Origin of the sequence: Mycolicibacter heraklionensis (assembly GCF_019645815.1) — a bacterium.
In the GTDB taxonomy this organism is placed as follows: Bacteria; Actinomycetota; Actinomycetes; order Mycobacteriales; family Mycobacteriaceae; genus Mycobacterium; species Mycobacterium heraklionense.
The window spans coordinates 3,891,939-3,948,247 of the sequence record NZ_CP080997.1 but is presented as its reverse complement, the minus strand read 5'-3'; the positions used below and the strand labels follow the sequence as shown (position 1 = coordinate 3,948,247).

The window sequence follows — 56,309 nt, the reverse complement described above, 5'->3', positions numbered from 1 at the left end:
TGCCGTGGAAGGTGAGCGGCAGGTGATGCCGCAGCCGGCCGGTGTAGACCGGCCCGGCGTCGACGTGCTTGGCGTCCAATACGGCCAGGGCGGCACGGTTGTTCACCCCGTCCTGGGTGGCCACCAGCAACCAGCCGTCGTCCTCGTCGGTGCCGCCGGGACGGGCGGCGAAAACGGCCTCGTGCGGCTGGTGGCCGTACGGGAACTGGTGGGTGACCACCGCGCCGGTGGTGTTGTCGACCTTGGCCACCGCATTCGGGTAATTGCTGCCGTCGGCGTCCGCGGACAGATAGGTGTAGCGGTTCGGCCGGCTGGTCCGGAAGATATTGAACGACGGGAACTCGCCGCGAAGCTCCGACAGCGGCTCGTGAATAACCTTGTCGGATTTGGTGATCCGAAGTCTCAGCAACGTCCCCCCGTAAGACCCGACCTCACTGGCCCGGTCCGTGCTCAAACTCGAGAGCTGACCGTTGAGTTCTTCCCAGGTCGAGTCGTAGTGCACCAGCTCCACGATCGTGTCGGTGCCGTCCTCGTAGGTGTTGGCCAAGTGCAGGTGCAGCAGCGGATCGGTGTACAGCACCCGCGGTTTGCCACCATCGCGGGGCACCAGGCCGATCATGGTGCCGCGGGAGGCGTCGTATTCGATGGCGTCGATGAAGTTGCGCAGCCCGAATCCGGCGCCCATCAGCTTGGAGGTCGGGAAGATCAGCGGCGGAATCGCGAACACCATGTGCTTACTGGTCAGGCCCATGTCGTGGTTGAACATTGCGAACGGCAGCTTCAGCTGACCCAGCCGGTGCAACGCGCCTGCGCGGTCGACGCGATAGCAGATCAGTTTCGGGAACGGCACCATCGCCAGCCCGAAGTTGAACATCTCCTTGGTGTCCGGGTCCCACTTGGGGTGCGCGGAGAACGCGCCCAGCCATTTCAGCTCGCCGTCGAAGTTGTGGATACCGATGGTGTCGAGCGTGTCGGGATTGAGCTCGGTGGGCGGGCCGCCCTCCCACAGCGCCAGTAGCTTTCCGGCGTGCATCACCACGCTGGTGTTGGCCACGTTGGCCGGGAACCGCAGTGCGTTGGTCAGTATTCCGCCCGGGCGCATGGTTCCCAGTGCACGGTAGGGCGCACCGTGGGAGGTCAGCGATTTGCGGTAATGCTTGGTCCGCACATACCTGTTGCGGTAGTGCACCGATCCGCCCGCGATGGAGAACAGCGACAGCATCCCGTCGCCGTCGAACAGGTGACCCAGCGCCTGCCCGCCGGCATCGAGCTTGCCGGCGCCGTTGCGGTACAGGGTGCCCTGCAGCTCCTCGGGCAGTTCACCGTCGTAGTCATCGATGGTGTAGTCGTATTCCTCGTAAAGCGGCGTGTACGCGGCGAAGTCGGCGCCGGCAGTGTTCGAGTTGGTCACAATCGGTCCTATCTGTTGGGGTGACTCGCGGCGGGGTGAACCCGCAGCGTGCAGGACAGTCCGGGCAGATGGGGGTCGAACTCCAAGGGCATGGCTGAATCTTTGTCGAACACTTTCTCGCAGGCGGCCTTGCAGGCCATCAGGCACGAATGCTCCTGCGCCACACCTGTCTCCGTGGCAGTGTGCATGGCGCACTCGGGTATCTCATATACCAGAGTGCCGTCGGGTTCGACGCCGGACCGCTGGATCGGGCCGACCAAGAAAGTCGCGACGGAGACCCCGGCGTCCATCACACTCGGGTACAGCCCGCGCGGGACCAGGGTGACCGTGTTGAAGGCCGGCAGCAGGATCCGCAGCCACCGACGCAAGCGGCTCGCGACGGCGTCGGAGACCAGGTGTTCAACATCGTCTCGTGGCAGTACCTCCACCAACCCGGTGATGGCCCACTCCAATTCTCGGACGAACTGCCCGTAGCGCCGCCGCCACGACTCGCGGGGGGCCAGCCGTGCCCGGGGGCGGATGCGTGTGGCGATCAACGCTTCCCACCCGGCGTCCACTGCCTCGCTGTTGTCGGCGAGTTGGCGCAGCATGGGCAGCAGCACCGACTCCGGGATGTCACCCACCCGGGACAGCATGGAGCGCATGATCCAATCGTCGCGCAGGGCAGTGATCTTGCTACTCATGGCAACTCCACTTTCGCGGCTTTCCATTGACCGCCGATCTGCTGCATTGTCATCACGATGCGGCTGCGGTCTATGCGCGGGTCCGGCACGTCGGTGTTGGTCACGGTCTGATCGACGAACAACAGCACCACGACTCGGTCCTTGGTCGCCGACTTGATCGCGGAGTCGATGACGACGCCGTGCCCGGTCGCCTTTCGCGCGAGCAGCATCTGCCGCAACTGGGCGCTGGACTGACGGTACATGTCGTGGAACTCGCCGGTGGAGCCGTCCAGCACGGCGGCGAAGTTCGCGTCCAGGTTGTTGCTGTCCACAGACGTCAAGGTGGCGGCATAGTCCTGCGCAACGCGTTGGGCCGCCGCGCCGGCAGCCTCGATGTCGCGATGACTCTTGTTCTGCCAACCCAGGTATCCGCAGCACGCGGCGAGCGTGACGACCAGTAGTGTCAATGCGCCGATCACCAGTTGCGGCAGCAGCTTTCGCGACACCGTCGCTGTCCCGTCATGCGGGTGGGCGCCTCCGTCGGCAGGAGTGCTGTCGGCTGCGCCGTCGGGGAGCTCGGCAAGCTCCTTGGCTTCGGTCGGCAACTGCGTGTCGAGCATGCGTTATCTCCTTGTCAGTTCCACGGGATGCCCTGTCGGTGCGGCTCGGATTCCGGCGGCATGGCCGGGCCGCCGTAGGGCAGTGGGATCGTGTGCGGGCCGACCGGAGTGGGATCGGTGCGCCGCAGCGGATCCCAACCGGGGGGAGGATTGGCGGTGTCGTCGCCGGGCGGGCGGGGAGCGTTGCGGGCGCCGCGGATCAGTAACCCGGGGTCGTCGTTGAGGCAGTACGTGTTCAGGTAGGGCTCCGGGTAGTTCGGGATGAACGGAACATCGCGGGGGTGCGAGTAGTCGCACATATACCGCGGGTAGATGTCGGCGATCGCCCATATGCCACCGCCGTGCATCAGGCTGGCGACCCCGTCGAGCAGCGGCGGCCGGTCGTCGCGGAACAACTGCTGCAGCGCCGGTACTCGTACGTAGGACAGTTGCGCGACGGTGGTCAGGTTCCCCAACAGCTGCACCGCGGTCTCGGAATTGTCGGCGATCACCTGATCGACCGTGGCGAGCACTTTCGGCGTCTCGTCCAGCATGCGGCGCATTCCGGCGTCCTTGTCAGTGACACCGGCCAGGGTGGCTCCCAAATTGCTTGCGATAGAACGCATTCCATTCGATGAATCGTCGAAGATCTTGAACAGCGGGCGGCTGCTGCGCAGCAGCGTCATGGTTTGCGGCAGCACACCGTCCAACGTGGAGATGAGCAGCTGGCTACCGGTGAGCAGCTGCCGCAACTTCTCGGGCCCCTGCTCGCTGACCGCGAGTTCATCGAGGACAGCCTTGAGCTGAACCGGATCGGTCTGCGCCAGCAGGCCGTCGACATTGCCGAGCAACCGCCAGATCGGGATCGGAGCCGCGGTGTAGGCGCGGTCGATCACCGCTCCGTCGGTGAGTGGCGGGCCGGTGGTATCGGTGGGCTCGAAGTTGAGGTACTGCTCGCCGGCCGGTGACAGGCCTGACACCCGGGCAATCGTGCCGTCGCGCGGTATCTTGGCGCGGGCGTCGATGCGGGCGATCGCCCGCACCCCGTCGCCGGTGAAGTCGACCGAGGCCACCCGGCCGATCGGCACTCCCCGCAGAGTGACATCCTGGTTGGCCAGCAGCCCGCCGGACTCATCCAAGTGCACCGCCACCGTGATCTGATCGGCGAACGGGTTGTCGCGCAACGCGCCGAAAAGCAGATACGTCACCCCGACGACGACCAGCGCGATCTGCGCCAGACCGGAGATCAGCAGCCGGTGCGCCACCCCACTACGGACCGTCCGCAGGATCAGCGCGGCGATCGGTTCGACGACGTTCATTGGTGTGGCCCCCAGATTCGGCCGCGGTCGGTACCCCAGACCCGATCGCCCAGCTGGCTGATCACGTACCGTAACGATCCGACCAGGTTGTCCCAGTCGGCCCACTTGGGGCCGTGGAACTCGGGATCCCCCAGGTGGTTCTTGTCGGGGATGTGGCCGAGCGCCAACTGCTGTAGGTCGACATCGGAATGGGCTGCGTTGGCGCTGAACAGTTTCAGCACCGGCGGCAGAATTCGCACGAAGTTGTCCATCGTGACTTGCGGATCCACCGCGGTGTCGTTGAAAGCGCGGGACAGTTCGTTGAGGTCGTGGATCAGGCTGCGGGTGTCGACGCCGGCGATCGACGGGAACCGTTGCAGTTGGCTGGTTACTGCACCCATCTGGTTCAGCAACGCGACGATGGTGGCGGTGTGGTCGGCGATGACGCTCAGTGCCGGCGCCGACGACGCCAGCACATCGTTGATCGAGTTCCGCTGGCTGTTCAGCGTGTCGGCCAGCGCGGCGGTCTGCTGCATCACCGCGCGGATGTCGTCGGTGCGGGACGACATCGTGGTGACCAAGGCGCGCGATTCCCGGATCATCGCGGCCAGCCCTTCGCCGTCGTGCCCCACGGCGGAGCCCACCCCGTTGAGAACTCGGGTCAGGTTGCCGATCACCCCGCCGTTGACAAGCATCGACGTCGAGGCCAGCACCTCCTCCACGGTCGCGGCGGCCAGAGTCGAGGTGATCGGGATGCGGTCGCCGTCGTGGAGAACCGCCGCACCGTCGGCCGGTGCGGGTTGTCGCAACGCGACGAAGATGTCGCCGAGCGGAGTGGCCGACCGCAGCTCGGCGGTGGTTCCGGTGGGCAGCCGGACGTCGGCGAGGATCCGCATATCGACCACGGCGGTGTAGTCCTTGGCCGTCATCGACACCACTTCGCCGACATCGGCACCGCCGAGGCGAACCTTGGCTCGGTCCGGCAGGTTGAGGGCGTTGGAGAATACCGCGCTCAGGTGGTAGCTGTCGCCGCCGATTCCGGGCGCGGGCAACGGCAGTTGCTCCACTCCGACCGAACATCCGGCGAGCAGCATTGCCGCCGCCGCAACCGGCAACCCGACGAGCCGACGCCCGGTCACTGCCCCAACCTCGTCATCGCATCGAGCACGGACGTGATTCCGAAATCCGGGCCCAGGTCGCGGATGGTGCCGGTGCGGCACCCCAACTGCCGCAGACCCAGGATGTTGCAGACCTCTTTGGTCATCGAACTGTCGAAGAACACCGAATCGAAGTGCGCACCCACTCGCAGCATGCCGTTGTCGGTGTCCATCGCATTGACCACGTTGTCGATCGCCAGCGGGGCGACGTCGAACACCTCGGAGAGTTCGCGGCGATAGTCGACCAGGGCCTTGGTCAGCGCGTTGCTGCTGCGCAGCGTTGCTGTCAGGTTGTCGCCGTTGTCGGTCAGCAAGGTGTTGAGCTGTTCGAGCACCTGGTTGAGCGCGCGTCCGGTAGCGCCCCGCCCGACACCCTCCTGGGCGACGATGTCGCTGAGCGCCCGGATGTCGGAGCCGAAGGCACGCACCACGTCTTGGTTTCGGGCTGCCGCATCGGTGAGCCTGCTCAGATTGGTGATGATCGTGGTGATGTTGCGCCGCGTTGCCTGCCCGTCATCGTCCCCGGTGCGCAGCGCTGCCGAGAGCTGGCCGAGCGCGGTCTTGAGCTGCTGCCCGCTCGTGGTGGTGATCTCCGAAGTCGCGGTGAGGATATCGGCCATCGGTCCGCCACCATGGCCATCGCCGCCCAGCGCGGTGCCGAGCTTGTCGACCATCTTGAGCACCCGGTCGAATTCGATCGGCGTCTTGGTTCGGTCCAGGCGCAGCGTGGCACCGTCCGGCAGAGCCGGGCCGCCGGCATACGGCGGGGTGAGTTCGACGTGACGATCGGTGAGGATCGACGTTCCCACGGTCACCGCCTGCACATCGACGGGGAGCACAATCTTCGGGTCGACCTGCAGGACCACTTCGACGTAGCTGCTTTTGGGGCTGATCGAGGCCACCCGACCCACCGGCATGCCGAGCACCGCGACGGTGTTGCCGGTGTAGAGACCGATGACGTTGTCGAACTGGGCGGTGATGGTGCGCGGCCCGGTACTCACCACCGGCCGCAGCGTGTACCCCGCACCCAACACCGCAGCTGCGGCGGCCATGATGGCTGCGACGAGGATGGTCCGCTTGGTCATTCGCAGTCCTTGAAATATTGGTAACGCTCCGGCCACCTGTATTGCTCTGCGCGGCCGCTGATCGCGCACATCCAGGAGTCCACCAACAGACCGCCGGGCAGGGCGAAGTCAAGGAATGGCCCGGACCCGGTGGCGTTGGCCACGTTTCGCATCGACAACGGCATCGCCTGGAACAAGTTGCGGAGCAGGTCGTCGTGGTCGCCCACCATCGCGGTGACCTGCCGGATGTCACCCAGCAGCCGGTCGAGCTGGGCGTGGTCGCCGACCGTGATGTCGCGGGCGGTGCTGACCAGCGTTGTCGCGGCCTCCATCAGCCGCTGCACGGCGTCCCGTCGCGCCACGACTTCGCCGAACAGCTGGTGGCCCTGGTTGACCAGGGCGGCGAGGTCGGCCTGCTGGCCGCCCAGGATCTCGGCGATCTCGGCGGTACTGCGCAGCAGCCCGGCGATCTGGTCGCGTCGTTCGGCGATGACTTGCGAGAGGCTCTGCACGCCTGCCAGCGCATCCGGCAGGACCGATGGAACGTCGCGCAGCTGGGTGGACACCAGTTGCATCGACTGGGCAAACCGCTGCGCGTCAACGTCTTCGAACGTGTTGGTGGAATCTTGCAGCAGCTTCTGCAGGTCATAGGGGACGCTGGTGTGCGCCAGGGTGATTCGCCGGCCGTCAAGAGTCCCGTCGCCGGCCGGCTTCAGTTCGACATAGCGGGCGCCCAAGACGGTGCTCAGTTTGATCGCGGCGCGGGTCTGCGAGCCCAGGACCACGTCGTGACGAATCTTCATCGACACCATCACGTGGTCACCGTCCAGCGCGGTGTCCTCGACCGTGCCGACCGGGACGCCGGCGATGCTGACCTCATCGCCCGACCGGATGCTGGCCGCCTGCAGGAAGTCGGCGAAATAGGTTGTCTTTCCGAGGTTCAACGTGGTGAGCAGTGTCGTAGCGGCGATCACCGCCGTCAGGGTCAGCACCGCGAGGGCGCCCAGCCACGCTTGGCTGCGGTCCTCGAGGACCCGTTTGCGGACCTGCGTGGCTGCCACGGCGGTCACCTGCACTGCGCCGAGTATTTGCGCCAACCGCCGGGGGTCGCCGCGTTGACGATGCTGGGCACGATCGGTTTCATGAAGTTGAACAGGGTGAAGTTGAAGTCGCACGCCTGTGCGCTCATCGCGGTGCTGTCGCCGGTGATCCGGGCCAGCCCCTTGAGCACCGCGGGCAGGTTGGCGCCCATGGTGGCCCACTGATCCTGGCGGGCGATCATGGTGGACAGGAGCCCGGGCTGGCGGTCGAGGAGGTCTTCCAGGTCGGGGCGCACTGCGGTGAGAATCCCGGAAAGACGGCCGACCACAGTGGAAATGGAACCCGCGGCCGAGATCAGTTCGTCGCGGCGCACATTGAGGCCGGCGACCACGGCGCGAACCTGAGTCAAGGTGGTCTGCAGAGCAACGCCCTGGCCGGCGAGGTTCTGGGTGACCGCGTTCAGGCTGGTGATCAGCTGACCCAGCAGGTCGTCGGGGCCGGCAAGGGAGTGCGCCAGACGGGAGGTCTCAGCGATCAGCACCGCAAGCGAATTCGAGTCGCCTTGCAGAGCCTTGATCAGCGCGTTGGACAAGTTACCCCGGTTGTCCGGGTCCAGCAGGGTGAACAGCGGTTCAAAACCGTTGAGCAGGTATGTCACATCGAACGACGGCTCGGTGTGTTCCACGCCGATGGTGGCACCGTCGGGCAGCTTCTCCGGGCGGCCGAAGTCGGCGAGGGTCAACCCGATGTAGCGCTGTCCGATGATGTTCTGATACACCACGGACGCCTTGGTGTTGCCGTAGACCGGCTGGTCGCGCTGGATCCGGAACCGCACCCGGGCGCGATCGTGGTCCAGGTCCACCGAGTCCACCCGACCCACCCGGACCCCGGCCATCCGGACGTCGGAGCCGGGCCGCAGCCCGGTGACATCGGTGAACATCGCGGTGTAGCTGTTGGTGGGCCCGATCACGTCGCGGCGCAGTGTGACCAGAATGGTCCAGGTGAGCGAGAAGCACACCACCAGGAACACGATCAGCCAGGCCAGCCGGCGCCGGTGGGCGGTCATGGCGTGCCGCCCGGTTCGAAAGTCGGCTCTGGTGAAAGGTTTCCAGCAGGAGCAAGCAGTACTTGGTCGGCGGCATTGGCGGGCTCGGGCAGGGTGATGCCCGGCGGGGGTACGTAGGCGCGGGGGTCGGGGATCCCGTGCGTATCGACTACCGGGGTGCTCTCGGGTGCCGTGTCGCAACTGGGGCCGCGCAGCTCGCCGTAGACGGGACAGTCGCTGCGGGTGTAGAGGCGCAGCGGGGCCAGCGCGACCACCAGCTTGAAGGTGAAGCTCAGCTTGGTGCCGGTGCGGGTCCACAACTCGTCGAAGAATGTGTTGACCACGTTGTTGATGCCCAGCGCGATCGCCGGGAACTTGCCGGAGCTGTCGGCCAGCACACCGACGACCGGGGTCAGCTGGGTGCCGATGGCCACCAGCTCATCGGTGTGGTTGTCCATCGCGGTGCGCACGGTGCCCACGGTGCCCTGCGCTCCGGTCAGCAGATTATGCAGGGCCGCTTGCCTTTCGGCGACGGTGCGCATCGGCACCACGGCGTTGTGCAGCGAATCCAACAGTTCGGGTGCGGTGCCGCGCAGCGCCGCGATGGCCGATTCCCAGGTTCCCAACGTGGACGGCGCGCTGTCCTCGATGCTGAGGTTGTTCATCTCGGCGACGATTCGGTTGAGCCCCTGCGCTGCCGCGCTCAGCGCCGGTCCCTGGCCGGCAGTGGCGTCGGCCACCAGCCGGATCAGGCCGAGGCTCTGATCGTTGCCGCGACGAGCGACCGCCGTGATGAGTTCACGCAGTTTGGCCAGGGTGTTCTGGAACAACTGGGTCGCCAGGGTCTGGTCTTCGGTGATGACATCGCCGCCCCGCAGCGCGGACGCCGGCCCATTGTCGACAAGCTGCACCGACGACACCGCAAACGCGTTGCTCGGGACGATACGCGCGGTCACGGTCTTCGGGATACCGTGCGCCCGATCGGGTTTGAGATCGAGATGTACCACGTTGGGTGCGTCCCCCGCGGCTGGTATGACGTCGCGGACCATGCCGACCAGCACGCCGCGGAACTTCACATCGGACTTGGGGGGCAGGCCGTCACCGACACTGCGCAGTACCGCGGTGACCTGGACACGTGGGTCCAGCTTCCCCTGTGATTTCTCCATCAGCAGCCAGCCGGTCAATGCGCAGACCAGGAGAAAGGCGATTCCGCTCGCCACCAAAGCCGGCGTGGACGGGCCCCGGCCGTCGAAATCGAATCGGTTCGGCATCTACCCGCCCAGCCGTCCGCCGGCGTCAATGCCCCAAAACGCCATGGTGAGTAGCATGTTGACGCTGACCATGATGGTGATGCTGGCGCGCATCGCCCGGCCCGCGGCGATGCCGACACCCCGCGGTCCGCCGGTGGCGTAGAAGCCGTAGTAACACTGCAGGGTGGACATGACGGCGACGAAGATCGCGACCTTGAGTACCGCGAAAACCATGTCGCGCGCGGCGAGCATCAATCCGAAGTAGTGCAGGTAGGTGCCAGACGCCTGCCCGCTGACCAAGAAGATCACCAACTGGCACACCAGGAAGTTCAGGCACAGGCAGACGACGAACAACGGCACGACGGCCAGCGCCGAGGCGAGCACCCGGGTGGTCACCAGGTAGGGGATGGGCCGGATGGCCAGTGACTCCAACGCGTCGATCTCCTCGGAGATGCGCATCGCGCCCAACTGTGCGGTGAAGCGACAGCCGGCCTGGATCGCGAAGCTCAGTGCGGCCATCATCGGCGCTATCTCGCGCACGGTCGCCAGTGCGGTGATCAACCCGGTTGCCGGGCCCAGGCCGAGGAGATTGAGTGCGTTGTAGCCCTCGATTGCCACCACGGCTCCGCCGGCGGCGCCGTTGAGCAGCACCACCGCCGCGGTGCCGCCGCCGACGACGATGGACCCGTTGCCCCATGTCACATCCGACAGCAGCCGGAAGAACTCCCGCGGGTACCGGCGCAGCACCAGCGGAATCCCGGCCAGGGTCCGGAAGAAGAATGCCACCATGTGCCCGATCCGTGCCGCCTGCTGGACCGGCGCGTCCGCGGCGGCGAGCACGGGCCGAACGCCGGCAGGAAGAAAGGCGGTGGCCGTCATGGTCAGAAGCTGGTTTTCGGGAACAGCACCAGATACATCTGGCTCATCAGGACGTTGGTCAAGAGCAGCAGCAGGATCGATTGCACCACTGCGGCGTTCACCGAATTCGCCACACCGGCCGGACCGCCCCGGGTGTCCAGTCCCTTGTAGCTGGAGATGATCGCGACGATGACACCGAACACCACCGCTTTGAGCAACGTCAGGACTAGGTCGTCGACGGTCGCGAAGGACGAGAACGTCGCCGTGTAGCTGCCCGGGGTGCCGCCTTGCAGCATCACGGTGAACGCGTATCCGGCCAGGAATCCGATGAAACAGGTGAATCCGGTGAGGGCGACCGAGATCAGGACGCTGGCCACCAGTCGCGGCACCACCAGCCGCCGGATCACCGACACCCCCATGACCTCCATGGCGTCGGTCTCTTCCCGGATCGCGCGGGACCCCAGATCGGCGCCGGTCGCCGACCCGACTGCGGCCGCCATCAGCACGGCCGCCACCAGCGGTGCGCCCTGCCGGATGACGGCCAGGCCGTTGGCCGCCCCGGCCAGTGACGTCGCACCGAGTTGTCCTGCCAACAAGCTGAATTGGATGGCCAGCGTGACGCTCAGCGGTATGGCGACGAACATCGTCGGCACAATCGCGGTGCGCGCCATGAAGGTGGCCTGCTCGACGAATTCGGTGAATGGGAAGCGTCCGCGGGCGATATCGATGACCAGGTATTGCGCAGCGCGTACCGCCAGCACGCATTGGCCGCCCACAGTGCGCAGTGCCGTCACCGGATGCCGGGCGAGGTAGCCCTTCGACCACCGTCCGATCGTCCGGCTTGCCGGGTTCGGCGCGTCATCGATTTCCGGAGCCTGCACCGTCATGCGCAGCCCCGTCAGGCCTGATCGAAGATCAGGGAGAGTCGTTTGAAGCCGCGCAGCATGAAACTGGGCTCGTAGGTGAAGTCGTTGTCCTCGGCGAACCTGATCGCGCTGAAACGGCGGGCCAACTCACCGAATGCGATGCTCGCCTCGAGTCGGACCAGCGGGGCCCCCAGGCAGGCATGGATGCCGTGACCCAGCGCCAGGTGAGTCCTGGCGTTGTCCCGTTCGGGATTGAACTCGTCGGCCCGGTCGAACCAGGCCTCGTCGCGGTTGGCCGACCCGAAGGCCAGCACCACCAGTGCACCGGCCGGGATGGTGTAGCCGCCCAGTGTGGTCTCGGCGGTGGCGATCCGGAACATGCTCTGAACCGGCGTGGCGTACCGCAGTGCCTCTTCGGTGAACGCCTCGACGCGCTCGGTGGGGTTCTCCCGCAACCAGTCCCACCATTTGGGTGATTGGGCTGCCATATGCATCGTGCTGGTCAACAGCTTGGTGGTGGTTTCGTTGCCGGCGATCAGCAGTTGCTGAATGATGCTCAGGCAGGCGGCGGTGCTCAGCGGTTCGTCGCCGTCGGAGGCATCGGGGGCGTTGACCAGGCCGGTGATCAGATCGCCGCGGGGGTTGGCCCGCCGATCGTCGAGTTCGGCGGCGAAGTAACGCTGGAACTCCAGCAGGCTGCGCGCTTGTTCGAGGCGACCGACGTCGTCGAGTTCGGCCCCGACAGTGAGAGCGAACTGATCTGACCACCGCTTGAAGTCGCCGATCCGGTCGTCGGGAACATTGAGGATGTGCGCGATGATCCGCAGCGGCAACGGTGCGGCGAACGCCGGGATGAAGTCGACCGGTTCTCCGGCCGGTAGCGCGTCGGCGACCTCGGTGGCGATCCGGCGGATCGCCGGTTCCTGCTGGGCGATCAGCCGCGGTGTGAAGGCCTTGGCCACCATCCGTCGGTAGTAGTGATGCTCCGGCGGGTCGGCGGTGAGCAGGGTCGGCACCGCCGGCCAGCCTTGGGCTTCGATCTCGGCGACCTGGGCGGCCACCGATTCCGGTGCCGGAAGCTGCGGTACGCCGAAGTTCGACGAGAACACCTCGTGATTGGTCAGTGCCTCGGCGACCAACTCGCGCGAGGTGACGAACCACATGCCCCGGCTGGCCACGAAGTGCACCGGTGCTTCGTCGCGCAGCGTCTCGTACCACGGGTAGGGGCACTGCAACGACTGCGGTGCGAGGGGGTCGAAGTCGTTCACGGGGCAGGTCTTCGGTTCAGAGGTTGTCTCGCTCAACGCCGCCTCCAGGCATTCGCATCACGCTCTTGACTAATTGGTGCACTAATATAATAGTGAGCTGCGTCATACGCAAGCGTCGTGCGGGGGCCAAGCGGGCAGCGCGCGGAAGTGGAGGACGGGTGGCGGACGCAGCTCCGAAGGCAGTGGTAACCGGCGCCGGAAACGGCATCGGACGTGCGATTTCACGTCATCTGGCGGCGGCTGGAGCCGACGTGGTGCTGGTCGACGTCGACGGCGACGCGGCGCAGCGGGCCGCCGACGACATCGGCGGGCGGGCGGTGGCGTGCGACGTGTCCGACGAACGCTCGGTTGCCGAGTTGGCCGCCGCGATCGAGTCGGTGGACGTGCTGGTGAACAACGCCGGCATCTGGCGGTCGGCGACGCTGGACGACAGCACTGCGGCCGACGTCGACGACGTGCTCGGAACCAACGTGCGCGGTACCTGGTTGGTCACCCGCGCGCTGGCGCCGAAATTCGGTCCCCGCGGCGGGGCCATCGTGAACCTCACCTCGGTGCTCGCCGACGTCGGGGGAGCGGGGCGCGGAATCTATCCGGCATCCAAGGCCGCGATCGTCGCGCTGACCAAGCAGATGGCGTCGGAGTATGCGCCGCGCCGGATCCGGGTCAACGCTGTCGGCCCGGGTCTGATCTTGACCGAGGGCACCGCCGGTGAGTTCGGCGACCCGGGGCTGCGCGACGCCGTCGGAGCCGCCATGCCACTGGGGCGGATCGGCGAACCGTCCGACGTCGCCGCCGCGGTCGCGTTCCTGGCATCGGCGGCAGCCGGCTACATCACCGGGCAGGTTCTCTACGTCGACGGCGGCTGGGCCATCAACGGCTCGGCCTTCATCGGCGACGCGGTCGTTTCGTACCTGACGAACAAGGAGGCGCTATGACCGAAACCAGTGCGGGGCGTCCGGCGCCGGGTGCGGCGCGTTCACCTGGTCCCACCGTGCAGGAGCTGTTGGCGACCGACACCCGGGAGGTGCCCAAGCCGCTGCTCGAGGAGCACTACGAGTTCCTGGGCTCCGACGATATCGACACGCAGCGCTACACCAGCAGCGAGTTCCACTACCGCGAGGTGGAGAAGCTCTGGAAACGGGTATGGCAGACGGCCTGCCGGGAAGAAGACATTCCCGAGCCCGGGGACTACGTCGTCTATGACGTGGGCGACATGTCGCTGATCGTGGTCCGCACCCCGGCTGGGGAGATCAAGGCCTACCACAATGCGTGCCTGCACCGGGGGCGGCGGCTGTGCGACGACTCCGGGCGCGCCAACCAATTGCGTTGCCCGTTCCACGGTTTCACCTGGAGTCTGGACGGCGCCTTGACCGACGTGCCCTGCCGCTGGGACTTCCCGCACATCGACGACACGAAATTCGGGCTGCCCGAAGCGCTGACCGCGACCTGGGCCGGATTCGTCTTCGTCAACCCCGACCGCGACGCGGTCCCACTGGCCGACTTCATCGGCGAGGCGGATCGGCACCTGGAGCCGTTCGGGTTGCAGGATCGCTTCAAAGCCGTGCATGTCGTCAAGGTTCTCGACTGCAACTGGAAGGTCGCACTGGAGGCGTTCATCGAGTCCTACCACGTGATCGCGACGCATCCGCAGTTGCTGGAGTACCTCGGCGACTGCAACACCCAGTACGACGTCTACCCGCGCGGCGACGGATTGCCGGGGTTCAACCGGATGATCACAGCCCAGGCCACCAGCAGCCCGCACCTGGGCGAGCCGCTGGAACCCCAGGACGTGCTGGAGGCGATGTTCCGCGACTTCTACCCCGACGGCGTCGGCAGCATCACGGTGCCGGAAGGCCAGGAGGCCCGCCCGGTGGTGGCCGAGGCGATGCGGGCCCAGCTGGCGGCGACCACCGGGGCCGATGTGTCGCAGGTCAGCGACAGCGAGATCCTGGACGCCATCGAGTATTTCGTGTTCCCCAACCTGGCCCCGTGGGCCGGCGTGGGTGCACCGTTGACCTACCGGTTCCGGCCGTACGGCAACGACCCGGACCATTGCGTGTTCGACGTGATGATGCTGATTCCGCTGCCGGCGGGCGTGCCGAAACCGAAGGCGGCGCCGCCGCACGTGTTGGGACCCGACGAAGATTTCAGCGCCGCACCGGAGTTGGGCGGACTGTGCGCGGTGCTCAACCAGGACCTGACCAACCTGGGCTGGGTGCAACGCGGATTGAAGTCGATGACCAAACCGGGTGTGACGCTGGCCAACTATCAGGAGGTCAGAATCCGTGCCTTCCATCAGGATCTCGACCGGTATTTGGACCGGTAGCAAGTCCGTGACGAGATCCGTCCGCAACGGCGTGTTGCGGCTGACGCGAGACGTTCGGCGGCGTCGGAGTTTGCCATGATGGTCGGGTGAGCGACACAAAGGTGAAGTCCGGCCCGGGGCGTCCGGCCGGGGCGGACAGCGGCGACACCCGGCAGCGGGTGATCGATGCAGCGTGCCGTTGTTTCGCCGAGCACGGCTACGGCCCGGCAACCAACAGTCTCATCGCCGAGTTGGCCGGGGTCACGGCCGGTGCGGTGTACTACCACTACGGAACCAAGAGCAAGCTTTTCGACGCCGTCTGTGAGGACGTGTACGGCAAGATCATCGCCCGCTCGACGGCGGTGGCGATGGCCACTCCGCAGTCCGTGCACGGGCTGCTGCGGTCGGTGCTGGCGGAGTCGACGCGGATCAACCACGAGTCGCCCGCCCTGGCTGGTTTCGTGGCCACCGCTCCGATCGACGCCCGTCGTCACCCCGAACTCACCGAGGCGTTCGGCAAGCAGGCCGTCCGGATGACCGAGACCCTCGCCGCGGCGGTGCGAAACGGACAGGACCATGGACTGATTCCCGCCGACCGCGACCCCGTTGCGGTGGCCCACCTGATCGGCGCCATCGTCGACGGCTTCGCGCACGCCGCTGCAGCGACCGACGCCGCGGCGATGGACGCCATGACCGCACTCTTCGATTCGCTGCTGCTGAGCGCCAGCGAGTAGCTGCCACCCCCGCCTCGCCACCGCGCCTCTGACGGTCATTGACAGTGGATCGTGACCGGTGTTACAAATTAATTATTGAACCAACTAATAGAGGGGAGCGCCGTGGCCGCCTCCGAAAACGTCGCGGGTCCGGACAACTCCACGCTGACGCGGATCTTCACCACCGCCACCCGGATCAAACTGTGCGACGAGAAATTCCGCTCGCTGATCCTCACCGGGCAGGTCAGCGCCCAGTACTACTCACCGCGCGGCCAAGAGATCATCCCGGCGTCGATCGGTGCCCTGCTCAAGTCCACCGACTACGTGGTCACCACCTATCGCGGTCTGCATGACCACCTGGCCAAGGGCGTGCCGATGCCCGAGCTGTGGGCCGAGTTCATGGGCAAGGCCACCGGCACCTGTAAGGGCAAGGGCGGACCGATGCACATCACCCATCCGGCGTCGGGGCTGATGGTCACCACCGGCATCGTGGGAGGCGGCCTGCCGATTGCCGCCGGGCTGGCCCTGTCCGCGCAGCTGCAGGGCGGCGACCGGGTCACGGTGGTCAACTTCGGTGACGGCGCCACCAACATCGGGGCCTTCCACGAGGCGTGCAATCTGGCCGGCCTGTGGAAACTGCCGGTGGTCTTCTGCTGCCAGAACAACCGGTACGCCGAACACACCTCGTTCGAGGACGGCACCAGTGTGGAGCGGATCGCCGACCGCGCCGCCAGCTACAACATGCCCGGTGTGCGGGTGGATGGCAACGACCCGATCGCGATGTACGCCGCGGCGAAGCGCGCCATCGAGCGAGCCCGTGCCGGGGAAGGTCCCACCCTCATCGAGGCGATGACCTTCCGGTTCTACGGCCACCAGATGTCCGACGGCAACGAATACATGAAGCCCGGCGAGCTCGACGAGGCGCGCGCTGCCGACCCGGTGCTGGCCTTCCGGGAATGGCTGATCGACAACGACGTGCTCACCGCCGCCGACATCGCGGCCATCGAGGCCGACGCCAAGTCCGAGATCGCGGCGGCGGTGAAGTTCGCCCTCGACAGTCCCGAACCGCCGCTGTCGGAAGGGCTGACCGACGTGTACGAGGAGGCGCTGGCGTGAGCGAGCAACCGATGTCGGGGTTCCAGGCGGTATGCAGCGCGCTTGATGACGCGCTGGGCCGCGACCCGTCGGTGATCCTGCTCGGTGAGGACATCGCCGACCCCAGCGGCGGGGTGTTCAAGACGCAGGTGGGGTTGTCCACCAAGTACGGCGCTCATCGGGTGCGGGCCACGCCGATCAGCGAGCAGGCCATTGTCGGGGCGGCGATCGGCGCGGCGATCGGCGGGATGCGCCCGGTCGCCGAGATCATGCTGATGGACTTTCTCGCCGTCTGCATGGACCAGCTCTCCAACCACGCCGCCAAACTGCGCTACATGTCCGGCGGGCAGACCACGGTGCCGCTGACCATCCGCTGCGCCGCCGGCGCCGGAATGCAGTTCGGCGCCCAGCATTCGGAGATGCTGGAAGCCTGGCTGACCCACATTCCCGGCCTGAAAGTCGTGGTGCCCAGCAACCCCGCCGACGCCAAGGGGCTTTTGACCGCAGCCATTTTCGACCCGGACCCGGTTGTGGTGGTAGAGCAGAGCCTGCTGTATTTCGGCCCACCGCAACCGGTTCCGACCGGCCACCACCTGGTTCCACTCGGCAGTGCCGCCACCGTGCGGCCGGGCAGCGACATCACCCTGATCAGCTACGGCCGGCAGGTGCACGACGCGCTGGCCGCCGCCGAACGGCTGGCGCAGGACTCGATCGACGCCGAGGTGATCGATCTGCGGTCGCTGGTGCCGTTGGACGAGGCCACCATCCTGGCGTCGGTCGGGCGCACCCGGCACGCCGTCGTCATCCATGAGGCGGTGCGCCGCAGCGGTTTCGGTGCCGAGCTGGCCAGCCTCATCACCGAGAACCTCTTCGACGAGCTGGGTGCCCCGGTGCAGCGAGTGGCCGGCGCCAACACCCCGATCCCGTTCGCGAAAGTGCTCGAGGACGCGTTCGTGCCCCACCCCGATCAGATCGTCGCAGCCGCCAAGGCGACGCTGGCCCGGTCGCGGACCGCGCTGAGGGGATAGCCGGTTGGTCTACGGGATTGCGCAGCATGCCGAGCGCGACGACGGAGTGGCCCTCACCGATGGGGTCGCCGCATGGACGTGGCCGCAACTGAATTCGCTGCTCAACCGGGCCGTTCACTGGCTGCTGTCGCTGGGTGTCGAACCCGGACAGCGGATTGCGGTGATGGCCGAGAACAGTGCGCACACCGCGCTGGCGCACCTGGCGACCACGTACGCGGGGCTGTCGGTGGTGCCGGTGAGCTACCACCTCGCCGCCGGCGAAGTCGGCTACATCCTGCGGGACGCGTCGGTGCACACCGTGCTGTGCAGTGCGCGCGCCGCGGCGACCGTGCGTGAGGCGGATCTGGACGTTGCCGTAGTGGGCTGGGACGAATTCGACCGCGCTGTGGCGTCGTATTCCGGCGCCGAGCCGTCGGACGCGATCGCACCGGCGGCTCCGCTCTACTACACCTCCGGCACCACCGGGCGGCCCAAGGGTGTGGAGCTTCCCGCGCAGATGTTTCCGGGTGGTGCATCCATGGTGGACCACGTCGAGCAGATCAGAGCGTCCCGGATCCGTCCGGCCGGAAAGCATCTGGTGGTCGCGCCGATGCACCACACCGGCCCGATCACCGGCGTGCGCGGCCTGATGGTCGGCACCGCGCTGGTCATTGCGCCCAAGTTCGACGCGGAGGCGGTGCTGGCCGCCATCGACGCGCACCGGATCGCGTCATCGATGATGGTGCCCACCCATTTCTCGCGAATGCTGGCCCTGACCAAGGGGATTCGGGATCGTTACGATGTCAGCAGCTTGCGCAGCGTCATTCATACCGGCGCGGCGTGTCCGGTGCACGTGAAACGGGCGATGATCGACTGGTTCGGGCCGGTGTTCATCGAGGCATACGGGTCTACCGAGGCGGGCACCATCACCATGATCGACTCGGGCGAATGGCTGGCTCACCCCGGTTCGGTCGGGCGGGCGCTGCCCGGCTGCGAGGTGACCATCCGCAGCGAAGACGGCACCGTGTTGCCCAGCGGTGAGTCCGGTCTGGTCTGTGTGGAATCGACTACCGGGCACCGGCCCAGCTACCACGGTGATCCGGAGAAGACGCGGCGCAGCTACGTCGCCGACGGGGTCTTTGCGATCGGCGAGATCGGCTACCTCGATGCCGACGGCTATCTGTATCTGACCGATCGGGCCTCCGACATGGTGGTCAGCGGCGGGGTGAACCTCTATCCGGCCGAGTCCGAGGAGGTGCTGCGCACTCACGGGAGCGTCCGCGACGTCGCGGTGATCGGCATTCCGCACGACGATCTCGGCGAGCAGCTCTGCGCCCTGGTGGTCGCCGATCCCGGCACCGACCCCGCCGAGCTCGTCGCCTGGTGCCGGGACCGGCTGTCGCACTACAAGTGTCCAAGCGTGGTGGAGCTGGTGGAGTTCGAGCTGCGCTCGGCGATGGGCAAGATCAACAAGCGTCAGCTGCGCGACGGCTACCTGGCTGCACGCCGACCGTCCGAAGCGGTGAGCTCCTGATGCCGGCGGCCGGGCTCGACGCTGCGCGGATGTTCGCGTTCACCGACGAACACGACGCGCTACGCGGTGTGCTGCGTGGCTACTTCGCCGCTACCGCAGATCTGGAGCGCGGACTCCGGTGGCGGCGCCTGCTCACCGAGATCGGTCTGGACGATCTGCTGTTCAACGACGGTGGATCGGCGGTCGAATTGGCGATCCTGGCCGAAGAATCCGGGGCCGCCTTATTCGACGGACCGCTGCTCTCGGCGACGGTGGTGGGCCCGCTGGCCAATGCGCCCGCATTCGGCCGAGTGCGCAACGGGGAGCGCGGGGTATCGGCGGCGGTCTCACTGACCCGGGTCGACGGCGAGCGTTCCGATCACTGTTGGGATTTCAGCGACGACACCGTCGTGGTGGGTGAGACCGACGGCGGACTGGTGCTCGGCACAGAGCTGCGGGCCCTGTCCGGTTTGGACCTGTCTCGGACCATGGGCCGCGGCACCGACGTGGGAACACCGCTGGATTGTTCGCCGGAAACCGTGACCGCGATGCGCCGCCGCGGCGACCTGGCGCTCTCCGCGGAGCTCCTCGGGGTGGCGCAGCGGGCGCTGGACGGCACCGTCGACTATGTCAGCCAGCGCGTGCAATTCGGCAGAACGATCGGATCGTTCCAAGCCATCAAACATCGGCTGGCCGACCTGCTCGCCCAGGTGGAGCTGACTCGCTCCGCCGTGTACGCCGCCGCCTGGCAGTTCCCGGACGGCACTGCCCAGGCCGAGCTGGACCTCGCCGTGGCCGCCGCACTGTCGCGGCAGACCGCCGTCGAGATGACCAAGGCCGCCGTTCAATTGCACGGCGGAATCGCGATCACCTGGGAGCACTGGGCGCACCGCTACCTGCGCCGGGCTCACGCGGTGACCGCCCTCACCGGAACTGCGGCACACCACCGGAGCCGGCTGGTCACGCTGATCGACGCGGGAGAGCATCCCGATGGCTGACCAGAGCTTCGACACCGACACCGCTCGACGCTGGTATGAGTCGGCCAGTGCCCAAGCCGATCTGCCGGTGCACCATTTCGTACCGCTCACCCTGATCGGCCCGGCCGTCATCGAATGGGGCACCGACGAGCAGCGCCGCCGGTATCTGCCCGGGATCGTCTCCGGTGACGACATGTGGTGCCAGTTGTTCAGCGAACCGGGCGCCGGGTCCGACCTGGCCAGCCTGGCCACCCGCGCGGTACCGGACGGCGCCGGGGGCTGGATCGTCGACGGGCAGAAGGTATGGAGCTCCTTCGCTGACCTGTCTCGGTACGGAATGCTGTTGGCGCGCACCGATATCGACCAGCCAAAGAACGCCGGCATCACCTGCTTCGTCGTCGACCTGGCGGCTGCGGGGGTGACGGTGCGGCCGTTGCGCCAGATGACCGGCAGCGAACACTTCTGCGAAGTCTTCTTGGAAGGCGTCGCCCTGCCCGCCGACGCCATGCTCGGACCGCTGAACGGTGGCTGGCGGGTGGCGATGTCGACCCTGACCGCCGAACGATCCGGCCTCTCGGAGTCGTCGGCCGCCAGCGGGGTGGAGATCGGCCCGGTGGTGGAGCTGGCCCGGCGCCGCGGTGGCTGGCAGGACGGGATGCTGTCCGACCGGCTGGCCTCGCTGATCGCCACCGAACGCGCACTGTCGCTGACCAACCTGCGACTGCACAACACCGGCGACGCCAAAGGATCCATCACCAAACTGCTGCAATCCGAGCTCTCCCAGCGCATCAGCGAACTGGCCTTCGACCTGGCCGGGCCGTCGGCCGCGTGCTGGGACGGCGACGAGGAACCGGCCGAGACCTACGGTCTGCTGGACAGCCGCCGGCTCACCGTCGCCGGTGGGACCTCGGAGATTCAGCGCAACATCATCGCCGAGCGGGTACTCGGACTCGAGCGCGAGCCCGACCTCGACCGCGGCCGACCCTGGCGCGAACTGCGGCGGGGCTGAGATGGCCACCGTCACCGTCCAACCGTCCGGCGTCCGATTCGGCGCCGCTGACGGGCAGACCATCATGGCCGCCGCCGAAGCCGCCGGTTACCGCTGGCCGACGATCTGCGGCGGTAATGGCGAATGCCTGGTCTGCCATGTCGAGGTTCTCGCACACCCGGATCGGCTGGCCCCGCCGAGTGAGACCGAATCCCGTGCGGTTCGCGGCATCTCCGGTGATCACGGCGGGCGCGGGGACCAGGTCCGGCTGGCTTGCCAGGCTGCCGTCCATGGCGACGTCGTCGTCCGCAAGCGCGGGGTGCGTGCCCGCAGACAGGAGCCCAGCGCATGACCGCCGAACCGATCGACTCCGCGATCATGGAACTCGTCGACGGCGAAGTCCGGCTGCTCGGCGGGCGTTGTGCGGACTGCGGGGAGATCAGCTTCCCGCGCGGGGACAGCTGCCCGCGCTGCGGCGCCGGCCGGGTCGAGCCGGTCCGGCTGGCCGACCGCGGTGAGCTGTGGAGCTGGACCATTCAGCGCTTCCCGCCGCCCAGCCCGCCGTATCTGCCAGCCGGTGACGAGTTCACGCCCTTCGGTGTGGGCTACGTCGAACTGCCCGGCGAGGTCATCGTCGAGACCCGACTCACCGAATCCGATCCGGACCGGCTGCGCATCGGGATGCCGATGCGGCTCACCGGGATCGAGGTACCGGCCGAAACCGGCACCGCAACCACGTTCGCGTTTGCACCGGACGAGAAGGAGGGACGCTGATGTCATCCGTAGCCATCATCGGCATCGGCTGTCGGCCGTTCGGCCGCTACCTCGACACCACCGCCCGCAAGGAGGCCGTGCGTGCGGTGCGCGCCGCGCTCGACGACGCCGCGATGTCCTGGGGTGACATCGACTACGCGGTCGGCGGCAGCATGGACGCCGGTTCGGCCGACACGCTGGTCGCCGATCTCGGACTGACCGGGGTGCCGTTCGTCAACGTGCTCAACGGTTGCGCCACCGGCACCAGTTCACTGGTCGCTGCGGTGCAGGCGATCGGTTCGGGGGCCGCCGAGACGGCGCTGGTCGTCGGTTTCGACTCGCATCCGCGGGGCGCGTTCGCGATCCGGCCGGAAGCACTGGGCCTGGGGCAGTGGTACGGCACCACCGGATTGGCCATGACGTCACAGTTCTTTGCGTTGAAGATCCAGCGCTATCTGCACGAGCACGGGCTACCCGCGCGGCTGCTGGAAACAGTCGCGAGCAAGGCGTTTCGCAACGCGGCACTGAACCCGAACGCCTGGCGGCGCAAGCCACTCACCGAAGCCGACGTGCGCGACTCGATGATGCTGTCGGACCCGCTGCGTCAGTACATGTTCTGCTCGCCCGGTGACGGCGCCGCCGCCTTGGTGCTGTGCAGTGCCGAGCGCGCCAAGCGGTATCGCGACGATCCGGTGTACATCGCGGGTGCGGCCGTGCGCACTCGCCGGCCCGGATCTTTCGAGGTGCTCAGTCCGTCGCTGTCGGTGCGCCGCGGTGTCAGCCCGAGTGTGGACGCCGCTGCGGCCGCCTTCGAGGCCGCCGGTATCGGGCCCGACGAAGTGGACCTGGCTCAGCTGCAGGACACCGACGCCGGGGCGGAGCTCATCCACCTGGCCGAGACCGGGCTGTGCGAACACGGCGCGCAGACCGACCTCATTGACGCGGGCGCCACCGAACTCACCGGCCGGCTGCCGATCAACACCGACGGCGGCTGCCTGGCCAACGGCGAGCCGATCGGCGCGTCGGGGCTGCGCCAGATCCACGAGAACGTACTCCAGCTGCGCGGCGCGGCGGGCGGTCGTCAGGTCGGCGGAACGCCCCGGGTGGCGTTCTCCCACGTTTACGGCGCGCCGGGGCTGAGCGCCTGCACCGTCCTGACCCGGTGATCGGAGGAACCGTGAAAGTGCTTGTCGACCAAGACCGCTGCGTCGGTCACGGAATATGCGAGATGAAAGCCCCGGACGTCTTCGCCATCGGCGACGACGGCGTCTCATACGTGCTTGTCGACGAGATCTCCGACGATCACCGCGATGCGGTGGCCGACGCGGTGGCGTCCTGCCCGAGCCAGGCGTTGCGGCTCACCGACTAGGAAGGTTGCGATGGATATCCGAATGCCCAAACTGGACGTCACGATGACCGAGGGCATCTTTATGGGTTGGCTGGTGCCCGACGGTCACCCGGTGGCCGAAGGTGAAGACCTCTACACCGTGGGTACCGACAAGGTGGAGACCGACATCCCCGCACCGTGCGCCGGTATCCTGCGACACGGTGCCGTTGAGGCTGACGAAACCTACCCAGTAGGCACTCAACTGGGCACCATCGAATGAACGGAGGCACCAGTGGCTAGCCCGCGCTTTCGCGAAAGTCCTTTTCTCACCGGGCATCACCAGCCCAATCGAATGGAAGTGACAGCGCCGGACCTGTTCGTCGAAGGTGACCTGCCGGAAGATCTCGCCGGGGTGTTCTATCGCAACGGCGCCGAACCACTGTACCCGCCGACTGCCGAGGACTACCACTGGTTCGACGGCGACGGCATGGTCTACGCGTTCTTCATCGAAGACGGCCGGGTATCGCTGCGCAGCCGTTGGGTGCACACCGAAAAGCTGGAGCTGGAACTCAAACACGGACGGCGACTGTTCGGGGTGCTCGACAACCCGGCGACCACCGACCCGCTCGCCCGCGGCACCCGGTACAACACGGCCAACACCAACATCATCCTGCACGGCGGAAAGCTCTTGGCGCTGATGGAGGGCGCGCCGCCGGTCCGGCTGGAACCACGCACCCTGGACACCATCGGCGAGGAACACTACGGCGGGGTCATCACCACCACCTTCTCGGCGCATCCGACCGTCGACTACGCCACCGGTGAACTGATCAACATCGGGTCGGTCCCGTATCGTCCGGGCGCCGTGCCGGAAATCCACTACGAAGTCGTGGGTTCCGACGGGGAACTGCTGCGCTACGAAGTGATACCGATACCGCACCAGACATTGATGCACACCTTCTTCGTCACCGAACACCACGTGGTATTTCCGGTGACACCATTGGATATCAGCGTGGAGCGGGCGATGTCCGGCGGTCCGATGGTGGCCTGGGACCCCGACCGGCCGACCAAACTCGGCGTCATGCCGCGCAGTGGGTCCGCTGCCGACGTCCGCTGGTTCGAAGCCGCGCCGCGGCACATGATGCATCAGGCCAACGTGTGGGACGAGGACGGCCGTATCGTCGCCGATGTGGCCGCCGCCGAAGGGACCGCGCTGTTCCCCGACATTCACGGCAACCGCCGCTCGCACGCCGAAACCCAGCAGAGCCTGCGCCGTTGGACGATCGACCCGGCCGCCAGCACCGACGTGGTGGCCGAGCAGATACTCAGCGACCACGACATCCAATTCCCCCGCCCGGACGACCGGATGATGACCCGCCCGAGCCGAAACGTGTTCGCCAACAGCAACCTGCACTCGATTGACGGTCGCGCCGACGGTATGGACGCGGTGCTGCGAGTCGATACCCAGACCGGCGCCGAGGATGTTTACCACTTCGGTGACGGTGCCGCCGCAGGGGAGCTCATCTTCGCCCCGCGCATCGGAGGACGTGACGAATCTGACGGCTACGCCGTGACACTGGTCCACCAGGCCGGTGCCGCCGAGACCGAGCTGGTGGTATTCGACGCCCAGAACCTCGCGGCCGGGCCGCTGACGCGGGTGCGCATTCCGTTCCGCATCCCGAGCGGATTCCACTGCAATTACTACAGTGCCGACAGTCCGCTGTACCGGCAGGCCCTGGGAGAGCCGTGACGACACCCACGATCGAAGTCCGCAACCCCGCCGACGGTCTGGTGGTGGGCCAGGTCCACGACCACCCACCCGCCGTCGTCGCCGACACCGTTCGGCAGCTACGCGGACGGCAGCCGGAATGGGAGGACCTCGGCGCCGCTGCGCGCGCGGAATGGCTGTCGCGGCTGCTGGATTGGTTGATGGACAACTCCGCGCGGTTGACCGACCTGGTGCAGTCGGAGACCGGGAAGACGCGGTTCGACGCGGAGATCGAAGTGCCGGCGGCGATCGATCTGGCCAAATACTGGGCGCGGCATGCCGGCGGATTCCTTGCCGAGGAACGGCCGAGGCCGCACAGCCCGATCGGGCTGACGAAGCGGTTGGTGACCCGATACCAGCCCTACCCGGTGGTCGGCATCATCACGCCATGGAATCTGCCCTTGCTCAACCCGTGCTTCGACGCGTTCGCGGCGCTGATGGCCGGCGCCGCGGTCTTGGTGAAGCCGTCGGAGGTGACTCCGCTCAGCGCGTGCGAGTTGGCCCGCGGCTGGGCGGAGATCGGCGCCCCTCCCGTGCTGCAGGTGCTGACCGGCGGCATCGAAACCGGGCGCGCAGTCGTCGACGCGGTCGACTATGTGCAATTCACCGGCTCCACCGCGACGGGGCGGGCGATCGCCGCCGCGTGCGGTGAGGCTCTGAAACCCTGCAGTCTGGAACTGGGGGGCAAGGATCCGGCTATCGTGCTGGCCGACGCCGACATCGACCGAACGGCCGCGGGCATCGTCTACGGGGGGCTGTTCAACTCCGGGCAGGTATGCATCTCAGTGGAGCGGGTCTACGTCGAGGCACCGGTCTACGACCGGTTCGTGGCCAGTCTGCTCGACCAGGTCCGGGCACTCCGGCAAGGCCACGACGACCGCGGGTTCCGCTTCGACATCGGCGCCATGGCGACACCGGCGCAGTGCGACATCGTGACCCGGCACGTCGACGACGCCGTTTCGCGCGGCGCGCGAATCCTGATCGGCGGCAAGGCCACCGGGGCCGGTGCGTTCTTCGAGCCCACTGTTCTCGTCGACGTTGATCACTCGATGACCTGTATGACCGAAGAGACCTTCGGGCCGCTGTTGCCGGTGATCAAGGTCGCCGACGAGGACGAGGCGGTCCGGTTGGCCAACGATTCCGACTACGGCCTCTCGGCCACGGTCTGGTGCGGCGAAAGGCGGCGGGGTGAACGGGTGGCGCGCCGTCTGGAAGTCGGCGCGGTCAACATCAACGATGCATTCGCCAATCTGGTCAACTTCGCCGTGCCGATGGGCGGTTGGAAGAACTCCGGGATGGGCGCCCGCTTCGGCGGTCCAGCGGGAATCCGCAAATACTGTCGCCAGCAAGCGATTCTGGTGCCCCGCGGTCCGGTGTTGAAGCGCGAACCACTGTGGTACCCCGCGTCCAAGCTCCGATCCCGCCTGGTGACGACGCTGATGCGGGTCTTGGATGGGCGGGGCCGGCGCAGGTTTTTCGCGACGAGAGGATCTTGATGGACTCCGCATTGACGTGGGTGCCCGCTGAGCTGCTGCTCGGTGGGCACGAGAAGCCGGCGGCCAGCGGACGCCGTTTCGCGGTGCACAACCCGGCGACCGAAGAGATCCTGCTCGAGGTCGCCGACGCCGGGCCCGACGACGCGGCGCAAGCCATGGACCTCGCTGCTGCTACTCAAGCTGACTGGTCGGCTACGCCACCTCGGCAGCGAGCCGAGATCCTTCGCCGGGCATACGAACTCGTCGAGCACCACCGTGACCGGTTCGCGCTGCTGATCACGCTGGAAATGGGTAAACCGTTGGCGGAGAGCCATGCCGAGGTCAGCTACGGTGCGGAGTTCCTGCGCTGGTTCAGTGAGGAGGCGGTGCGGATCAACGGCCGCTACAGTGCCGCCCCGTCGGGCAACGGCCGGATCCTGGTGACCAAGCAGCCGGTCGGGCCGACGTTGGCGATCACCCCGTGGAATTTCCCGCTGGCGATGGGAACCCGAAAGATCGCCGCGGCGGTGGCCGCGGGCTGTACCGCGATCGTCAAACCCGCACCCGATACCCCGTTGACCATGCTGTTCCTCGGGTCAGTGCTGGCTGAGGCAGGCCTGCCCGACGGGGTGCTGTCGGTGCTGCCCACCATGGATGCGGCGGCGCTGACCGCGCCGCTGTTGGCCGACCGGCGACTGCGCAAGCTGACTTTCACCGGATCCACCGCGGTGGGTAAGAGCCTGCTGGCGCAGGCCGCCGGCAAGGTGCTGCGCACCTCGATGGAACTCGGCGGCAACGCCCCGTTCGTGGTGTTCGCCGACGCGGATATCGACGCCGCGGTCGAAGGAGCTCTGGCGGCGAAGATGCGCAACGGTGGCGAGGCCTGTACCGCGGCCAACCGCATTCACGTCGACAACGCGGTGCGCGACGAATTCACCGAGAAACTCACCGCCCGAATGGCGAAGCTGACCGTCGGAGACGGGACGCGCCCCGGCGTCGACGTCGGACCGCTGATCAACGAACGGCAGCGCAGCAAGGTCGGCGAGCTGGTCGACGACGCGGTCGGCAAGGGGGCGGCCCTGCTGCTGGGTGGGCGGCCCGAGCCGGGGCGGGGTTATTTCTACCCCCCGACCGTGCTGTCCGAAATCCCTTCCGACGCCAGGCTGCTCACCGAGGAGGTGTTCGGTCCGGTGGCGGCGATCGCCGGATTCGACGGCGAAACCGCCGGGGTCGCCGCGGCGAATGCCACCGAATACGGGCTGGCCGCCTACATCTACACCCGTGACCTGGATCGAGCACTGCGGGTGGCCGAACAGGTCGAGTCCGGAATGGTCGGCGTCAACCGCGGCGTCATCTCCGATGCCGCGGCGCCCTTCGGCGGCATCAAGGAATCCGGGCTGGGCAGAGAAGGCGGCGCGGAAGGAATCGAGGAATATCTCGAAACCAAATACATCGCCCTGGCCTGAACGGCTCTGCCGGGCGGACAGCCGTGCTTACCGTTGATCCCAGCTGGGCAGTAACCCGGCTTCGCGGACTTCGGCCAGCGACGGCGCAGCCGCATCCCGCTCGGAGAGCACCAGCGGGTGCTCGTCGGGCCAGTCGATATTGATCGCCGGGTCGGTGGCACAGATGGTGTGCTCGCGTTGGGGGTCGTACTCCGCTGAACACAGATACATCACCGTCGAATTGTCTTGCAGTGCAAGGAATCCATGCGCCAGCCCGGCGGCGAGATATATCGACCGGCGATCCCGGCCGTCCAGCAGCACCGCGTCCCAGCGCCCGTAGGTCGGGGAACCGACCCGGATGTCGACGACCACGTCGAAGACCGAACCCGACACGCAGGTCACGTATTTTGCCTGCCCAGGCGGCAGCTGGGCGAAGTGCAGGCCGCGCAGCACGCCGGCGCCCGACACCGAGCAGTTGGCCTGACGCAGGTCGAAACGGTGCCCGGCGAACGCGGTGAACTCTCGGTCGGTGAACCACTCGAAGAAGACCCCGCGGGAATCGGTGTGCTGAGTCGGGGTGAGCTCCCACGCCCCCGGGATGGTCAGTTCGCGCGCGTCCATGTCAGCGTCCCAGCGTCGCGTAACGCACCTCGGCGGCCTCTTTCAGTGGGGCCCACCAGGATTCGTTGGCGCGGTACCAGTCAATGGTCTCGCGAAGGCCGGCCTCGAAGTCGGTGTGCTCCGGCTTCCAGCCCAGTTCGTCACGCAGCGCAGACGGGTCGATCGCATACCGCAAATCATGACCGGGGCGGTCGGCGACGTGGTCGAAGTCATCGGGGTCGTGGTCCATCAGCCGCAGAATGGTCTGCAGCACACTGCGGTTGTCGCGCTCCCCGTCGGCACCGATCAGGTAGGTGCGCCCGATATGGCCGCCGGTCATGATCTGCCAGACGGCGCTGTTGTGGTCGTCGACGTGGATCCAGTCGCGGACGTTGGCGCCGCTGCCATACAGCTTGGCCCGGCGACCGGTGAGCAGGTTGGTGATCTGGCGTGGGATGAACTTCTCCACGTGCTGATACGGCCCGTAGTTGTTGGAGCAGTTCGAGATCGTCGCGCGCACCCCGTAAGAGCGCACCCAGGAGTGCACCAGTAGATCGGCGGCGGCCTTGGTCGATGAGTACGGGCTGGAGGGGTGGTACGGCGTCGTCTCGGTGAACCGGCGCGGGTCGTCGAGGGCCAAGTCGCCGTACACCTCGTCAGTGGAGACGTGGTGCAGTCGTACCCCATGGGCGCGCACCGCCTCCAGCACGGTGAAGGTGCCGATCACGTTGGATCGCAGGAACGGCTCCGGGTCGGCCAGCGCGTTGTCCACGTGGGTTTCGGCGGCGAAGTGCACCACCGCGTCGGTCTCGGGATCCAGCTCGGCGATCAGCCGGCCGACCAGCGCAGCATCGGTGATGTCGCCCTGCACCAACCGGAACCGGCCAGCCTGGGAATCCAAGCCGTCCAGCGATTCGCGGCTGCCGGCGTAGGTCAGCGCGTCCAGCACGGTGATCGTGGTGCCGGGGCGCTGCGCCAGCGTGCTGTGCACGAAGTTGGCGCCGATGAACCCGGCGCCACCAGTGACCAGCAGATGCATGGGGCAACCCTATCGGTGCCGGTTCGCTGCCATCGGCTAACGCGGCGTCAACCCCAGCGGACCGGCCAGCTCCGTCAGCGTCGGCAGCAGTTTCTTCCAGCCGCCCAGCACCTGGATCGTCACCTGATCCGCGCCGGCCTCCAGGTGTTCGCCCAGGCGGGCGGCGATCTCGTCGGCGGTGCCGTGCGCCACGACCGCGTCGATCAGCCGGTCACTGCCCGGCGCGCGCACGTCGCGGTCGGAAAAGCCCAGTCGGCGCCAGTTGTTGACGTAGTTGGACAGCCGCAGGTAGAAGCCGACCGCCTCACGTCCGATCTCGCGGGCCGCGGTGGCATCCGTGGAGAGAACCACCTTGTGTTCGGGCGCCAGGAACACCGACGGTCCGACCAGCTCGCGCGCGCTCGCGGTGTGCTCGGGAGTGGTCAGGTAGGGGTGCGCACCGGCGCTGCGCTCCGCCGCCAACTGCAGCACCTTGGGACCCAGTGCGGCCAGCACCCGGCGGCTGGTCGGCACCGAGGCCTCGTCGAGCGCGTCCAGGTAGTCGGTCAGGGCGCGGTAGGGGCTGCGGTACTCGGCGGTGGCCTCGGAGTGGCCGACGCCGATGCCGAGCAGGAACCGATCCGGGTAGGCGGCTTCGATACGGTGGTAGGACTCGGCGACCTGCCCGGCCAGTGCGGACCAGATGTTGACGATCCCGGTGGCCACCTGCAGGGTCGAGGTCGCCGCCAGCAGCGGCTCGACGAACGCCAGGTCGGCGGCCGGCGAGCCGCCCACCCAGATCGCGCCGTAGCCCAGCCGCTCGATCTCGGCGGCCTGCTCAGGGGTGGGGGATCCGAAGGTCCACACCGCGTAGCGGCCCAGGTCGGGTTTGAGTGCGAACGTGTCCGACATCGTGACTCCTGTGCTCCTGGTAGTTACTCGCTGCGCTGCGGATACGAGTTGTCGACCGGTGGGGGTTCGGTGGCCTTGGGGCGCAGCATGGCCGCCACGTCCACCCCGGATGCCTTCAGCGTCTCCAGCACCTTGGCAATGCCCAACGGACTGATACCCAGCAGACCGCCGATCGCATCCTGAGCATCGCCGGCACCGCCGACGATCGACAGCCGCTCGATGTCCGACAGCGGCGCGGCTGCGGCCTGGGTGGCCGCAACCACCGAGGCCAACACGTCGGGGAGCATCAGCATGCGGGCCGCCTCCGCGGTGTAGCTGTTGAGGGCGTTGGCGATCTCCTTTTTGCCCTCGGCTTCGGCAAGCAGCTTGGCCTTGGTGCCCTCGGCCTCGGCGACCAGACTCGCCTTGGCGCCGTCGGCTTCGGCCTGGCGTTCCACCCGCAGCGCGTCAGCGGCCGCCTTGCGCGCGTCGGCTTGGGCTTCACCGGCCTGTCGGGCCGCCTCCGCCTGGGCCTGAGCCGCCAGGATCGCGGCCTGGCGCTGCCCCTCGGCACGGGCCACATCGGCCTGCCGCTGCGCCTCGGCGGGGGCGATCACGTCGGCCTGCAGCGCGGCCTGGGCCTGCTCGGCGCGACGCTGCTCCACCTCAATGCGGGCCTGCACCCGGGCGGCCTCGGCCTGCTCGACGGCGATCCCGACGTCCTTCTCGGCGCGAGCGTGCGCCAGCGGACCGGCCTGGTCGGCCTGCGCGTTCTCGGCCTCGGTCTGGGCACGCAGCCGGGCCAGCTCGACGTCGCGCTTCTGATTGGCGGTGGCGATCGCGGTGTCGGCTTCGGCCTGGGCGACCGCCCCCGCCTGACGGGCCTTGGCCGACTGGATCTGGGCGTCCCGCTCGGCTTCGGCGGTGCCGACCGTGGCGTCGCGTTTCACCTCGGCGATGCGGCGCTGACCCAGCGATTCGAGATAGCCGTTGCGGTCGGAGATGCCGGCGATCTTGAGGACGTCGACTTCCATGCCGATGCGGGCCAGGTCGGTGCCGGCTTCCTCGACCACGCTGCGGGCCAGCGTGTCGCGGTTGGAGTTGAGATCCTCAACGGTCATCGTCGCGGTGATGCCGCGCAGGCTCCCGGCCAGGATGTCATTGATCTGGCGCTGTAGCTCGTCGAGATTCGACGTCAGAAAGCGCTGCACCGCGGTCTGCACGGCTTCGTCGGCCGAGCCGATCCGGACCAGACCGACTGCCTCCACGTTGACCGGCACCCCGTTGTTGGACAGCGCGTTCTGCAGGTTGATGCTGACGTTGAACGGCTCCAGCGACATGATGTCGACCCGTTCGATACCCGGCATCCGGAACCTGGCCCCGCCACGCACCACCTTCGGCTGGCCGCGCCCGGTGAACACCGCGACCTCGTTCGGCGGGACCTTGATGTAGTTCTGGACGTAGATCATCGGCACCACGACCAGCAACAGCAGTGCTGCGATGGTGCTGATGGTCACGATCAAGACAAGCGACACGATTACTGCCTCTCCGGCTGAGTTACTGAGCGGGTACTGCGACGACGTGCAGGTAATCGGCGTCGACATCGGCGATGTAGACGCGGGTGGCTTTGGCAAGAGTCTGCGGTTCCGGGCTGATCGCCCGGGACCGGACCCGGTTACCGTCGGGGTCGACGAACGCGACTTCGCCCCACCCGCCGGGCGGCACGTCGATCGTCACCGTGCCCAACAGGCCGATGTAGGCCGACCGCCCGTGCTGGGAGTTGGATTCCTGTCGCCGCAGGTAGGGCAGCACAACGCCGTGCAGGATGAAGGCCAGCGTGACTCCAGTGCCGAGCCCCAGCGCACCCGCGGGCAGGGCGCCGAACCCGGCCCAAGTCCCCACCAACCCGCCGGCACCCGTTCCGACCAGGGCGGCGGACATTCCGGTGAGGCTCAGGAACGGCATCCCATCGTGCCCGATATCGGTCAGCAGCAAGGCCGTGAGCAGTGCGATCGCACCGACGGCGAATGCCGCCAGGTACACAACCGTCACCACGCCTCCTGTAGATCGAACGGCGCCACTTCACCAATTGTCAGGGCCATCCTCGCATGCCGCTGCCGCGCGTGAACCCGGCGTTTTAGCGAGGCTCGACGGAGGAGAGGCGAAGCTGGGAGCGCCGCATGAACCCGCGTTTTTGGCGTGGGGGCCGGATGCGGGTATCGTAGGTCGACGGTGCGGCGTCCGTCGTCGACTCTTGCGTGCCCAGTCTGAGATTCTTGGGGTTCTACCTGGAATTTCCTGTCACCGGCCCACGTTTTGCAGTCGTAGTCGATGCTGCGCTGTGGCGGGCGCATGCACACGCGACAAGTAAGTCAGACACGGAGGATCGCCGGAGAGTAATGGCCAAAAAAGACGGTGCAATCGAGGTCGAGGGTCGAGTGGTCGAACCCCTGCCCAATGCGATGTTTCGCATTGAGCTGGAGAACGGTCACAAGGTGCTCGCCCACATCAGTGGCAAGATGCGGCAGCACTACATCCGGATCCTGCCCGAAGACCGGGTGGTCGTGGAGTTGTCTCCCTATGACCTGTCCCGGGGACGCATCGTCTACCGGTACAAGTAGCTCCCGACCGCCGTCGAAGTACGTCAACCAGCGATTAGAACAGGACCACAGCAGCCGTGAAGGTGAACCCCAGCGTCAAGCCGATCTGCGACAAGTGCAGGGTGATCCGTCGGCATGGCCGGGTCATGGTGATCTGCTCGGACCCGCGCCACAAGCAGCGCCAGGGCTAGCAGTCGCCGGCCCGGCGCAGCCGGGCACCAGCCACAACTGAATGCAGACCTCCCAGTACCAGTGAGCGGATAGGCCGCTCACACACGCCCGGATCGGAGGCCGGGCCCCGGAGCTTTTAGCCGGGAACGGGCTGGGATCACAACCTCCGTAACGAAAATGAAAGGGGCATGCCCCCATGGCTCGACTTGTGGGCGTCGACCTGCCGCGCGATAAGCGCATGGAGATCGCGCTGACCTACATTTACGGCATCGGCCGTACTCGCGCAGGCGAAATCCTGGCCGCGACCGGTATCGACAAGGACCAGCGCAGCAAGGACCTGACCGACGACCAGCTCACCCAGTTGCGTGACTACATCGAGCGCAACCTGAAGGTTGAGGGCGACCTGCGCCGCGAGGTGCAGGCCGACATCCGTCGCAAGATTGAGATCGGCTGCTACCAGGGTCTGCGGCACCGTCGCGGTCTGCCGGTGCGCGGCCAGCGGACCAAGACCAACGCGCGCACCCGTAAGGGCCCGAAGCGCACCATCGCCGGTAAGAAGAAGGCCAGGTAATCGTCATGCCACCGAAGAAAGCGACCGGCCCCAAGAAGGGTCAGAAGACCCGGCGGCGGGAAAAGAAGAACATCCCGCATGGTGCCGCTCACATCAAGAGCACCTTCAACAACACGATCGTGACGATCACCGACCCGCAGGGCAACGTGATCGCATGGGCATCGTCGGGCCACGTGGGCTTCAAGGGCTCGCGTAAGTCCACCCCGTTCGCCGCGCAGCTGGCCGCCGAGAACGCGGCCCGCAAGGCGCAGGAGCACGGCGTGAAGAAGGTCGACGTGTTCGTGAAGGGCCCGGGTTCGGGCCGCGAGACCGCGATCCGTTCGCTGCAGGCCGCCGGCCTGGAGGTCGGTGCGATTTCTGACGTCACGCCGCAGCCGCACAACGGCTGCCGTCCGCCCAAGCGGCGCCGGGTCTAGGAGGTTTAGGAAAAGATGGCTCGTTACACCGGACCCGCCACCCGCAAGTCCCGCCGGCTGGGCGTTGACCTCGTCGGCGGCGACCAGGCATTCGAAAAGCGGCCCTACCCGCCCGGCCAGCACGGTCGCGCGCGGATCAAGGAAAGCGAATACCGGCTGCAGCTGCAGGAGAAGCAGAAGGCGCGCTTCACCTACGGCGTGATGGAGAAGCAGTTCCGTCGCTACTACGAGGAAGCCGTCCGTCGTGGCGGCAAGACCGGCGAGGAGCTGCTGCGCATCCTGGAGAGCCGGCTGGACAACGTGGTTTACCGCGCCGGTCTGGCCCGCACCCGTCGGATGGCCCGTCAGCTGGTCAGCCACGGCCACTTCACCGTCAACGGTGTGAAGGTCGACGTGCCCAGCTACCAGGTGTCGCAGTACGACATCATCGACGTCAAGGACAAGTCGATCAACACGGTGCCGTTCCAGATCTCCCGTGAGGTCGCCGGCGACCGCCCGATCCCGGGCTGGCTGCAGGTGGTCGGGGAGCGTCAGCGCATCCTGGTCCACCAGCTGCCCGAGCGCGCACAGATCGACGTGCCGCTCACCGAGCAGCTGATCGTCGAGTTCTACTCGAAGTAACACAGCTCGGGGTCCCACCCCGAGTCCCCCAACCGGCATCAAATAGCGGGTGCCAGAAGGAGAAAGAACACCATGCTGATCTCGCAGCGTCCGACCCTGTCCGAAGAGGTCGTGGCCGACAACCGGTCGCAGTTCGTCATCGAACCGCTGGAGCCGGGATTCGGTTACACCCTGGGCAACTCGCTTCGTCGCACCCTGCTGTCGTCGATCCCCGGCGCGGCGGTCACCAGCATCCGCATCGACGGTGTGCTGCACGAGTTCACCACGGTCCCCGGCGTCAAGGAGGATGTCACCGACATCATCTTGAACCTCAAGGGCCTGGTGGTCTCGTCCGAGGAGGACGAGCCGGTCACCATGTACCTGCGCAAGCAGGGCCCGGGTGCGGTCACCGCCGGTGACATCGTGCCGCCGGCCGGCGTGACGGTGCACAACCCCGACATGCACATCGCCACCCTGAACGACAAGGGCAAGCTCGAGGTCGAGCTGATCGTCGAGCGCGGCCGCGGTTACGTCCCGGCCGTGCAGAACAAGGTGTCGGGCGCCGAGATCGGCCGCATCCCGGTCGACTCGATCTACTCGCCGGTGCTCAAGGTGACCTACAAGGTCGAGGCGACCCGTGTCGAGCAGCGCACCGACTTCGACAAGCTGGTGCTGGACGTCGAGACCAAGAACTCCATCACCCCGCGGGACGCGCTGGCCTCGGCCGGTAAGACCCTGGTTGAGCTGTTCGGGCTCGCGCGGGAACTGAACGTGGAGGCCGAAGGCATCGAGATCGGGCCGTCGCCGGCCGAGGCGGACCACATCGCGTCGTTCGCGCTGCCGATCGACGACCTGGACCTGACCGTGCGGTCCTACAACTGCCTCAAGCGTGAGGGTGTGCACACGGTCGGGGAGTTGGTCGCCCGCACCGAGTCCGACCTGCTCGACATCCGCAACTTCGGTCAGAAGTCCATCGACGAGGTCAAGGTCAAGCTGCACCAGCTCGGCCTGTCGCTCAAGGACAGCCCGGCCAGCTTCGACCCTTCGCAGGTGGCGGGTTACGACGTTGCCACCGGCACCTGGTCGGCCGACGCCGGGTACGACGAGCAGGACTACGCCGAAACCGAGCAGCTTTAATCGAATTCCGTCCCGGCCCTACCTGATACGGGGGCCGGCCCCATTTAGGAGAAGTCGCAATGCCCAAGCCCACCAAGGGCCCCCGCCTCGGCGGATCGTCCTCGCACCAGAAGGCGCTGCTGGCCAACCTGGCCACGTCGCTGTTCACTCACGGCCGGATCAAGACGACCGAGCCGAAGGCGCGGGCATTGCGGCCGTATGCCGAGAAGCTGATCACGCACGCCAAGAAGGGCACGCTGCACAACCGGCGTGAGGTGCTCAAGAAGATCCGTGACAAGGACGTGGTGCACTCGCTGTTCGCCGAGATCGCCCCGCACTTCGCGGACCGCAACGGTGGCTACACCCGCATCATCAAGGTGGAGCCGCGTCAGGGTGACAACGCCCCGATGGCCGTGATCGAGCTGGTTCGGGAGAAGACCGTGACCTCGGAGGCCGACCGCGCTCGCCGCGCCGCGGCCAAGGCGGCCAAGGCTGCCCCCAAGACCGAGAAGGCCGAGAAGCCCGCCAAGGTCGAGGAGAAGGCCGAAGAGCCGGCCGCCGAGGCTGACGCTGTCGAGGCCACTGAAGCTCCCGAGGCTGCCGAAGCCACCGAGGCCACCGAGGGTACCGACGAGTCCTGACGGCAGGGCCGAAGTCGTCCGGCTTCGGCTCGACATCGCCTACGACGGCACGGAATTCGCCGGCTGGGCGGTTCAAGCGGGACAGCGCACGGTCGCCGGGGTTCTCGACGAGGCTCTGACGACCGTGTTCCGCACTCCGGTGCGGTTGTTCGCGGCCGGACGCACCGACACCGGTGTGCACGCCACCGGGCAGGTGGCGCACGTCGATGTTCCGGATTCGGCACTACCACATGCCTATTCGCGGACTCGGCGGGATGGCGAACCGGAATTCCTGGCGCTCACACGGCGATTGGCGCGCTTCCTGCCGGTCGACGTCCGGGTGCTGCGGGTGCAGCGGACCGTTGCTGACTTCGACGCCCGGTTCTCGGCGCTGCGACGCCATTACGCCTACCGGTTGTCGACCGCGCCCTACGGGGTGGTGCCCCAGGAGGCTCGCTACGTCACCGCGTGGTCGCGTCCGCTGGACGTCGACGCGATGGCGCAGGCCTCCCGAAATCTGGTGGGGCTGCACGACTTTGCGGCGTTCTGCCGACACCGCGAGGGCGCGACCACCATTCGCGACCTGCAGCGCCTGGACTGGGTCCGCGACGGCGATCTGATCACCGCCCACGTCACCGCCGATGCGTTCTGCTGGTCGATGGTGCGCTCCCTGGTCGGGGCGGTGCTGGCGGTCGGGGAGCACCGGCGCGATGCCGCGTGGTGCGCTGATCTGCTGAATGCCGCCCGCCGGTCCAGCGACTTCACCGCCGCGCCGGCACGCGGGCTGACCCTGGTCGGCGTGGACTACCCGCCGGACGATCAACTGGGCGCGCGCACCATCATCACCCGGGACCTGCGTAAGCCGCGCTGATCGTCGCGAGATCGGGCTGACGCAGGTGGCTACTCGCACTTTTCCTGCGAGAGCGGGATTTCGCGGTTGCTACCCCTACAGCAGGCCGGCGACGAACGAGGCGGCCTGATTGGTCATGCCCGGGGTGTAACCCGAGTGCGCGGAGAACATGCGCCCGGGGGAGCAGACCGGGTCACCATCGGTGCACAGGTCGATCGTCTTGAACCCGTACACGGGGCTATTGGTCAGCGGTTGCCCGATCTTGTTCGACGGGTTGCCGAACACGGCGATCGCCGCGACGTGGTCGGCGGCCTCGGGCGGCAGCGGTGCGGTGAAACCGAAGCCGGGCACCGGTGCCGCGGCCACGATGTCGATGATCGCCGCGCCCTGCGAGTACCCCCCGAGGACCAGGCGAGTGTTCGGGCAGTTCTCCACCATCCACATGATGTGGCCGCTGGCGTCGTTGGCGCCGTCGGCGGCCCGGCCGAAGTCATAGCTGGCCGGATAGTTCACCGCATAGGCGCCGACCGACCGGGACGTCTGCCCCCGCAGGGCGCCGACCAGCCCGTCGCCCACCCGGCCCAGACCCGGCGGCTCGCTGGTGCCGCGGGCGAACACCACCTCGACGTCCGGGCAACCGTCAGCGGAGGCCGTCGGCATCGACGACGCGTTGGGGACCACCAGCAGCGCTGCGGCAGCGGCGCCGGCCGCCACGATTCGGAGTGCCTTCATGGTGAACGATAGTAGCGAAAATAAGCCTTGACTAGCTAACTAAACCGGGGTGGGCCCGATCACGGCGCCAGGGTCAGCGTCGGCTCCGGGCCCGCGGCCCGCAGCCGTCCGGCGATGAAGTTCGCCGCCTGGCTGGTCAGCGCCGGAATGTAGCCGTCGGTGTGATCGGTCCATTCGTTGCCCGGGCCTTCGTGGCAGATCGGGTCACCCGGGTTGCACAGGTCGAGGGCCTTGGAGCCGAACAGGGCGCTCTGCACGCTGATCGGACCGCCGGTGCGGTCGGCGGGGTTGCCGAACGTGGTCACCGCCACCACCTGATCGGCATACTGGGCGGGCAGCTGGTTGCCCCAGCTGATGCCGCCCACCTGTGTACCGGTGACGATGTCGATGACCGAGGCGCCCTGCGAGTAACCGCCCAGCACCAACTGGGTGTCCGGGCACACGTCGGCCGCCGCCTTGACCCGCTTGATCACGTCATTGGCGCCGTCGCCGCCACCCAGCTGCAGCCGGCCGGCGGGGTAGTTGACCGCATACTCGTCGACCTTCTTCGAGGTCTGCTGGCGCAACGAGTCGATCAGGGCCCGGCCGACCCGGCCGACGCCCGGGGGCTCGCTGGTGCCGCGGGCGAAGATGACCTCGACGTCCGGGCAGTCGTAGGCAGACGCCACCGGGGCGACGCTCGGCGCTACGGCCGGGAGCGTCAGCAGTGCGCCTGCCGTCAATGTTGCGGAAAAGATGCTGCTCAGCTGAACAAAACGCATACCCGAGATCGTACCGAAGCCTGAGTTCGATACCGACGGGCCTGTGGATGGCCGAGTACGGCCGCACCGGTCTCACGATTAGCGTGTGGCCGATATGGCCGGGCGATCGACGACGCAGCTCCAGCTCAGCGCACACCGCTTCCTGGCCCGCCGGATGGAACGGGCACTGCGGTGCGGGCAGGTCACCGGCGCCCCCGCGCCGGGCCGGGGCGCCCTGGGCCTGGGGTGGCTGCTCAGTGTGGTCGCGGCCGCCGGCGCGGTGGTGCTGGCAGCGGTATGGCCGCAGCCGGCCCTCGGCGACGCGCCCATCGTGCTGGACCGCGCGACCGGGGCGCTCTATGTCCGGATCGGCGACACGATGCATCCGGTGTACAACCTCGCTTCGGCTCGGCTGATCACCGGTGCGGCCGACCCGCGACCGGTGGACGGCAAGGCGGTCGGCCTGGCCCGGCGCGGGCCGCCGCTGGGCATCCCGGGTGCGCCGAGCGTGCTCGGGGCGACACTGCCGGACGCTGTGACGTGGTCGCTGTGCCAGGACTCCGCGGGCACCATCCTCATCGTCGGAGCCGACCCGCTGCCATCTGCCCGCCTTGACCCGCAGCAGGCGGTGCCGGTCAGCTCCGAGTCCGGGGCACGTTATCTCCTCGTCAACGGACGACGGGTTGCGGTCGACCCTGCCGACTCGGTGCTGGACTCCGCCGTGCCAAGACGTGTCTCGGCGTTGCTGCTCAACGCGATCCCCGAAGCCCCGCCGGCCGCGCCGGCCCGTCACAGGAGGGTGGGCTCGGCCCCGGCCACGCTGTGCGCGCACTGGCGAGCCGACGACCCGGCAGGGGCCACCCTGTCGAGCGGGGTGCGCCTGCCGGCCGGGGAGACGCCGACAGTGCTGGCCCAGGCAGACGGGCCGGGCCCCGCGCTGGACGGGGTCTACCTGCCCGCGGGGCACAGTGCCTATGTGCGCGCGGCCGACACCTCCGGTCGCGCTGGCGGGGTCGGCTATCTGATCGCCGACAGTGGGGTGCGGTTCACCGTTGACGACGACGATGCCGCGCGCAGGCTGGGGCTGCCTGCGGTGGCCGCCGGCGTGCCGTGGCCGATGCTGGCCGGTTTGCCGGCCGGCCCCCGGCTCAGTCGGGATCAAGCGCTGCTGGGTCGCGACGTGGTTTCCGGCCCGACAGCGCCCGGCCGGTGACGGCCGCCAGGAGCAACGCCAGTAGGGCAGCGGTGCCGGTGATCGCGGTGCGCAGCCCGGCGGGGGAAGCTTCGGCGGTAGGTTCGAGGTCAACCGGGTCAGGGCTCGGCGGAGGTGCGGCCGGCCGGGACGGTTCGCGGGCCATTTCAAAGGTGAGCGCCGCCAACGGGTCCACCACACCGGCGCCGACAACGTCATCGCGCCCGCCCGGTGGGTGGTGCGCGGTGGCCTTGATCCGGTCCATCACCTGCCGCGGCGTCCAATCCGGGAACCGGGAGCGGATCAGCGCCGCCAGGCCACTGACCACCGGCGCGGCGTAACTGGTCCCGCGCAGCGCCGACCCGTCGAGGGTGTCGGCCATCGCATCGCCCACGGTGCTCAACGAGAGCACGGCCTCGCCGGGAGCGGCCACGTCGACCCACGGGCTGGGCAGGGTGAACGCCGAGGCAGCGCCGCGGGTGTCCACCGAGCCGACGGTCAGCACGTAGTCGTCGTACCAGGGCGGAGTGACGATCATGGGTTCCTCAGTGCCGCAGCCCTCGTCGGTGTTGCCCGCCGCCGCGACGACGACGCTGTTCTTGACCTCGACCGCATACGCCAGGGCGGCGCCCAGCGCCCGGTCGTCGAGGCCGGAGCTTGCCGGCCGGCAGGCCACCGCGGAGATGTTGATCACCGACGCGCCCAGGTCGGCCGCGGTGCGCACCGCCTTGGCCAGCGTGTCGACATCGCCGATGCCGGGGGCATTGCCGGGGGTGGCGAACCTGGCGCTGGACGCGCGAATCCCGATCACGGTGGCCAACGGCGCCACGCCGCTGAACCGGTCGGTTGCGGGATCCGGTGCGGCCGCGACGATTCCGGCGACCAGGGTGCCGTGCCCGTCGCAGTCGCGAGTGCCGTCGCCGGTGGAGACGTAGTCGCCGCCACCGACCAGGCCGGGCAGCCGCCGGTGCGCCGCAACGCCGGTGTCGATCACCGCGACCCGCTGGCCGGCCCCGCGGCTGAGAGCCCAGACCGCGGCCAGGTCCAGCCCGTCGAGCTGAGCCGGTGTCCCACCGGGCCCCAGCGAGCCCACCGTGCACACCGCACGCTGCACGGTGGGGTGTGGCGGAGCGGCCGGCGCCGGGGCGGGCAACAGGGCGCGGTCGACGGGCGGCGGTGCGACCGCGTTGGCCGGTGGTGCGGCCGTTGCCGCTGCGATCGTGGCGGCCGCTACCAGCCGAGCGATCCGGGTGCGCGGCACGGGTCAGCCCAGACTCAGTCCGCGGGCCACGCTGTACAAGCCGCACAGCCAGCAGGTCAGCGGCGCCAGCGAGCCGAGCGCCACGGCCTCCGCGACTTCGGCGCCACGCCGGATCAGCGGGGACGCGGCCGGCGCGACGAAGCCGAGACCGATCGCCGCCGCGGCCAGCACTGCGGCCAGCACCGCCGGCCACTGCCTCGCCGTGGTGCTCGCCGCGCCGAGCAGGCCGATGGCCGATGTGGCGGCACCGCCGGCGACCAGCGCCGCGATCTGCACGCCATCGGTGTGCGAGCGGGCTCGCAGTGCTACCGCCATACCGGCCGTCGCCGCGAACGCCGCGCAGACCATGGGGGGCGCCCCGGCAACCGGTGCTCCGGCGACCACCGCGGCGGCACCCAGAGTCACCAGTGCCGCGGCCGCCGCCACCAATCCCGTCAGCAGATCGTGCGCCTGGCCCACCTGCGACGGCACGGAGTCTTCCCGTCCGAACAGCCCGGTGGCCGCGGCCGCCACTCGGCCGGCGACGCGGATCATGCCGACTCCGGCGGCAGCCGCCACGGCTCCCACCCGGGGCAGTGCGATTCCGGTCGCCGTGACGGTCATTCCCGCGACCGCGCCCAGTACTGCCAGCCCGGCCAGGCAGCACAACGTCGTGCGTACCGGTCCGCCACAACCACTGGGCGGGACGGTCAGCAGGGCGACCACCCCTGCCGTCGCGACCGCCAACAGTGCGTGGGGGACGCCGGGACCACGGGGTATCACCACGAAACCGGCCACCCCGGCCAGCCCGGAGGCCGTCAACGCGGCACTGAGCCGGCGCGCCGCCGGACTCCAGGGCCGCTCCATCGCCCGGACCGCAGCTGCCACCTGTTCGGCCGGATCGTCGAACCGCACCCGCGGAGCGCGGCATTCGGCGTGGGTCAATACCAGCGTCGAGCCATCGCGGATACCTTGTTGGGAAAGGGTTTTCGTTCCGTCCAGTGCATTTCCGCCCGGCTCGGACAGGCGATAGGGGCGCAGCAAATCCGGGCTGGTCCGGTGCGGCATCAGGTCCAGGACAGCCGCGATCAGGGCCGCCACCGGCACCCCGGACGGTAGCGTCAGATCGGCGTGCGCGGTGTCGGCGTGTACTGCGACCCGGTACAGGCCGGAATCCGGAATCGACACGTCGCGTTCCCCTTTCGGCTTCGTTGGTCGCACGCTACTGACCCGGCGGGCGAGAGGTTTTCGGCTATCCACAGCTGACTTGCCGGTGGATTTGGCGCTGTCTACGGTGTGCCGATGACCGGCCCCGCGCCGACCGTGATCCCGCCCCCGCCGCCATCGCGGGGTGAAATTGCTGTCGCTGCGGCGCCACCACTGCCGGAATCCGAGCCGCGGATGATTCTGACCCGGTTGCTGCCGGCCGTCATGGCGGTGGGGATGCTGGCCGTGACCGCGGTCGCCTACCGCTCGGGAGTCGCGGCCCCACGCAGCCCGGTATTCGCACTGTTCCCGCTGATGATGCTCACGTCGGCGGTGGCGTCCGTATTGGCCGGGCGAAACCGTGGACGTGGCAACGACATCGATGACGACCGCGATAGTTACCTGGCCTATCTCGCCGGGTTGCGTGAGTCCGTGGCCGGCAGTGCTGCGGCCCAGCGCGCATTTGCGCTGTGGTTGCATCCGGAGCCGCGCGCACTCTGGGCGTTGGCCGGCGGGCCCCGAATGTGGGAGCGCGGACCCGGTGACCCCGAGTTCGGCTCGGTGCGGGTGGGGATCGGCCCAGCGGTCCCGGCCCGTCGACTGGTGGCACCACCGCGCGATCCGTCGCGGCGGGTCGATCCGGTCACCGATTCCGCGCTGCGACGTTTCCTGGACGCCTACGCCGCGGTGCCCGACGTACCTGTCGCTCTGACGGTGCTGGGACCGGCCCCGCTGCTGCTGGTCGGCGATACCGAGCGCGCACGCGGACTGCTGCGCGCGCTGCTCTGCCAGCTGGCTGTGCTGCACGCCCCCGATGCGCTGCTGATCGCGGCCGTGGCCGGCCAGCATACGGGTGACTGGGATTGGTTGAAATGGCTTCCGCACCACCAGCATCCGTCGGACACCGATGTCGTCGGACCGCTGCGGCTGAGCTACCCCGATCTGGCTGCCGCCGAAAACAGCCTGGCCGGTCGCAGGGCCGTGGTGGTCAGCGACGACACAGCCGGTCTAAGGGTGGCCGAGTTAGGCGCCCGAGGCGACGCTCGCCGCCTGCACGTGACCGCGACAACGTTGCGTGACTCCGACGGCCACCTTGGTCGGCCGGACTTTCTCGCCCTCGCCGACGCGGTGGTGTGCGCGCAGCGACTGGCCGCGCACCGGGCCGTCGGCTCCGGCGGCGGCGGCCAGTGGGCACACCTGTTGGGCATCGGCGACATCGACCGCTTCGACCCGCCGGCTCGATGGTCCGATGTGTCCGCACAGCGGTTGTGCGTCCCGATCGGCACCGACGCCAGTGGAGACCCGGTGTGGCTGGACATCAACGAAGCCGCCGAGCGAGGCAGCGGGCCGCACGGACTGTGTGTCGGCGCCACCGGCTCGGGCAAGTCGGAGTTCCTGCGCACCCTGGTACTGGGCATGACGACCCAGCATTCACCAGAGGACCTGAACCTGGTGCTGGTCGACTTCAAAGGCGGCGCAACCTTTCTCGGCTTCGAGCAGACCAACCATGTCTGCGCGGTCATCACCAACCTCGGCGAGGAGGCCCCGCTGGTGGAACGGATGTACGACGCGCTGGCCGGCGAGATGCAGCGGCGCCAGCAACAGCTGCGCGACGCTGGGGTGCCGGGCGTCGCCGCATACCGGCAGGCCCGAACCGCGCAGCCGCAGCTACCGCCCCTGCCGGCACTGCTGGTCATCGTCGACGAATTCTCCGAACTGCTCCACCAGCACCCTGACTTCCTCGACCTCTTCGTCGCCATCGGCCGGCTGGGCCGGTCGCTGGGAATGCATCTGCTGCTGGCCAGCCAGCGGCTCGAGGAGGGCAGGCTCCGCGGTCTGGAATCGCACCTGTCCTACCGGGTGTGCCTCAAGACCATGTCGGCCGCCGAATCCCGGATCGTGCTGGGCACCACCGACGCGCACGAACTGCCCACCACCCCCGGAGTCGGGTTCCTGCGGATCGCCGACGGTACGGTGCGGCGATTCCAAACCGCCTACGTCTCCGGGATGTACCGGCCTACCCGGTCGGATCCCGTCGCGGTACGCCCGTTCACCGCTGCGCCGCTCGGTGCCGTCCGGGAAGCGGCCGACTCGGCGGGGCGCACCGTGCTCCAGGCAATGTTGCAGCGATTGTCCGGACACGGTCCCGCGGCGCGACAGATCTGGCTGGCGCCCCTGGGAGATTCGCCGACTCTGGGATCGCTCCTCGCCGCGGACTACGTCGATCTGACGGTTCCGGTCGGAGTCGTCGATCGGCCCTTCGAACAACGCCGGACTACCTTGTCGCTCCGGTTGGACGGCGCCGCCGGACATGTCGCCGTGGTGGGCGCCCCGCAATCGGGCAAGTCGACCGCACTGCACACCCTGATCGCCGCGCTGTGCGCCACTCACGACGCGACCCGGGTCGCGCTCTACTGCTTGGACTTCGGTGGCGGGGAGCTCTCCGCGGTCCGGGCCCTGCCGCACGTCGGGGCGGTCGCCGGCGTTGGGCAACCGGACCTGGTCCGGCGGGTGATCGCGGAGATGGAGGCCATCGTGGCGCGGCGCGAAGCCCAGCGAGCCGGCCGCATCGCGGACGACGCAGGCCCGGCCCCGGACTTCTTCCTGGTGATCGACGGATGGGCTGCGCTGTGCCGGGAATTCGACGTGGAAGCCAGGATTGTCGCGCTGGCCGCCCGCGGCCTGTCGTACGGCGTGCACGTGATGCTTGCCGCGTCGCGGTGGGCCGAGGTGCGGCCCGCGTTGCGGGACCTGATCGGCACGCGCGTCGAGCTGAGGCTGGGGGATCCAGCCGAATCGGAACTGGACCGGCGCCAGGCCCAGCGGGTGCCGCACGGCCGGCCCGGACGCGGCCTGACCCGCGATGGCATGCACATGCTGCTGGCCCGTCCGCACGGCTGGGAACCGAAGCGGCACCCCGATGACGCCGTCGCCCCACCGATCCGGCTGCTACCGGCCATCATCGACCGGACCGAACTGGCCGTCGGCGATCAGCCGGTGCTGGGACTCGACGAACGCGGACTCGATGTCGTCACAGTAGATTTCGGCCGGCAGCCGCACCTGCTGATCCTGGGCGACAGCGAGTGCGGCAAGACCTCGGTGCTGCGAGCGCTGTGCCGGGAGCTGGTGCGGACCCACCCCGCCGGGCAGGCTCGACTACTGCTGGTCGACTACCGGCGCGGCCTGCTCGATGTCGTTCCGCCCGGATACTTGGCCGGCTACGCGATGTCTCGGCCCGCGCTGACCACGCTGCTGCCAGACCTGATCGACCAGCTGTCCGAGCGGATGCCCGGTGCCGACCTCAGCCCGCAACAGCTGCGCGCCGGGTCCTGGTGGTCCGGCCCCCAGCTGTACGTGGTGGTCGATGACCACGACCTAGTGGCCGCCGCCACCGGCAATCCGCTGGCACCACTGCTGGAATACCTGCCGCACGCCGGGGATCTCGGGCTGCACCTGATCGTCGCCTGCCGCGGCGGCGGAGCGGCCCGGTCGATGTACGAACCGATGCTGACCGCGCTGACCGATCTGGGCGCGATGAGGTTGGTGATGAGCGACTTGGTCGGCAATGCCGCGGACACCGCGTTTAACCCGGTTCGTCCGGCTCCGCTGCCACCCGGGCGCGGCACCCTGATCACCCGAGCCGACGGTGAACGGCTCGTGCAGGTGGCGTGGGAACCATGAGCCTCGGGCATCGGGCGGTGATCGAGGCCGGTCCCGCAACCATCCGCCGACGGTGTTGTGGCGGTGTCGAATCGGCCGATGCTGCGGCGGCGCTGGAGTGGATCGATGACCCGGTCGGGCTGGTCGACGGGCAACCGGTGGCGGTGCCAGAGCTGCTGCGTGAGGTGCTGACCTGCCCGCTGCCTGTTGAGTCGGTCGAGCTCATCCACCCGTCGTGGTGGCCGGCCCGACGGGTGGACCTGCTCACCACCGCGGCGCGCGGCATAGCCGGTGACGTCATCACCCGGACACGGTCAACGTTGCTGGCCAACGTATTTCAGGCAGCGACGGTTGTTGAGATCGCCGCCGGCCTGGTGGCCGTCACCGGCGATGGTAGCGCCGACGTGGTCGCCGAGCCGCGCATCGGTGCTCCCGACGAGGTCGCCGACGCGGTGGCGCACTGGGTGCTGGCGACGGCTCGGGACCATCCCGGCGCCGTCGTGATCGACGCACCGGCTGGAGTCGGTGGTGTGGCGGCGCTCGCGACGATGATCGAGCAGCGGCTGCGGCCGCGGCTGCGCGCGACCGTGGTCGATCAGCTGCCGCCGATCCACCGCACGGTCGATGCGCCGGTCGCCGAGTCGGCCCCCGCCAGGCGCCGGCTGCGGCTCACCCCGGCGGTCGTGGTCGGCAGTGCGGTCGCGTTGGCCGTCCTGATGCGCCACGACGCTCGGCCGCAGACCGCGGACCCCGTGACGTACCTAGTGGAAAACCATGTAGCGGTGCAGGTTCCGGCGGACTGGGCGACACGACGGGTGACCGGCGGGCCAGGATCGGCTCGGGTGGAGGTGGTCTCGCCGAGCGACCCGCAGCTGGTGCTGCACCTCACCCAAGCGCCGGCCGCCGGCGACACCCTGACCGCCATCGCAGAGCCGTTACAGCAGGCATTGCAACTCGCCAACGCCGAGATGCCCGGAGTGTTCGTCGGGTTCGACCCGGCAGGCTCCAGCGCGGGACGGCCCGCCGTGACCTACCGCGAGATTCGCAACGGTCATCACGTCGACTGGGCCGTCTTGGTCGACCACGCGGTGCGCATCGGCATCGGATGCCAGAGCGGACCGGGAGACGACGACGCGCTGCGAGCGGTGTGCGAGCAGGCGGTGCGCTCCGCGCACGCCGTCAGCTGAGGGCGGGTGTCACCGGGAACCGGTGCGGGACTTTCGCCACTGGCTGGGCGAGACGCCGTGTGCCTGGCGGAACTGCCTGGTGAAGTAGGCCGCGTCGGGCAGTCCGACTCGCTGGCCGATCTCGGTGATCGGCAGTCGGGTGTCGGTCAGCAGGCGGCGGGCCTCGCCCTCTACCGCGAGGGTGCGCGTCTGCACACGACACGCCGCGCAGAATCGTGCGTTTGCGCACGCTCGCCGTGGTCCGGGCGAGTGGTTACAGCAGCGCGCCGATCAGCATGAGCGGGGCGAGTCCGACCAGCGCTGCCAGCGGTTCGCCGATCGCGTCGAGTGGGTTGCCGGCGGCCATCTCGGTGTTGAAGAGCTCCACGGCGAGCGGTGGCAGGGTGAACAGCAGCGCCCCGGCCATGTCGACCGGCGGCAGCCCGGTGTGGCCCAGCGACAATTCCTGGAAGCCCTCGGTGAACCAGTTCGCCGCGCCGTTGAGGAACGTCGACAGGTAGTTGGAGATGTCTTCCTGCGATCCGTCGAGGTTGAAGGCGGCTATCGCGGAGTTGATGATCGGACCGAGTACGTAGTCCATCGTCTCAGGCGAGATCAGTTGGTAATTGGTGGGATCCATAAGGGTTTTGAACGCGTCCTGGACCCCTTGTTGTAAGCCATTCAGCAGCGCGTCGGGGACTTGGTCGAGCACGCTTTGGTCCGGCAGAAACCCCATCGGGGTGGGCACATCGGCGTATCCCGACCAGCTGTCGGTGACGCTGCCGTAGCCCAGGTTGATCAGCACCGACAGGGCCGGCTGCAGCAAGTCGGCCAGGGGATTGCCGAGGAACGGGAGCAGCCGCAGCGGGGCCAGCAGCGGCAGGCTGGCCGACTCGATCATGAAGTAGTTCGTCAGTCCGTCTTCGGTCGAGGTCGGCAGCGCAATCGCGTCGGCGATCTGTTCGGGCGTCAAGCCCAGATAGGCGGAGTGGTTGAAGATGATGCCCAGGTAGGCGTTGATGTCGGCCAGGAAGTTGATCGGGTACTGCGGGAAGTGCGCGAAACCGTCGTACTCGTAGGTGTAGATATCGGTCGGGGAGACGTCCGAGGGCGTGGCACCGCTGAATGTCAACCCCAGGGTGGTGGCAACGGGGTTGGAGCCCTCCGGCAGCGCGAACCGCTCCAGCATGCCGCCGTTGGGGTTGCTGGGGTCGCCCAGCAGCACGAAATGGACCTCTTCGGGGTCGATGCCGTTGCCGGCCAGCTGCGACATCAGCAGCGAGTCGAGGGTGGAGCTCTGCGAGTAGCCGCCGACCACCACCGGGTTGTCCGCGCTGACGCCGCCGGCGGCGATCTGCGCTGTGATCGCGTCCACCATGATCTGCACGCCCTGGGCCGTCGAGTTGTCGAACGTCATGCTGAACGGGCCGGTGAAGGGGTACAGCGATTCCGGCGTCGTCACCGCCTGGGTTGAGCCGGTGAAGCCGCGGGGCGCCAGATACAGCTCGGCGAAAGCATCCAGCCAGCCCTGACTGGGTGTGGCGACAAAGCTGGCACCCGGGATCAGTGCGGTCCCAGAGCCCAACGGCGAATCGATGCCGGCGAGCATGACCTGGCGGGCCGGGGGCGGGGCGGGCAACGGTTCGGCCGGGCCGACGGCGATCAGGCCGGAGCCGACGATCGCGATACCGGTCGTGAGGTAAGTGCGCAGCGCAGCCCCCATGTCCCCTCCTCGGCCAAACGGACGGTCACCGTTGGGGTCAAACTATTCCTCTGATCGAGTCAGGATGTCGCCGAGGTCCACATTTTCGTGCGCGCCACGCCGGGTCTCCACACCTCGAGGGAACCGATCCGACCCCGCCGCCGTCGAACAGACATCAACGCGAACCAACGGCAGGGGGAGATGTGACCACATCCAGTTCGGCACCCGCAGGCACCACCACACTCAGCGCCGACTTCGACGTCATGCTCGCCGTCGCGGCGGCCACCGACGCCCGCAATGAGGAGATCCGGGGGATGCTGCAGGCGTTCGTCGGCCGGATGCGGGCCGTACCGCCCTCGGTGTGGTCGGGCCTGGCGGCCGTTCGGTTCCAGGACGTCGTGGACCGCTGGAACTGCGAATCCTTGAAGCTGCACCACGCGCTGGCGCGCATCGCCGAGACCATCCGCGACAACGAACGTGCGCTGCGTGAAGTCGCCCAGGCCCACTCGCACCACATCGTCGCCGCCGGCGACGGAATCTGAGCGGAACCGGATATGGACGCCGCACTGTCGTACAACTTCGACGAGATCGAATATGCCGTCCGTCAGGAGATCCACTCGACGGCCGCCCGACTCAACGCAGCGCTGGAGGAGCTGCGGTCGCAGATCGCGCCCCTGCAACAGGTATGGACGCGGGAGGCCGCCGGTGCCTACCACGCAGAGCAGCTGCGATGGCAGCACGCCGTCAGCGCGCTGAACCAGATCCTGTTCGACCTGGGCAGCGCCGTGCGTGACGGCGCCGCCGATGTCGCCGACGCGGATCGTCGCGCCGCGGGAGCTTGGGGGAGGTAGGAGAGGCCACCCCCGAATGCGGTGTGGCCCCGATGGAGGAGAGCCAACGGGGCCACACCGGCTCCCGAGGCAGCGTCAGCGCGGCCCGGTATGCCTGACGGCCACGCGCCGCTAGCTGGTTCATCTCGGCCAAGGTTGCGTCGACGTAGAGCAACTGTTCAGCGTTGCGGTCATCCATGTCAGGAGGCGATCTCCAACTGGCGTCGATCACGATTCACCCGGTGCTGCAACAACTCATTGGATTTCAGTTCGTTGGTGGTGATGATGTCGACCGGGCAGGCCAGCAGCTCGGCGAGGGCGTCTTCGAGGCCGACGTAATCGGTGAAGGAAGCGGTGGGCGCCGGCTCGATCAACACGTCGAGATCGGAGCCGGGTCGGTCATCGCCGCGCGCCACGGAACCAAAGACCCAGGCGCGGTTGATGGGGTAGCGGGCGAGCAGTTCAGCTATCCGATCGCGGTGTCGCTCCAGCAGCTCACCGGGTCGCACAGTGTTGACCAGCCGCGGCTCGAGCCGAAAACCTGCCGCAGTGAGTAGTCGTTCAAGCATCGCAACAGAGGGCTGTTGCCTGCCGGCCTCAATGTTGGCCACGGTTGACTGTGGGACGCCGGCAGCTCGCGCAAGGTCGCGCTGGGACATGCCCCGTCGCTGGCGGGCTTCGCGCACGAGTGCGGCGGACGTCCCCCTCGGCGATTGGGCGCTGGCCCCTGACATGGCTTCATGATAGCGGATCCACTATCGCAGGCCTCTCCGGTCCCGTTTTGACCCGCCCCGATCACCGCCGGTAAGCTGCACCGTTGGCGTGCGGTGCCTCCTGGCACAGCGGGTCCTCGGGTCACTGTCGGTCGCCGAGAACCACCCCGCCGTCGACGCCAGACCGGCACCCGGCTCGCACCGGGATCCGCAAGAACCGGGAAGACCCGGCTCGAGTTGAAAAGAAGAGGTAAGCGCTGTGCCCACCTATGCGCCGAAGGCGGGTGACACCACACGGTCGTGGTATGTCATCGACGCCACCGACGTGGTGCTCGGCCGGCTCGCCGTTGCGGCAGCAACCCTGCTGCGCGGCAAGCACAAGCCGACATTCGCGCCGAACGTTGACGGCGGTGACTTCGTCATCATCATCAACGCCGACAAGGTCGCCATCAGCGGCGACAAACTGCAGAAGAAGATGGCTTACCGCCACTCGGGCTACCCGGGCGGGCTGCGCAAGCGCAGCATCGGTGAGCTGATGGAGACCCGTCCCGACCGTGTCGTGGAGAAGGCGATCCTCGGGATGATCCCGCACACCAAGCTGGGTCGTCAGATTCAGCGCAAGCTGCACGTCTACGCCGGGCCGGTGCATCCGCACACCGCCCAGCAGCCGATCCCGTTCGAAATCAAGCAGGTGGCGCAATGACCGAGACGGCATTTGAAGGTACTGAGGCTCCCGAGGTCGACGAAACGGTCGAGGTTGTCGAGACCGTAGAGGTGCACGAAGAGGTCGCGCCGGCTTACGAGCCGCACGACCTGGGTCGTCCCATCCAGACCGTCGGCCGCCGCAAGGAGGCCGTGGTGCGGGTGCGGCTGGTGCCCGGCACCGGCAAGTTCGACCTGGACGGGCGCACCCTGGAGGCCTACTTCCCGAACAAGGTGCACCAGCAGCTGATCAAGGCTCCGCTGGTCACCGTGGACCGGGTGGACAGTTTCGACGTCTACGCCCACCTCGACGGCGGCGGCCCCTCCGGCCAGGCCGGTGCGTTGCGGCTGGCTCTGGCCCGCGCGCTGATCATCGTCCAGCCCGAGGACCGGCCGGCGCTGAAGAAGGCCGGCTTCCTGACTCGTGACCCGCGGGCCACCGAGCGCAAGAAGTACGGTCTCAAGAAGGCCCGCAAGGCTCCGCAGTACAGCAAGCGCTGATCTGCGATTGCACTCTGGCAGCGAGTTGGGGGTGCCTTCCGCACGCGGAAGGTGCCCCCGGCTTGCGTTTGAGGGTGCGTGTTTCCGGTCCGATACCGGCGTGTCGGGCCGGAAACACGCACGCTCGCGGCGATAAAGGATAGTTATGGGTCGACTTTTCGGCACCGACGGCGTCCGCGGGGTTGCCAACCGCGAGCTGACCGCCGAACTGGCAGTCGCCCTGGGCGGCGCGGCGGCGCAGCGGCTCGCCCTAGGCACTGGGCGGCGGGTGGCCGTCGTCGGCCGTGACCCACGGGCCAGCGGCGAGATGCTGGAGGCCGCGGTCATCGCCGGGCTGACCAGCCAAGGCGTCGACGCCCTGCGCACCGGCGTGCTGCCGACCCCGGCAGTGGCCTATCTGACCAGCGCATATGAAGCCGACTTCGGAGTGATGATCTCCGCGTCGCACAACCCGATGCCCGACAACGGCATCAAATTCTTCGGCCCGGGCGGACACAAACTCGACGACGCCACCGAGGACCAGATCGAAGACCTGGTGGCCGCCGGCCCTGGCCTGCGCCCGATCGGCGCCGAGCTTGGCCGGGTGGTGGACGCCAAGGATGCGCTGGACTGCTACCTGCGGCACCTGGGCGAATCCAATCCCACTCGGCTGGACGGCCTGACGGTGGTCGTGGACTGCGCTCACGGCGCGGCATCCGACGCCGCACCGCGGGCCTACCGGGCCGCCGGCGCCACCGTGATCACGATCAATGCTGAGCCCGACGGGCTCAACATCAACGAGGGGTGCGGTTCGACGCACCTGGAACCGTTGCGCGCCGCGGTGCTCGCCCACGGCGCCGACCTGGGCCTGGCACACGACGGTGACGCCGACCGCTGCCTGGCCGTCGATGCCGCCGGCAACGTGATCGACGGTGACGCCATCATGGTGGTGCTGGCTCTGGCCATGCGCGACGCCGGAGAACTGGCCGACGACACCCTGGTGGCGACCGTGATGAGCAACCTCGGGCTGCACCTGGCCATGCGCGAGGCCGGGGTTACCGTGCACACCACCGACGTCGGAGACCGCTACGTCCTCGAGCAGCTGCGGGCGGGCGGATTCACCCTCGGCGGTGAGCAGTCCGGTCACATCGTGCTGCCCCAGGTTGCCACCACCGGTGACGGCATCATCACCGGCCTGCGTCTGATGGCCCGAATGGCGCAGACTCGCACCCCACTGGCGGGCCTGGCTTCGGCGATGCGCACGCTGCCGCAGGTGCTGATCAATGTCGAGGTCACCGACAAGGCCGAGGCGGTGGGGCGCCCGGCGGTGCGCGACGCGGTGCTGCGTGCCAGCGAAGAACTCGGTGACTCGGGACGAATCCTGTTGCGCCCCTCGGGAACCGAACAGCTGGTCCGGGTGATGGTGGAAGCCTCCGACGAGGAGACGGCTCGCCGGATTGCGGCTGAGGTCGCCGACGCGGTCCGCACCCGGCGCTGAGCCCGGACACTCTGGCGAACCCGGGGGAACCGGTCCGGCGCTGTCGGCGTCCTACCCGTATGGGACGACAACAGCTCTACCTCGATGCCGCCGCGCTGCGCTCGGTGGCGGACCACCTCGATTCGACCGCGGGCGACGTCGATGCGGCCTCCCGTATCCGATTGGGCGGCTTGACATTCGATGGCAGCACTGCCGGACGCGACCATGTCGGGGCCGGGGAGGCGCTGCGTCGTGCCCTGCAGTCCTGGTTGCCCGAGCTGATGCGCTGGTCGCGGTCCAACACCGAGATCGCCACGGCGCTGCGAGTCGGGCTGGTGCGCTACGGGCAGGCCGAGGCCACCGCTACCGAGCGAGTCGGCTGAGGTGGCCCAGCGATACGACGTGTCCGCGCGGCTGGCCGAGGGACGCGACGCGGTCACCGACACTCAGACCTACGTGTCGGCCTGCCATCGACGGGGATACCGGCATCCGGAGCTCACCGGCTACGACGGTCAGCTCGCCGACCGCTACGACAGCGAAGCCGGCCTGGACCTGCGGTTGCTCGACACCGACTGCGCCGCGCTGAACGCACTGGCCGACGCCGCCGAGGACGCACTGCGTACGCAACGACAGCAACTCGCCGAGCTGGACAACGCCTGGCGCGGGCCCGGCGCCGACGCTGCCGCAGAATTCCTGCGCCACCACTGCGCCGCCGCCGAGCAGCTGTCGGCCCGGCTGCGCGCCGCAGCCACGAGCTGTGGTGGGCTGCGCGATGAGCTGTGGCGCCTGGTCGACACCAAAGTTGCTGCGGTGCTGGCCGTCGCTGACCGGGTGGGCGCCGCGCGGCCGACCTGGCTGGCGGCGGCCCACGCGGTGAGCTCCGGCGCCGACGACGTGCACGCCGCCGAGGTCATCGAAAGGCAGGTGATGCCCTACGTGGACAACGATGTTCGCGGTGAGTGGGTGATTGCCGTGCGCTCGGCGCAGGACGGGATCGCCGCGGCCTATGGCGCTGCGGTCGCGGCTGCCTCACCGGGGGCGGGTGTGGTGTTCGCGGTTCCGGGGGATCTCGGTCCGGTGGTCCAGCCCGACGTGACGGGACCCGCTGTGCCGCTACCGGTTACGCCGATGGCCGACCCCGTTGATGTTCCGCGGGCGCCGACGGCAGCGGTGGCGCCGGATCCACCGGCGCAGGCAGTGAGCGCCCCGGTGCCCGTCGGACCACTCGACGACGGGTTCGCTGATCTTGGCTTGCCCGGCGCGCTTGGCCAGCCCGGTGACCTGGGCTTGCCGTCGGCGGGGTTCCCGGCCGGTGCGGGCGGCGGGCTCGGCGGACTCGGAGGTCTGGGCGGGCTGATTCCGCGGCTTGTCGATGCGCTTGGCGATCCCGGCCTCGGGCAGTCGTTCGACGAGCCGTTCGACGACCACCCCGGGCCTGACGTCGACTCTCCAGACTCCGACGACCCCGCCGATTCCGAGGCGGAGGCCGAACCGGCGGGGGAGTCGGCAGAGGTAGCCGAGGACCCAGAGCCGGCCGAACAGCCCGACGATATCGGTCCGGAGCCGGCAGTCGCGGAAACTGCGGTCACCGAAGATGCCGAACAGACCGGGGAGGCGGACGACATCTCCGCACCGACGGCCGATGTCCCGCCGAAGACCCCCTGCGAGACCGCCGCCGAGGAATTGCCGCAGGTGGGGGAGTGATCCGAGCGTCAAGCATCATGATGCGAGTAGCTACGCATCATGATGTTATAGGCGTACGATGCTGTCTGTGAGGACCACCGTGGTGATCGATAGCGATGTCGCTGCCGAGATCGAACGACTTCGGCGGCAGGGTCTGGGGATCAGCGAGGCGCTGAACCTGCTCGCCCGCCGCGGCATCGCCGCCCAGGCCAGCGCCCCCGGGACCCGATACCGTCATCGCACCGCGCCGATCGGCCTGAAGGTCGATGTCACCAACGTGGCCGAAGTCCTCGACCTACTCGATGACGAGCGATGAGCATCGATGCTCCTAGACGCCAACCTCCTGCTGTACGCGATCGACGCCCATAGCAAACACAATCCGGTGGCTGCGGCGTGGCTGGAAGAAACATTGAACGGCGACAACAGGATTGGCTTGCCGTGGCAGACCATCGGCGCGTTCCTGCGGATCGTCACGCACCCGAGAGTTACCGCGAATCCCCTGAGCGCCTCGGACGCATGGCAATACATCGAGGACTGGTTGGCGGTTCCGGTGGTGTGGATCCCGCCAGCCGGCGAATCCACCGCCCGGGTTTACGCCAGAATCTGCGCGCAGGTCGAGGTCACCGCCAACCTCGTGCCGGATGCGCAGCTTGCCGCCCTCGCGATCGAGCACGGCGTCGAACTGGCCTCTGCCGACTCCGATTTTCAGCGTTTCCCCGGCCTGCGCTGGATCAACCCGCTGGCTTCCGGTTAGGTGCCTGTTCGGCGTTCAGCCCTGGCGGGTTCCCCAGGACTGCAGCGTCGAGACGATCTTGGCCGCTGCCTCCAGCTCTTCCAGCGACAGTTCCTGGGTGGGAGTACGCCACTCGGCGAGGGCTGCCAGTTTGCCCTCCACGAAGTGTTGCTTGGTCTGGCCGCGCTGAATCTTGCCGCTTGAGGTGGTCGGCAGCGATACGTGATGCACCAGGACCACGGCGTCGGCCGCGATCCCGTGATGGGTTGCGACCGCCAGCCGAATCGCTTCGATGACTGCGTCGAGGTCGGCGTCGGCGGCCCGCGCGCTGTCCACTTCGTGCACGACCACCAGCTGCTCGACGCCACCGGGCGGCGCGTCGGTCGCAAAGACCGCCCCGCGGCCCGATACCAGCACCGGGTCGCATTGCTGGACGGTGAATTCGATGTCGTTGGGGTAGTAGTTGTGACCGTCGATGGTGATTAGGTCCTTGCATCGTCCGGTTGTGAAAATCTCGCCGGCACAGAGGAAACCGAGGTCTCCGGTGCGCAGGAACGGGCCGCGGTTCGGGTCGCCCGGCTCGGCCAGCACCGCCCCAAAGGTCGCCGCCGTCTCTTCGGGCCTGTTCCAATAACCCTGCGCGACATTGGGTCCGGCGACCCAGATCTCGCCGATCTCGTCGGGACCGCAGGGCTGGCGAGTCACCGGGTCGACGATG

Annotated in this window: 61 protein-coding genes (2 of these 61 cut by a window edge); 36 read left to right on the top strand and 25 right to left on the bottom strand. The window is 68.1% G+C overall.

The features are described from left to right. The 12 genes in view from K3U94_RS18695 to K3U94_RS18640 are tightly spaced (at most 14 nt apart) and all read right to left on the bottom strand, a layout consistent with a single transcriptional unit that may run on beyond the window. Window positions 1-1,411 carry the 5' portion of a carotenoid oxygenase family protein gene (locus K3U94_RS18695; protein WP_230987225.1) on the bottom strand. The gene continues 35 nt to the left of window position 1, outside the view, so 1,411 of the gene's 1,446 nt are visible here — the first part of the coding sequence; its start codon is at window positions 1,409-1,411; the stop codon falls past the left edge of the window. A gap of 8 nt (window positions 1,412-1,419) precedes the next feature. Continuing rightward, entirely contained in the window at window positions 1,420-2,094 is a 675-nt protein-coding gene (locus K3U94_RS18690) for a hypothetical protein (RefSeq protein ID WP_220694685.1), read from the bottom strand. After that, a complete protein-coding gene (locus K3U94_RS18685) occupies window positions 2,091-2,693 on the bottom strand; it encodes an Rv1363c family protein (RefSeq protein ID WP_220694684.1) in 603 nt (200 codons plus the stop codon). Before K3U94_RS18685 ends, K3U94_RS18690 begins: the two co-directional genes overlap by 4 nt. A gap of 14 nt (window positions 2,694-2,707) precedes the next feature. Continuing rightward, window positions 2,708-3,991, bottom strand: coding sequence for an MlaD family protein (locus K3U94_RS18680; protein WP_220694683.1), 1,284 nt, complete (start codon window positions 3,989-3,991; stop codon window positions 2,708-2,710). Then, window positions 3,988-5,109: an MlaD family protein gene (locus tag K3U94_RS18675; protein WP_220694682.1), complete on the bottom strand. Its 1,122-nt coding sequence runs from the start codon at window positions 5,107-5,109 to the stop codon at window positions 3,988-3,990. The genes K3U94_RS18680 and K3U94_RS18675 overlap by 4 nt, the downstream gene beginning before the upstream one ends. After that, window positions 5,106-6,212: an MCE family protein gene (locus K3U94_RS18670; protein ID WP_220694681.1), complete on the bottom strand. Its 1,107-nt coding sequence runs from the start codon at window positions 6,210-6,212 to the stop codon at window positions 5,106-5,108. The genes K3U94_RS18675 and K3U94_RS18670 overlap by 4 nt, the downstream gene beginning before the upstream one ends. Further along, window positions 6,209-7,252 (bottom strand): MCE family protein, encoded by a 1,044-nt coding sequence (locus K3U94_RS18665; RefSeq protein WP_220694680.1) that lies wholly within the window; start codon window positions 7,250-7,252, stop codon window positions 6,209-6,211. Before K3U94_RS18665 ends, K3U94_RS18670 begins: the two co-directional genes overlap by 4 nt. Before the next feature lie 5 nt (window positions 7,253-7,257). Then, on the bottom strand, window positions 7,258-8,298 hold the full coding sequence (locus K3U94_RS18660; protein ID WP_220694679.1) for an MCE family protein: 1,041 nt from the start codon (window positions 8,296-8,298) through the stop codon (window positions 7,258-7,260). Then, window positions 8,295-9,548, bottom strand: coding sequence for an MlaD family protein (locus K3U94_RS18655; RefSeq protein WP_220694678.1), 1,254 nt, complete (start codon window positions 9,546-9,548; stop codon window positions 8,295-8,297). The genes K3U94_RS18660 and K3U94_RS18655 overlap by 4 nt, the downstream gene beginning before the upstream one ends. Then, window positions 9,549-10,406 carry an ABC transporter permease gene (locus tag K3U94_RS18650; RefSeq protein ID WP_220694677.1) on the bottom strand — a complete coding sequence of 286 codons (858 nt, stop codon included), beginning with the start codon at window positions 10,404-10,406 and terminating at the stop codon, window positions 9,549-9,551. A gap of 2 nt (window positions 10,407-10,408) precedes the next feature. Beyond that, window positions 10,409-11,272: an MlaE family ABC transporter permease gene (locus K3U94_RS18645; RefSeq protein WP_047320770.1), complete on the bottom strand. Its 864-nt coding sequence runs from the start codon at window positions 11,270-11,272 to the stop codon at window positions 10,409-10,411. An 11-nt stretch (window positions 11,273-11,283) separates the two neighbouring features. Next, complete coding sequence (locus K3U94_RS18640; RefSeq protein ID WP_220694676.1) at window positions 11,284-12,519, bottom strand: cytochrome P450; 1,236 nt, start codon at window positions 12,517-12,519, stop codon at window positions 11,284-11,286. A 158-nt stretch (window positions 12,520-12,677) separates the two neighbouring features. Between K3U94_RS18640 and K3U94_RS18635 the strand changes: the two genes are divergently transcribed. The 16 genes from K3U94_RS18635 to K3U94_RS18560 all read left to right on the top strand — a co-directional run bounded on the left by K3U94_RS18635 (window position 12,678) and on the right by K3U94_RS18560 (window position 27,903). Continuing rightward, window positions 12,678-13,454, top strand: a complete 777-nt coding sequence (locus K3U94_RS18635; protein ID WP_220694675.1) for an SDR family NAD(P)-dependent oxidoreductase — start codon at window positions 12,678-12,680, stop codon at window positions 13,452-13,454. Continuing rightward, on the top strand, window positions 13,451-14,845 hold the full coding sequence (locus K3U94_RS18630) for an aromatic ring-hydroxylating oxygenase subunit alpha (RefSeq protein WP_220694674.1): 1,395 nt from the start codon (window positions 13,451-13,453) through the stop codon (window positions 14,843-14,845). Before K3U94_RS18635 ends, K3U94_RS18630 begins: the two co-directional genes overlap by 4 nt. A gap of 86 nt (window positions 14,846-14,931) precedes the next feature. Further along, a complete protein-coding gene (locus tag K3U94_RS18625; protein WP_220694673.1) occupies window positions 14,932-15,558 on the top strand; it encodes a TetR/AcrR family transcriptional regulator in 627 nt (208 codons plus the stop codon). Window positions 15,559-15,660: 102 nt separating this feature from the next. After that, on the top strand, window positions 15,661-16,653 hold the full coding sequence (locus tag K3U94_RS18620; protein ID WP_220694672.1) for a thiamine pyrophosphate-dependent dehydrogenase E1 component subunit alpha: 993 nt from the start codon (window positions 15,661-15,663) through the stop codon (window positions 16,651-16,653). Beyond that, window positions 16,650-17,660, top strand: a complete 1,011-nt coding sequence (locus K3U94_RS18615; RefSeq protein ID WP_220694671.1) for an alpha-ketoacid dehydrogenase subunit beta — start codon at window positions 16,650-16,652, stop codon at window positions 17,658-17,660. The genes K3U94_RS18620 and K3U94_RS18615 overlap by 4 nt, the downstream gene beginning before the upstream one ends. 4 nt (window positions 17,661-17,664) lie before the next feature. Further along, on the top strand, window positions 17,665-19,173 hold the full coding sequence (locus K3U94_RS18610; protein ID WP_220694670.1) for an AMP-binding protein: 1,509 nt from the start codon (window positions 17,665-17,667) through the stop codon (window positions 19,171-19,173). Beyond that, on the top strand, window positions 19,173-20,150 hold the full coding sequence (locus K3U94_RS23765) for an acyl-CoA dehydrogenase family protein (RefSeq protein ID WP_230987224.1): 978 nt from the start codon (window positions 19,173-19,175) through the stop codon (window positions 20,148-20,150). Before K3U94_RS18610 ends, K3U94_RS23765 begins: the two co-directional genes overlap by 1 nt. Next, window positions 20,143-21,138, top strand: coding sequence for an acyl-CoA dehydrogenase family protein (locus tag K3U94_RS18600; RefSeq protein ID WP_220694669.1), 996 nt, complete (start codon window positions 20,143-20,145; stop codon window positions 21,136-21,138). The genes K3U94_RS23765 and K3U94_RS18600 overlap by 8 nt, the downstream gene beginning before the upstream one ends. Window position 21,139: 1 nt before the next feature. Next, window positions 21,140-21,469, top strand: coding sequence for a 2Fe-2S iron-sulfur cluster-binding protein (locus K3U94_RS18595; protein WP_220694668.1), 330 nt, complete (start codon window positions 21,140-21,142; stop codon window positions 21,467-21,469). Next, a complete protein-coding gene (locus tag K3U94_RS18590; RefSeq protein ID WP_220694667.1) occupies window positions 21,466-21,891 on the top strand; it encodes a Zn-ribbon domain-containing OB-fold protein in 426 nt (141 codons plus the stop codon). The genes K3U94_RS18595 and K3U94_RS18590 overlap by 4 nt, the downstream gene beginning before the upstream one ends. Then, window positions 21,891-23,036, top strand: a complete 1,146-nt coding sequence (locus K3U94_RS18585) for a thiolase family protein (RefSeq protein ID WP_220694666.1) — start codon at window positions 21,891-21,893, stop codon at window positions 23,034-23,036. Before K3U94_RS18590 ends, K3U94_RS18585 begins: the two co-directional genes overlap by 1 nt. Then, window positions 23,033-23,239, top strand: a complete 207-nt coding sequence (locus K3U94_RS18580) for a ferredoxin (protein ID WP_350355349.1) — start codon at window positions 23,033-23,035, stop codon at window positions 23,237-23,239. The genes K3U94_RS18585 and K3U94_RS18580 overlap by 4 nt, the downstream gene beginning before the upstream one ends. 22 nt (window positions 23,240-23,261) lie before the next feature. After that, window positions 23,262-23,477: a lipoyl domain-containing protein gene (locus K3U94_RS18575; RefSeq protein WP_230987222.1), complete on the top strand. Its 216-nt coding sequence runs from the start codon at window positions 23,262-23,264 to the stop codon at window positions 23,475-23,477. A gap of 72 nt (window positions 23,478-23,549) precedes the next feature. Further along, window positions 23,550-24,944: a carotenoid oxygenase family protein gene (locus K3U94_RS18570; protein WP_220694663.1), complete on the top strand. Its 1,395-nt coding sequence runs from the start codon at window positions 23,550-23,552 to the stop codon at window positions 24,942-24,944. Beyond that, window positions 24,941-26,458 (top strand): aldehyde dehydrogenase family protein, encoded by a 1,518-nt coding sequence (locus tag K3U94_RS18565; protein WP_230987221.1) that lies wholly within the window; start codon window positions 24,941-24,943, stop codon window positions 26,456-26,458. The genes K3U94_RS18570 and K3U94_RS18565 overlap by 4 nt, the downstream gene beginning before the upstream one ends. Continuing rightward, window positions 26,458-27,903 (top strand): NAD-dependent succinate-semialdehyde dehydrogenase, encoded by a 1,446-nt coding sequence (locus K3U94_RS18560; RefSeq protein ID WP_220694662.1) that lies wholly within the window; start codon window positions 26,458-26,460, stop codon window positions 27,901-27,903. The genes K3U94_RS18565 and K3U94_RS18560 overlap by 1 nt, the downstream gene beginning before the upstream one ends. Window positions 27,904-27,930: 27 nt before the next feature. Here K3U94_RS18560 and rfbC read toward each other — a convergent pair whose 3' ends face one another. From rfbC to K3U94_RS18535, 5 genes are read right to left on the bottom strand one after another with little or no spacing between them, the layout of a single operon-like run. Beyond that, entirely contained in the window at window positions 27,931-28,503 is a 573-nt protein-coding gene (gene rfbC / locus K3U94_RS18555; protein WP_047320784.1) for a dTDP-4-dehydrorhamnose 3,5-epimerase, read from the bottom strand. A 1-nt stretch (window position 28,504) separates the two neighbouring features. Beyond that, a complete protein-coding gene (rfbB, locus tag K3U94_RS18550) occupies window positions 28,505-29,521 on the bottom strand; it encodes a dTDP-glucose 4,6-dehydratase (RefSeq protein WP_220694661.1) in 1,017 nt (338 codons plus the stop codon). Window positions 29,522-29,557: 36 nt separating this feature from the next. Continuing rightward, entirely contained in the window at window positions 29,558-30,412 is an 855-nt protein-coding gene (locus K3U94_RS18545) for an LLM class F420-dependent oxidoreductase (protein WP_220694660.1), read from the bottom strand. A 23-nt stretch (window positions 30,413-30,435) separates the two neighbouring features. Beyond that, window positions 30,436-31,926, bottom strand: a complete 1,491-nt coding sequence (locus K3U94_RS18540) for a flotillin family protein (RefSeq protein WP_220694659.1) — start codon at window positions 31,924-31,926, stop codon at window positions 30,436-30,438. 22 nt (window positions 31,927-31,948) lie between these two features. Further along, window positions 31,949-32,443, bottom strand: a complete 495-nt coding sequence (locus tag K3U94_RS18535) for an NfeD family protein (RefSeq protein WP_047320813.1) — start codon at window positions 32,441-32,443, stop codon at window positions 31,949-31,951. Between the two features lie 347 nt (window positions 32,444-32,790). Between K3U94_RS18535 and infA the strand changes: the two genes are divergently transcribed. From infA to truA, 8 genes are all read left to right on the top strand, one after another. Then, window positions 32,791-33,012, top strand: a complete 222-nt coding sequence (gene infA / locus K3U94_RS18530; protein WP_003418601.1) for a translation initiation factor IF-1 — start codon at window positions 32,791-32,793, stop codon at window positions 33,010-33,012. Between the two features lie 56 nt (window positions 33,013-33,068). After that, window positions 33,069-33,182, top strand: a complete 114-nt coding sequence (gene rpmJ, locus K3U94_RS18525; RefSeq protein ID WP_003879483.1) for a 50S ribosomal protein L36 — start codon at window positions 33,069-33,071, stop codon at window positions 33,180-33,182. A 176-nt stretch (window positions 33,183-33,358) separates the two neighbouring features. Next, window positions 33,359-33,733: a 30S ribosomal protein S13 gene (gene rpsM / locus K3U94_RS18520; protein ID WP_046318640.1), complete on the top strand. Its 375-nt coding sequence runs from the start codon at window positions 33,359-33,361 to the stop codon at window positions 33,731-33,733. Between the two features lie 5 nt (window positions 33,734-33,738). Continuing rightward, window positions 33,739-34,149 carry a 30S ribosomal protein S11 gene (gene rpsK, locus K3U94_RS18515; protein WP_046189661.1) on the top strand — a complete coding sequence of 137 codons (411 nt, stop codon included), beginning with the start codon at window positions 33,739-33,741 and terminating at the stop codon, window positions 34,147-34,149. 15 nt (window positions 34,150-34,164) lie between these two features. After that, the gene (gene rpsD / locus K3U94_RS18510) at window positions 34,165-34,770 is read left to right on the top strand and encodes a 30S ribosomal protein S4 (protein WP_046284771.1); all 606 of its coding nucleotides are present in this window, start codon (window positions 34,165-34,167) and stop codon (window positions 34,768-34,770) included. A gap of 72 nt (window positions 34,771-34,842) precedes the next feature. After that, a complete protein-coding gene (locus K3U94_RS18505; protein WP_220694658.1) occupies window positions 34,843-35,886 on the top strand; it encodes a DNA-directed RNA polymerase subunit alpha in 1,044 nt (347 codons plus the stop codon). 59 nt (window positions 35,887-35,945) lie between these two features. Beyond that, the gene (rplQ, locus tag K3U94_RS18500; RefSeq protein ID WP_047320789.1) at window positions 35,946-36,506 is read left to right on the top strand and encodes a 50S ribosomal protein L17; all 561 of its coding nucleotides are present in this window, start codon (window positions 35,946-35,948) and stop codon (window positions 36,504-36,506) included. After that, window positions 36,463-37,356 (top strand): tRNA pseudouridine(38-40) synthase TruA, encoded by an 894-nt coding sequence (gene truA / locus K3U94_RS18495; RefSeq protein WP_434084934.1) that lies wholly within the window; start codon window positions 36,463-36,465, stop codon window positions 37,354-37,356. Before rplQ ends, truA begins: the two co-directional genes overlap by 44 nt. 75 nt (window positions 37,357-37,431) lie before the next feature. Here the strand turns inward: truA and K3U94_RS18490 are convergent, their stop codons facing one another. After that, entirely contained in the window at window positions 37,432-38,067 is a 636-nt protein-coding gene (locus K3U94_RS18490; RefSeq protein ID WP_047320791.1) for a cutinase family protein, read from the bottom strand. A 59-nt stretch (window positions 38,068-38,126) separates the two neighbouring features. Then, window positions 38,127-38,828, bottom strand: coding sequence for a cutinase family protein (locus K3U94_RS18485; protein WP_220694657.1), 702 nt, complete (start codon window positions 38,826-38,828; stop codon window positions 38,127-38,129). A 94-nt stretch (window positions 38,829-38,922) separates the two neighbouring features. Between K3U94_RS18485 and eccB the strand changes: the two genes are divergently transcribed. Continuing rightward, window positions 38,923-40,020, top strand: a complete 1,098-nt coding sequence (eccB, locus tag K3U94_RS18480; RefSeq protein WP_220696866.1) for a type VII secretion protein EccB — start codon at window positions 38,923-38,925, stop codon at window positions 40,018-40,020. Here the strand turns inward: eccB and mycP are convergent. Together mycP and K3U94_RS18470 are read right to left on the bottom strand one after the other, a co-directional pair. Next, entirely contained in the window at window positions 39,956-41,260 is a 1,305-nt protein-coding gene (gene mycP / locus K3U94_RS18475; RefSeq protein ID WP_220694656.1) for a type VII secretion-associated serine protease mycosin, read from the bottom strand. The genes eccB and mycP overlap by 65 nt on opposite strands. 3 nt (window positions 41,261-41,263) lie before the next feature. Then, window positions 41,264-42,427 (bottom strand): EsaB/YukD family protein, encoded by a 1,164-nt coding sequence (locus tag K3U94_RS18470; RefSeq protein WP_220694655.1) that lies wholly within the window; start codon window positions 42,425-42,427, stop codon window positions 41,264-41,266. A 114-nt stretch (window positions 42,428-42,541) separates the two neighbouring features. Between K3U94_RS18470 and eccCb the strand changes: the two genes are divergently transcribed. Together eccCb and K3U94_RS18460 are read left to right on the top strand one after the other, a co-directional pair. Continuing rightward, window positions 42,542-46,126, top strand: a complete 3,585-nt coding sequence (gene eccCb / locus K3U94_RS18465; protein ID WP_220694654.1) for a type VII secretion protein EccCb — start codon at window positions 42,542-42,544, stop codon at window positions 46,124-46,126. Next, window positions 46,123-47,292, top strand: a complete 1,170-nt coding sequence (locus K3U94_RS18460; protein WP_220694653.1) for a type VII secretion-associated protein — start codon at window positions 46,123-46,125, stop codon at window positions 47,290-47,292. Before eccCb ends, K3U94_RS18460 begins: the two co-directional genes overlap by 4 nt. A 9-nt stretch (window positions 47,293-47,301) precedes the next feature. Here the strand turns inward: K3U94_RS18460 and K3U94_RS18455 are convergent, their stop codons facing one another. Then, window positions 47,302-47,487, bottom strand: coding sequence for a helix-turn-helix domain-containing protein (locus K3U94_RS18455; RefSeq protein ID WP_220694652.1), 186 nt, complete (start codon window positions 47,485-47,487; stop codon window positions 47,302-47,304). A 58-nt stretch (window positions 47,488-47,545) separates the two neighbouring features. Further along, on the bottom strand, window positions 47,546-48,994 hold the full coding sequence (locus K3U94_RS18450) for a PE-PPE domain-containing protein (protein ID WP_220694651.1): 1,449 nt from the start codon (window positions 48,992-48,994) through the stop codon (window positions 47,546-47,548). A gap of 182 nt (window positions 48,995-49,176) precedes the next feature. On the opposite strand from K3U94_RS18450, the gene K3U94_RS18445 reads away from it, so the two are divergent. Together K3U94_RS18445 and K3U94_RS18440 are read left to right on the top strand one after the other, a co-directional pair. Continuing rightward, on the top strand, window positions 49,177-49,515 hold the full coding sequence (locus K3U94_RS18445) for a WXG100 family type VII secretion target (RefSeq protein ID WP_220694650.1): 339 nt from the start codon (window positions 49,177-49,179) through the stop codon (window positions 49,513-49,515). Between the two features lie 12 nt (window positions 49,516-49,527). Continuing rightward, entirely contained in the window at window positions 49,528-49,824 is a 297-nt protein-coding gene (locus tag K3U94_RS18440) for a WXG100 family type VII secretion target (RefSeq protein ID WP_047321595.1), read from the top strand. 179 nt (window positions 49,825-50,003) lie between these two features. Here the strand turns inward: K3U94_RS18440 and relB are convergent, their stop codons facing one another. After that, window positions 50,004-50,537: a type II toxin-antitoxin system RelB family anti-toxin gene (relB, locus tag K3U94_RS18435; protein ID WP_082134305.1), complete on the bottom strand. Its 534-nt coding sequence runs from the start codon at window positions 50,535-50,537 to the stop codon at window positions 50,004-50,006. A gap of 238 nt (window positions 50,538-50,775) precedes the next feature. Here relB and rplM point away from each other — a divergent pair, with 238 nt between their 5' ends. The 7 genes from rplM (at window position 50,776) to K3U94_RS18400 (ending at window position 55,612) form a co-directional block, all read left to right on the top strand. Then, a complete protein-coding gene (rplM, locus tag K3U94_RS18430) occupies window positions 50,776-51,219 on the top strand; it encodes a 50S ribosomal protein L13 (RefSeq protein ID WP_046191136.1) in 444 nt (147 codons plus the stop codon). Continuing rightward, window positions 51,216-51,719 carry a 30S ribosomal protein S9 gene (gene rpsI / locus K3U94_RS18425; protein ID WP_047321597.1) on the top strand — a complete coding sequence of 168 codons (504 nt, stop codon included), beginning with the start codon at window positions 51,216-51,218 and terminating at the stop codon, window positions 51,717-51,719. Before rplM ends, rpsI begins: the two co-directional genes overlap by 4 nt. A 145-nt stretch (window positions 51,720-51,864) precedes the next feature. Next, a complete protein-coding gene (glmM, locus tag K3U94_RS18420) occupies window positions 51,865-53,196 on the top strand; it encodes a phosphoglucosamine mutase (RefSeq protein ID WP_220694649.1) in 1,332 nt (443 codons plus the stop codon). Between the two features lie 59 nt (window positions 53,197-53,255). After that, window positions 53,256-53,558, top strand: a complete 303-nt coding sequence (locus tag K3U94_RS18415) for a type VII secretion target (protein ID WP_220694648.1) — start codon at window positions 53,256-53,258, stop codon at window positions 53,556-53,558. Between the two features lies 1 nt (window position 53,559). Continuing rightward, on the top strand, window positions 53,560-54,879 hold the full coding sequence (locus K3U94_RS18410; protein WP_220694647.1) for a hypothetical protein: 1,320 nt from the start codon (window positions 53,560-53,562) through the stop codon (window positions 54,877-54,879). Window positions 54,880-54,946: 67 nt separating this feature from the next. Beyond that, window positions 54,947-55,174 carry a CopG family transcriptional regulator gene (locus K3U94_RS18405; RefSeq protein ID WP_220694646.1) on the top strand — a complete coding sequence of 76 codons (228 nt, stop codon included), beginning with the start codon at window positions 54,947-54,949 and terminating at the stop codon, window positions 55,172-55,174. Window positions 55,175-55,180: 6 nt separating this feature from the next. Next, window positions 55,181-55,612 carry a TA system VapC family ribonuclease toxin gene (locus K3U94_RS18400; protein WP_220694645.1) on the top strand — a complete coding sequence of 144 codons (432 nt, stop codon included), beginning with the start codon at window positions 55,181-55,183 and terminating at the stop codon, window positions 55,610-55,612. 15 nt (window positions 55,613-55,627) lie between these two features. Here the strand turns inward: K3U94_RS18400 and K3U94_RS18395 are convergent, their stop codons facing one another. Then, window positions 55,628-56,309, bottom strand: partial view of a fatty acyl-AMP ligase gene (locus K3U94_RS18395; protein WP_220694644.1) — the end only. It continues 1,142 nt past the right edge of the window; 682 of the gene's 1,824 nt are visible here — the last part of the coding sequence; the start codon falls outside the window, past its right edge; the stop codon is at window positions 55,628-55,630.

Coding starts and splice junctions, on each gene's coding strand:
- K3U94_RS18680 (WP_220694683.1), bottom strand. CDS start 3,991: ATGAACGTCGTCGAACCGATCGCCGCGCTGATCCTGCGGACGGTCCGT.
- K3U94_RS18685 (WP_220694684.1), bottom strand. CDS start 2,693: ATGCTCGACACGCAGTTGCCGACCGAAGCCAAGGAGCTTGCCGAGCTC.
- K3U94_RS18460 (WP_220694653.1), top strand. CDS start 46,123: ATGAGCCTCGGGCATCGGGCGGTGATCGAGGCCGGTCCCGCAACCATC.
- K3U94_RS18415 (WP_220694648.1), top strand. CDS start 53,256: ATGGGACGACAACAGCTCTACCTCGATGCCGCCGCGCTGCGCTCGGTG.
- K3U94_RS18400 (WP_220694645.1), top strand. CDS start 55,181: ATGCTCCTAGACGCCAACCTCCTGCTGTACGCGATCGACGCCCATAGC.
- eccCb (WP_220694654.1), top strand. CDS start 42,542: ATGACCGGCCCCGCGCCGACCGTGATCCCGCCCCCGCCGCCATCGCGG.
- K3U94_RS18655 (WP_220694678.1), bottom strand. CDS start 9,548: ATGCCGAACCGATTCGATTTCGACGGCCGGGGCCCGTCCACGCCGGCT.
- rpsD (WP_046284771.1), top strand. CDS start 34,165: ATGGCTCGTTACACCGGACCCGCCACCCGCAAGTCCCGCCGGCTGGGC.
- rfbB (WP_220694661.1), bottom strand. CDS start 29,521: ATGCATCTGCTGGTCACTGGTGGCGCCGGGTTCATCGGCGCCAACTTC.
- K3U94_RS18490 (WP_047320791.1), bottom strand. CDS start 38,067: ATGAAGGCACTCCGAATCGTGGCGGCCGGCGCCGCTGCCGCAGCGCTG.
- K3U94_RS18660 (WP_220694679.1), bottom strand. CDS start 8,298: ATGACCGCCCACCGGCGCCGGCTGGCCTGGCTGATCGTGTTCCTGGTG.
- eccB (WP_220696866.1), top strand. CDS start 38,923: ATGGCCGGGCGATCGACGACGCAGCTCCAGCTCAGCGCACACCGCTTC.
- rpsM (WP_046318640.1), top strand. CDS start 33,359: ATGGCTCGACTTGTGGGCGTCGACCTGCCGCGCGATAAGCGCATGGAG.
- K3U94_RS23765 (WP_230987224.1), top strand. CDS start 19,173: ATGCCGGCGGCCGGGCTCGACGCTGCGCGGATGTTCGCGTTCACCGAC.
- rfbC (WP_047320784.1), bottom strand. CDS start 28,503: ATGGACGCGCGCGAACTGACCATCCCGGGGGCGTGGGAGCTCACCCCG.
- K3U94_RS18670 (WP_220694681.1), bottom strand. CDS start 6,212: ATGACCAAGCGGACCATCCTCGTCGCAGCCATCATGGCCGCCGCAGCT.
- K3U94_RS18575 (WP_230987222.1), top strand. CDS start 23,262: ATGCCCAAACTGGACGTCACGATGACCGAGGGCATCTTTATGGGTTGG.
- K3U94_RS18545 (WP_220694660.1), bottom strand. CDS start 30,412: ATGTCGGACACGTTCGCACTCAAACCCGACCTGGGCCGCTACGCGGTG.
- rpsK (WP_046189661.1), top strand. CDS start 33,739: ATGCCACCGAAGAAAGCGACCGGCCCCAAGAAGGGTCAGAAGACCCGG.
- K3U94_RS18560 (WP_220694662.1), top strand. CDS start 26,458: ATGGACTCCGCATTGACGTGGGTGCCCGCTGAGCTGCTGCTCGGTGGG.
- rpsI (WP_047321597.1), top strand. CDS start 51,216: ATGACCGAGACGGCATTTGAAGGTACTGAGGCTCCCGAGGTCGACGAA.
- K3U94_RS18690 (WP_220694685.1), bottom strand. CDS start 2,094: ATGAGTAGCAAGATCACTGCCCTGCGCGACGATTGGATCATGCGCTCC.
- K3U94_RS18570 (WP_220694663.1), top strand. CDS start 23,550: ATGGAAGTGACAGCGCCGGACCTGTTCGTCGAAGGTGACCTGCCGGAA.
- K3U94_RS18485 (WP_220694657.1), bottom strand. CDS start 38,828: ATGCGTTTTGTTCAGCTGAGCAGCATCTTTTCCGCAACATTGACGGCA.
- K3U94_RS18585 (WP_220694666.1), top strand. CDS start 21,891: ATGTCATCCGTAGCCATCATCGGCATCGGCTGTCGGCCGTTCGGCCGC.
- K3U94_RS18600 (WP_220694669.1), top strand. CDS start 20,143: ATGGCTGACCAGAGCTTCGACACCGACACCGCTCGACGCTGGTATGAG.
- K3U94_RS18590 (WP_220694667.1), top strand. CDS start 21,466: ATGACCGCCGAACCGATCGACTCCGCGATCATGGAACTCGTCGACGGC.
- glmM (WP_220694649.1), top strand. CDS start 51,865: ATGGGTCGACTTTTCGGCACCGACGGCGTCCGCGGGGTTGCCAACCGC.
- K3U94_RS18650 (WP_220694677.1), bottom strand. CDS start 10,406: ATGACGGCCACCGCCTTTCTTCCTGCCGGCGTTCGGCCCGTGCTCGCC.
- K3U94_RS18505 (WP_220694658.1), top strand. CDS start 34,843: ATGCTGATCTCGCAGCGTCCGACCCTGTCCGAAGAGGTCGTGGCCGAC.
- K3U94_RS18645 (WP_047320770.1), bottom strand. CDS start 11,272: ATGACGGTGCAGGCTCCGGAAATCGATGACGCGCCGAACCCGGCAAGC.
- K3U94_RS18450 (WP_220694651.1), bottom strand. CDS start 48,994: ATGGGGGCTGCGCTGCGCACTTACCTCACGACCGGTATCGCGATCGTC.
- relB (WP_082134305.1), bottom strand. CDS start 50,537: ATGTCAGGGGCCAGCGCCCAATCGCCGAGGGGGACGTCCGCCGCACTC.
- K3U94_RS18440 (WP_047321595.1), top strand. CDS start 49,528: ATGGACGCCGCACTGTCGTACAACTTCGACGAGATCGAATATGCCGTC.
- infA (WP_003418601.1), top strand. CDS start 32,791: ATGGCCAAAAAAGACGGTGCAATCGAGGTCGAGGGTCGAGTGGTCGAA.
- K3U94_RS18595 (WP_220694668.1), top strand. CDS start 21,140: ATGGCCACCGTCACCGTCCAACCGTCCGGCGTCCGATTCGGCGCCGCT.
- rplQ (WP_047320789.1), top strand. CDS start 35,946: ATGCCCAAGCCCACCAAGGGCCCCCGCCTCGGCGGATCGTCCTCGCAC.
- K3U94_RS18630 (WP_220694674.1), top strand. CDS start 13,451: ATGACCGAAACCAGTGCGGGGCGTCCGGCGCCGGGTGCGGCGCGTTCA.